We start from the raw sequence: 46,387 nt of genomic DNA on the forward strand, positions 1-46,387 counted from the left end.
AACAGCTAAGATAGCATAAATATCATTAAGCTAAAATTTTAGCTTATAAGATAAGACCCATAATAGCCGCTTTGAAAAACGTTCATTCGTTTTACTGAGAGAGCTGTGCATTATAGTTAGGTTGTTAGTTTTATGTAAGTTTAACATATTTTTAAAAGACCATTTAAGTATTTTCACACTTAAATGGTCTTTTTTATTTTGTATATTCCTAAATTTCAATAAATTTGTATTAATATTATTTAAGTTTATGTATTGAAAGCAACCAAGCTTTTTGGTATTAAGTCTTAAAGAGTGAGTTGAAAAAATGTTTATTTATTGAAATTATTGTTATGAAATTAAGAATTTTTATTTTCGTTTTAGCTGTCATAAGCTTTAAATTATATGCTCAACCCATCACAGTTGATGCCACAACATATACGCCCCAACAATTAGTTCAAAATGTTTTAACATCAGGCTGTCTCTCAGCACAAAATGTTGTATTCACAGGATCTGCTGCAGCTATAGGCTATTTCGATGCAACAGGAACTCCTTTCGATACAATTTTCACCTCAGGAATAATTTTTGCCTCAGGAAATGCAACAAATGCTATTGGGCCTAATTCTTCGGGTGGTATTTCTACAGGTTTGGGAGTTCCGGGCGATACCGATTTAGATGCGCTTATTCCTCAAAGCACACAAGATGCTTCAGTAATCGAATTTGATTTTGTACCTTCCGCAGATACATTAGAATTTCGCTATGTTTTTGGATCCGATGAATATCCGGAATATGTAAACAGTAGCTTTAACGATGTCTTTGCATTTTTCTTATCAGGACCAAATCCAGCAGGAGGCTCATACACGAACGAAAACATTGCAATTATTCCCGGAACAACAACAGCAGTCTCCATTAATAATGTAAATAATGGCTCGAACTCACCTCCAACAGGACCTTGCACAAACTGTGAATACTATTTCGACAACTTAAATGTAACTAATGCAGCTATCGAATATGATGGATATACAGTAGCTTTAACAGCAACAGCAATTGTTACTCCCTGTCAAACTTATCATATTAAGTTAGCTGTGGCTGATGCTGGTGATTCTGCATTAGATTCAGGAGTTTTCCTCGAAGCTGGAAGTTTTTCGTCAGGTTCTTCTGTTTCCATTCAAAATGTCAGTAACGTTGGTACGTTAAATGATATGTATGAAGGATGTACGAATTTTTACATTTTCTCTAGAAATGATTCTCTAAGTATCGCCGATCCTGTAATGATACTTTTGCAATATGCTGGAACAGCTACAATGGGCTCAGACATTACAATGTTTCCTGACACTTTTTGGATTCCGTCAGGACAAATGAGCGACACAATTTTCTATGATGCGTTCAACGATGGCATTCAGGAACCTGTCGAGACTTTCATCATTGAAATTCTTGCCGGTTGCCCTTGCAATCCTAGCACATCGGCAGATACTATAACAATTTATGATTTCACTGAATTTAAAGCAGGAATTGCAAACACTGACTCTATGTTTTGCGGTATAACCGCTCCTTCATCATATACCATTCAGGCAGAGTGTGTTAGTCATCCATCGTGGTTTGTTACATTTCTATGGAATACTGGCGAAACTACCACAGATATTACTGTAACTCCACCTCCAACAGGCACATCGGATGTTTATTGGGTTGAGGTTTCGGATTTATGTGGTAATAGTATAATTGACAGTATAACAATTGGAGTTTCCACTCTATCTGGAATTGATATAAGTTCTCAAGATGCTTTGTGTTACAATGCCTGCAACGGACAAGTTGAAGTAACAGCACTGGGAGCTACCCAACAAGTTACTTATTTATGGTCAGAACCTACAATTAATTCTCCTTATTCAGGATTGGTTTATACATTATGTGCCGATTCGTATAGCGTAACCATCACAGATGCTTCTCAGTGTTCATTTGTAGGATATTTTGCAATTGACCATCCGCTAATTGCTTTAGACCCAAATTCAGGGATTACAAATACAAATACTGTTTTTTGTGAAAATCCCGGAACTATTACTTTAGAAACATCTACAAATTTATCAGACGTAAATTATCTGTGGAGTTCAGGAAATACTACACCAACAATATCATTTCCAGCTTCATTAGGAAATTCGGTTTTTTGGGTTGACATTTCCGATTTTTGTGGACTTACATATAGAGACAGCATTGTTGTAGGAGTATCAGATTTTCAAGGTTTGGTGCTTTCCACTGATACAGTTTCATGTTACGGTTCTTGCGATGGCTCGGTAAACGTCCTCGGATTGGCTGGGATTAGCCCTTTTCAATATAATTGGCCTACGGGAATTGGGAACCCAAACTCAGGCAACATTTTAGATTTATGCACAGGTTTTTACGGAGTAACTGTTACTGATGATGTTGGTTGTAGCTACGATACAACTTTTAATATTACTGGTCCTGAAGATTTTTCCCTTTGCGGAATATCAACAAATTACGAATTTTGTGGAACTTCAGCCCCACCCTCCTTAATTTTAGAGACATATGTAAATACAGGTTTAGTTACTTATTTGTGGAACACCGGCGATAATGGTTCTTCAATCGCAATTGTTCCTCAATCAGGTGATGTATATTGGGTTCAGATAACCGATATTTGTGGAAATATAATAACTGATACAGCAAGAATTGCAATATCAGACTTTTCTGGAATGAATTTAAGCTATGCAGATGTACTATGCTATGCAACATGTACTGGGCAAGTTGATGCCACTCCTCAAAATGGAACTCCACCGTTTAGATTTACCTGGTATCCTTCAAATATTGGTACACAGACTTCAGGCGTAATTACAGATTTATGTCCCGGGAATTATATGGTTACAATTATAGATGATTTAGGATGTAATTTCGATAGCACTTTTATTATTGGAGAACCTGATGAATTACTTATTTCCTTAAATGCAATAAATGCAAGTTCTACAGCCTGCACAGGAGCAGCAACTGCAATCGTTGATGGCGGAGTTCCTCCTTATTCATATTTGTGGAACGATGCTCAAAATCAAACAACATACAATGCTCAAGACCTTTGCGCCGGAACCTATACTGTTTCTGTGAAAGATGCTAACGAATGTATAATTATCGACAGTGTTGAAATAAGCGGCTTTGTAGCAATCTCTGAAATATCGAATCAAAACCAAGTTCTGATTTATCCTAATCCAAATCACAATGGTAATTTTTATATTGAATTTGATAACCCATTTTCAAACTATTCATTGAAAATTTTTGATATTACCGGTAAGGAAATTAGGTTTAAATATTCGTTAAATAAAAATATTGTCAAAATAGAAAACATTCCGGTTGGAATAAATCTTTTACAGATAACTATCAACAATAATGAAATAGTAAGGAAAAAATTAGTTGTTCTGAAATAGAAAACCGAAACACTAATTGGGAGTCTCAAAAAAAACGCCAACAAAAATTATGCTTTTGTTGGCGTTTTCTTTTTGAGATTAATTTGTCTTGTCCTCCCTAATAATATCATAGTAGTTCAATAACAAAATGATATCCATATTTTTTCTAAGATTTAACTTATTGATTTTGATAAATTCTTCCAACAATTCATTTTTATCTGATAACAAATTAAGGATTTCGTTTTTATTTCTTTTAGCGATAATAGCTGGATTTTCTCCAATTTTGATATAATATTTTTTAATAACATTTTGAGAAGCCTCATAGCCAAAAGCTCCTTTCCTTCCTGGCGTTCTTTTTACTGTATATCTTAAAAGTAACTTAACATTTCCCTCTGACAATAGCTCAAAATATCCACTTCTTATTTCATCGTCCTCTTCAAAAGAAGAATAAAAATACACTTTTTTGTCGCAATAAATCCTCCCTACTTTTTCAGGATTTAGATCTGCCCGCATTTCAAATTTATCGCTACTTACATTATATTTAAAATAAACATTTGACACAATTTGATTTTCGGCAGTTTGCAAACTTCCAACCTTCCATTCGTCGTCTAAATATTTAATTCCCGATTCGTCGCTTTTAATATTTGGATTCGATTGAACAAGAATGGTAGATCGGCCAGTATTAACATAATGACTTTGTTGCTGAGCTAAAACAAAAAATCCATTAATTATCAGTAAAATAGAAACTAAATATCGCATAATTTTTTAATATTAATTTTACAAAAATAATTATTTCCTTTGAAGTTTTTTGTTGAAAAGTATAAATATATCAATAAATGAAATTATTAAAATATTACAATATTATAATATTATAGTCGTTAAACAGAAATTATTTTGAAAAGTGTAAATTATATGAATTTGTCCAAAAGCCTACAATTATTATATTTGTTTTTTGTTGTTTTTTTCACAGTTTCATGTGAATTAATAAATCCTGCCGAAGAAATACCTTCATATATTTATGTCGATGAATTTACTCTTTCGACGAATCTGCTTGAAGAAGGAGAAAACACTCACAATATTAACGATGTATGGATTTATATAGAAGGAGAGTTTATCGGTATTTTCGAGCTTCCTGCCGAAATTCCTGTGCTTGCAAGCGGCGAGAATGAAATTTTATTGTATCCCGGAATTAAAGTTAATGGAATTGCAGCCAGTAGAGATAAATATCCATTTTATTCTAATTACACAACAAGCGAAACTTTAAGCCCATACGAATCCGACGAAGATATCCTTAAGCTTAGCCCGAATGTACAATATTTAAGTGAAACTGTTTTTGAATGGATAGAAAATTTTGAAGATGCAGGATTAACTTTAGACACCACATACAATAGCACTACAAAAATTCAAATTAAAAATGAATCTGGAAATAATTTTGGGTTTATTAGTCTTGATGATAGTCATATAGATTTTGAATGTATTTCTAATGATGCTTTCGTTCTTCCGCAAAACAATACGCCAGTATATCTTGAATTGGATTATAAAAATAACTTGAATTTTCAGATCGGTTTAATTATTTCAAATCCCTCAAGTACAGATATACAACCGGTAATCAGCCTAAATCCTATCGAAAATTGGAATAAAATATATATAGACCTTACATATTTTGTTGTGCAGAACATAAATGCATCAAGTTTCATAATATTTATTGCGGCCTCGAAAACAGACGAAATTGATACAGCTGAAATCTACATTGACAATCTAAAACTAATTCATTTTTAATGAACAAACCTTTACACATTTCAAAATACCTCATTTCAGATATACTTTCAGCCTCAGCGGTTTGGACGTTGTTTTATATTTTCAGAAAACAATGGGTAGAACCATTAAAATTTGGATATGATATTCCTGTTGAATTTGGTACAAGATATCAACTCGGATTAGTTACAATACCAATATTTTGGGTGTTAATCTATTATCTTGTAGGTTATTATAAAGACATATATAGAAAATCTCGACTAAAAGAACTTGGGCAAACTCTTTTTGTTTCAATTGTTGGAGTAACCATAATATTTTTTGTTTCTATTCTCGACGATACTGTTGAATCTTACAAAAATTATTATTTTTCATTTTCTGTATTGCTATCACTTCATTTCGTTCTGACTTACCTACCAAGATTATGGATAACTACCAGAACAGTTCATAGAATCCAAAACGGAAAAATTTCATTTTCGACAATATTGATTGGCAGCAATACAAAAGCCCTCCAACTTTACGAAGATTTTTTGTCTAAACCAAAATCTGGCGGTAACAAATTTGTTGGATTCATAAATGTACTCGACAAAAAAAACTATCTCTTATCTAAATTCCTACCAAGAGTCGGAGAATTGAAAGATTTACTGAATATTATTAAAGAAAAGCAAATAAATGAAGTAATCATTGCAATAGAATCGTCAGAACATGATGAAATTGGAAGAATAATAAACAAACTTCAGGAAACAGATGTTACAATAAAAGTAATTCCGGACATGTATGATATTTTGACCGGCAAAGTCAGAATGTCTTCGCTGTATGGAGTTCCATTAATCCAAATTACTCACAGTTTAATGCCTGTTTGGGAAGAAAATCTAAAAAGAGTTTCAGATGTAATAATTGCAATTTTTGCTTTAATTATACTGGCTCCTGTATTTATTTTTCTAATTTTCGGAGTAAAATTTTCATCAAAAGGCCCAATTATATATTCACACGAACGAATTGGAAGATACGGTAAACCATTCATTATATACAAATTTCGCTCTATGTTTATAGACGCAGAAAAAAACGGGCCAAGCCTTTCAAGTAAGAATGATTCACGAATTACGAAGTTTGGAAAATTTATGAGGAAATTTCGATTAGACGAATTTCCACAATTTTTTAATGTTTTGATTGGCGATATGTCTTTGGTAGGTCCTCGGCCCGAACGCCTTTTCTTCATTGAACAAATAATAAATAAAGCACCTCATTATGCACATCTACAAAAAGTTAGACCCGGAATTACTTCTTGGGGACAAGTAAAATTTGGCTATGCCGAAAATGTGGAAGAAATGATAATTCGCCTAAAATACGATATTATTTACATCGAAAATATGTCGATTTATGTCGATATAAAAATTCTGATATACACAATAAGGACAATTCTGGAAGCCAGAGGAAAATAAATTGCCTTTTTATAGATTATATTTCGATTCAAAAACAGAAATTCGCACGAAGAAAAAGCCTACTTTTGCAGAAATACTATTTATTGAAAAAATGAAACATTTGATTGCTCCCTCTTTTCTTTCAGCAAATTTCGGAAACTTAGATAATGATATCGAAATGATAAATAACAGTCAGGCAGACTGGTTTCATCTTGATATAATGGATGGCGAATTTGTGCCAAATATTTCCTTCGGTTTTCCGGTGATTGAATATGTTAAACAAAAAGCCACAAAACCTCTCGATGTTCATCTGATGATTGTGAAACCGGAAAAATTCATAAAAAGATTTTCTGAATCGGGAGCAGATATCCTCACAGTTCATTTAGAAGCCTGCACACATTTGCATCGCACAATTCAGGAAATAAAAAAACATAATATGAAAGCTGGGGTTTCAATCAATCCACATTCGCCGGTACATTTGCTCGAAGATATTATTTGTGAACTTGATTTGGTTTTAATAATGTCAGTTAATCCTGGCTTTGGTGGGCAAAAATTCATAGAAAATACCTACAAAAAAGTAAGTCAACTGAAACAATTAATTAAAAAAACCAATTCATCAGCTTTAATTGAAATTGATGGCGGAGTGGACAATTCCAATGCAAAAAAATTGATAGAATTTGGAGCAAATGTTTTAGTAGCAGGTTCGTATATTTTCAATTCTAAAAATCCTGATTTAACAATTTCAGAAATGAAAAAATAAAGCCCTTTCGTTTTTTTTTATACTTTTGCCTCACTAACTAAAACATTGAGAAATGAGAACAAAAGTATTAATAGCATTACTAATTTTAACTTCCATATATAAGCTAAGCTATTCTAAAGAAGTAAATATTAGTATTGCAAAAAAAGTAGCAGAGAATATATTCTATGAACGATTTCCTTCTTCGATCAACAAGTTAAGCCATAAAATAATAGCTGCCGAATACACCGAATTTGAAAGCACAATTCCTCTTTACTATATTTTTGATATTTCCAACGAAAATGGATTCATTATTATTTCTGCGGACGATTATGTTCAGCCAATTTTAGGATATTCTTTCGAAGGAAATTTTGACTTTTCAAAAAATAGTATGCCACCGGCGCTAATTGATTTTCTTGAAAACTACAAGAGCCAAATCCTTTATGTTAAATCAAATAAAATATTGCCTGATGGTAAAATAAAAGCAGAATGGGCTTTTTATAAAACTACTTTCGATAACAATTTCAAAAATACTAAAAGTGTATCGCCTCTTGTGTCAACAAACTGGGACCAAGATTGTTATTATAATGCCGATTGCCCTATAGACGCAAATGCACCTTGGTATCTTTGCGGACGTGTCTATGTTGGCTGTGTAGCTACGGCTATGGGCCAAATTATGAAATACCACGACTATCCACAAAACGGAGCAGGTTCGCATACATATAATGCTGGAACTTATGGCAGTCTGACATCGAATTTTGGCAACGCTACATACAATTGGGGAAATATGCCAAATATTGTCAATAGCTCAAATTCCGATGTTGCTCAATTGCTGTATCATTGTGCCGTGTCGGTAGATATGGATTTTGGAATTGATGGCTCCGGTGCATATACAAGTGATGCAAGGAACTCACTTGTAAATTATTTTAATTATTCAAGTTCGGCTGACATGAAAAACAAAAATCAATATACTACTAATCAATGGATTAATTTGCTAAAAGACCAATTAGACAATTCAAAACCCATGCTTTATAGAGGGGATGGACCTTCAGGGGGACATGCTTTTGTTTGCGATGGATATAATGGAAGCAATTATTTTCATTTTAACTGGGGATGGAGTGGTTCATACGACGGTTATTTTAGTGTATCAAATTTGAATCCAGGCACCTCAACTTTCAACCAAAACCATGGTGCTGTTATAGATATTACACCAGCTGCAACAATTCCAGTAGCAGATTTTGAGGCAGATGTAACTACAATATTGGTTGGAGAATCGGTAAACTTTTACGATTTATCGTACGGAGTTCCATCATCATTTACATGGATATTTAGTGGAGGAATTCCGAATAGCTCAAGCTTACCAAATCCCGGAAATATTGTATATAATACTATTGGAAATTACAATGTTAGCTTGACAGCAACTAACTATTTAGGAACAGACACAGAAACTAAAGTTGAATATATTCATGTTGTTGCAGGTTTTCCAGACCTTGTAGTTCAGAGTTTTTCAATTTCGCCTCAGGTAATTCCACCAGATTCGTCAATAGTTTCAACAGGTGCAATTTTTAATATGTCAAGTTATATTGCACCTCAAAGTGTGCTAAACTATTATATTTCGCTTGATACAAACTTCAATCCTATAGTAGATTTTCACTTTCATAGCGAAAATGTCCCACAACTGTCAGCCTTTTCTTATTTCCCATTTACACACACAGTACCAATGCCTTACTTGTCAACCATGGGTACATATTATATGTTTTGTGTAATCGATGGTGATAATTATGTTGTTGAAACAAACGACGACAATAACGAATTTTTTCAAGCTGTAACTGTAGCTTTGCCAGATTTGGTTATTCAAAATTCCGAACTTGATCCTGTTGAAGTAATTCCGGGCGAAGAAATAATTGCAAGTTGTACTTTCAAAAATGTAGGCAATAGTACTGCCGAGGCAAATAACATTAAGTTTTTCCTTTCGGAGAATAGTATCTACGAAAGTTTCGATATATTGATTGGGACTGAAAATGTCGATTCTATTCAAGCTCAGGAAGAGATTATAATAAATAAATCACTGATAATTCCACAAAATACAGCTATTGGAAATTGGAAAATAATTTTTTATGCTGATCATGATGAAGCGGTTTACGAAAGTAATGAATCAAATAATTATTCCTTCGTACAATTTACTGTAGAGCCTCCATTACCCGATTTGCAAATTATTAATCCAAACTCAAGCTCAGATACAATTTTTGCTGGAGAAACAATTGAACTTAGCTTTGACTTGATAAACTCCGGTACAATTTTATCGGAATCAAGTTTAATAAAATATTATTTATCGGAAGATAGCATAATTGATTCTGGAACAGATGTTTTTCTTGCATCCCAAACTGTAGATTCAATTTCAATCGGAAATACAATTCTGGTTGATACCTCAGTTATGATACCCGGTAATATGGACATAGGAAGTTGGGTAATAATTTTACTTGCTGATGCTACCGAACAAATTCAGGAAGAAAACGAAGATAATAATACCCAGTTTCTCGAAATAGAAATTGTGTCATCATTTCCTGATTTATCAGTTCAGAACATTTTTGTAAGTAGCTCTAACATTCCGGCAGGTTCTGATGTTTCCGTCAATTGCGAAATTCTAAACTCTGGCTTTAATTTTGCCGAAGCCTCTATTCTAAAATACTATCTTTCAAAAACCGAAACATTAGATTCCGACTCTATCTTACTTAGCTCAGACGAAGTTTTTAGTTTGGTTAGCACAGCCACAAGCTACGAATCTGCAGAAATTCACATTCCATATTCGACCCAGCCAGACGACTATTTCCTATTATTTTATGCCGATGCAAATTATCAAATCTTAGAATCTAACGAAAATAATAATATCGAATCATATCAAATAACTGTGGAGGAGGCAAGTACGATTCTATTCCATGAAAATGAAAATATCAGTTGTTTCCCAAATCCTTCGAACGGAATTTTTGAAATTGAACTAAAATCAGGAAGTAATTTTGAAATTGAAGTTTCAGACATAATTGGGAACTCTATATTTAGAAAAAGCATTATAGATGATTCAAATTCGAATACAAAAATTGATATTTCTAATAAATCGAAAGGGATTTATCTACTGTCTGTAAAATCTGAGAACTTTCATATTGTTCAGAAAATTATCATTCATTAAATTGATTATCAACATAATATAATTATAAAAAGCCCAGCAATTATGGGCTTTTTGTGTTATTATTAATGGCCATTTATAGCTTCAATTCAACAAATATTGAAAGCTAAATGTTTGGGGAAATATAAAAGTTGTGGTTGTCTGAATAAAAAGCAAAAAGCTGGAATAGCTACTTCTTAATAATATGCTCAATATCTTCAATATTTTGCTTAAATTCTTTATCAATATCCATTAGATTTTTTACTGTCCTTGAAGCATGTAGAACAGTGGCATGATCTTTCTGACCAATTTCACGACCAATTTTCGATAAAGAATTATTTGTGCAATTTTTTGCAAAATACATGGCAATTTGTCGTGCCTGAACAATTTCTCTTTTTCGTGTTTTAGAAAGCAATTCTTTTACAGGAATATCGAAAAAATTACTGACAACTTTGATTATAAAAGGATTATCAATTTCTTTTTGATTGCTTTTCACCAATTCGCTTACAATTTTTCTTGCCAGATCAATAGTAATTTTCTTTTTGGTAAGAGTAGATTGAGCCAAAAGGGTAATCAAAACACCTTCAAGGTCTCTGATATTGTTTGTGATATTCGATGCTAAAAAATCTAAAATCTTACTGTCAAGTTCAATTCCATTTGTATAAATCTTTCTTTTTAAGATTTCAAGTCGTGTTTCGTAATGCGGAAAATCAAGTTTTGCAGTAAGTCCCCACCTAAAACGCGAAATTAATCTGTTTTCGATTCCTGAAAGGCTCGATAGTGGCTTGTCTGAAGTGAAAATTATTTGCTTTTTATTTTGATGGAGATGATTAAAAATCTGAAAAAATATTTCCTGCGATTTTTCTTTTCCACTAAACTCATGAATATCGTCAATTATTAAAACATCTAAAGCCTGATAAAAATTTATGAAATCGTTGATATTTTTATTTCTAATTGATTCAACAAACTGAGTCATGAATTTGTTTGAACTCACATATAAAACAACGTAATCGGGAAATTTGCTGACAATCTCATTTCCTATTGCATTCACTAAATGAGTTTTTCCTAAGCCAGAGCCACCATAAATTAAAAGCGGATTGAATATAGTTTTTAATGGATTTTGCGAAATATCAATTCCTGCTGTGCGAGCCAATTTATTGCATTCTCCTTCAATAAAATTACTGAAAGTGAAATCTTCATTTAGTTGAGAATCAATATGTAATCGTTTGATTCCGGGAACCACAAACGGATTAGGAATAAGTCTGTTTTCTTGCGAGGAAATAAACTTGTCTTGATTACTTTTTAAAGTATAATTATTTTTCGATGGAAAAGTATTCGTCAATGGTTTTCTGTCTGAATGCTGATTGTTTTCAATAATTACATTGTATTCCAATTTGGCATCTTTTCCAATTTCCTTTTTTAATATTTTTCCTAGAATATCAATAAATTGTTCTTCTAAATATTCGTAAAAAAACGGACTTGGAACTTGAATTGTAAGAATACTACCTTCAAGTCTAAGCGGAACAATAGGTTCAAACCATGTTTTGAAACTAACAGTAGGCAAGTTGTCTCTCAAAATTTGAAGACAATTATTCCATATTTTTATATGATTATTGCTCATTTATTTATAATCAGCGTTTTAGCTTACTGTTAATATCCATTTTTTCTATTGGCAAATATTATATTAAAAAAATTAAAAAAAAAACATGTTTGCTCTTGACTTTTAAATAAAATGTATATTAATTTTAGTATCAACGAAATAAAAAATTACTTTTTTTTAATTTTTTTTTATGTATCACATTATCAAGATAGTAAACTATATGGCTGCTATTCAGCTATTTAAATAACACATATGATTTTCATGTCTATTTATCTATATATTCTTTTCTATTTTTTATATAGTTTCATTTCAAATATTTAGATTCTAATTTTCTCAAGACAATAATTATTTCTCATCTCCAAACCAAGCTTTTTTTCAAATAAGATAAAAATACACTTATCAGAATTTAGCAAACGAAAATATAAATTTCCAGAAACAAACGAATCAAAACAAAAAATGAAATATATCTAATACGTAGTAATTGCAAAAATACTGTACACATACTATCAAATATTGAAAAATGTAAAAATCCATACATTATTACATTAAATTAAAAAAAAATTGTAATTTTAGGTTTTGTTTAATTTAACATAGATTTACTATGAAAAATATTTACTTCATTTCTATATTTTTTTTCATTAATATTAATCTTTTTTCTCAGCAATTGTATATCAATGAAATAATGTCTTCGAACGATACTACAATTGGTGACTTTGATGGCGACTATACCGACTGGATTGAAATTTATAACAATACTCCTGACTCTATAAATCTGGCTGGATATTTCCTGTCTGACGACACAACAAACTATTTTCAATGGAGTTTTCCAAATGTTTCGATTCAAGCATACGATTTTTTAATAATTTGGGCAACACTAAAAGATACTGTTTATCCAAATTTAGAATTGCATACAAATTTTAAAATTAGTGCATTGGGCGAAACTATTAGCTTATACTCACCTGATAGTAGCGTTCTCGTAGATCAAATAATTCTTGGACCATTAGATACAGATTATTCCTATGGGCGTCAACCAGATGGAGGTACAAATTTAGTAATTTATATTGAACCCTCTCCAGGCTATCCGAATGCAACTACCGGCTTCATTGGCTACATCGATCCTCCGACTTTCTCACAAATAGCAGGCTTTTATACCGATTCTTTCTATCTATTTCTAAGTTCACAAAATTCTTTGGATTCCATTTATTATACTCTTGATGGCTCAGAACCTACAATCAATTCAAATATTTTTTCCGATTCTATTCTTGTTTCAAGCAGAATAGGAGAACCAAATGGCATTTCAGAGATTCAGACAGCCACTGATTTAGGAATAATTTTCGACTATTGGAGTCCACCGGATGGAGAAGTTTTCAAAATAAATGTAGTAAGAGCAAGAGTAATAAAAAGCGGATATTTGCCCAGCGATGTTATAACCAAATCATATCTGGTAGATACAAATATGTTCAACCGATATACATTTCCAATCATTTCATTAAATACTGACTCTGTCAATCTTTTTGACGATACAGTTGGAATATACGTGCCAGGAGCAAGTTTTGACGGAGTAGATCATCATACATGCAATTTTTCTCAAAGTGGGAGAGATTGGGAAAAAAGAACTCATATTGAATTTTTTGAACAAAATGGTGAACTTTCACTCGATCAGGATATTGGAATCAGAATTGCAGGAAACGCATCAAGAACATTAAATGTAAAATCTTTGCGACTGTATGCCAGAGATGATTATGGAGATCCAGATTTTAATTATCAATTTTTCACTACAAAAGATCAGGACAACTGGAATCGTATAACCCTTAGAACAGCTGGAAATGATTGTCATAATGCATATATGAGAGATGGATTTCATCATTATATGCTCAAAGATCTTGATGTTGATTTAATGCAATACCGTCCTATAATTTTATTTATAAATGGCGAATATTGGGGTATCCATAATATTCGAGACAGATATAGCACAGAGTATATTTTTGATAATTGGGGAGTAGAAGAAGATAGCCTTGACTTTTTAGAAATTAACTCCGAAATAATTAGTGGAGATGTCATTCATTATAACAATATGAATGATTTTTTGGATAACAATGATATGAGCGATTCAGCAAACTATGCATACATAAAAACTCAAATTAATGTAGAAAACTTTATAGACTACATATCAGGAAACCTTATTATTTGTAATACCGACTGGCCTTATAATAATATCAGATATTGGAGAAAACGAACCAATTCTTACAAACCAGATGCTCAACCAGGTCACGATGGACGATGGAGATGGATGGTTTATGATACAGATTATGGATTTGCACGAATTCAACCATCTTCTTATAATCAAATAGCAAATGTACTAACAAGTAGTGGATATTCTACAGGTATTATGAGACGCTTGATTGGGAACAGCGAGTATCCTGGCAACCAAGAATTTAGAGAAGACCTGCTTAACAAAATATGCGACGAACTAAACACAAGTTTTGATACTACCTATACTTTGAGTGTTATTGATTCTTTTAAAAATCGTCTTGTTCCCGAAATGGAAGAGCACATTGACCGATGGAACAAACCGGGAAATTATAATTGGTGGGCAAATACTCAAATAGAAACCAATATGAAAAACTTTGCAAGAGAACGTCCCGACTACCTTAGAGGTCATTTAAGAAGTCAGTTTGGCATTAGCCAAGATGCAAAACTTACTTTAAATGTATCTAATATAAATGCAGGTGTTATTAAAATAAACAGTAAAATTATTGAGCATTCAACAGCAGGTGTTCCAGAGCAAACATATCCTTGGCAAGGAATATATTTTCCCGGAATACCCTTTACTCTCACAGCAATGAAGAATCCAGGATACAATTTTGTATGCTGGAGCACGGGCGACTCTTGTGTTACTATAAATGTTGTTCTATCATCGGATAGCACAATTACTGCAATATTCGAAATAGATTCTACAACAATTTCAGGATTATATATCAATGAATTTCTCGCTGTAAACCTAAGCGATACTGTTGATGAGTTTGGAGGAACCGAAGACTGGATTGAACTTTACAACAATGGTATCGACACAATAGATATTCAACGACTATTTTTTACCGACAGCCTCAACAAGCCTGCAATGTGGCAAATCCCTGAAAGAAACACCGATTCAACAATTATTCCACCGGGCGAATACTTATTGCTTTGGGCTGACAATTCTCCTGAAAAAGGTGTTTTACATCTTGGATTCAGATTAGATGGATTTGGGGAACAAATTGGAATTGCAAAAATTATAGGAACTGATACTATAATTATTGACACCCTCACATATAATTTACAAACAAACAATATTTCATTCGGCAGATTTCCTGATGCTTCAAACACTCTGAAGTATTTTGAAAATACAACACCTTTTGAAGCAAACCAATATGCAATATCGCCACCTGAAAACACAGAAGGATTAATGATTAATGAAATATTGCCAGACAACGACAACGGAATATACGATAATTACGGCGAACGCGAAGATTGGATAGAACTCTATAACAACGGTAGCCAACCAATTGATATTGGAGGCCTATTTTTAACAGACGACTTCTCCGATCCATTTAAGTTTCAGATGTCGAAAAATTATCCAGAACTAACAATAATCCATCCGGGCGATTTCTTACTACTTTGGGCAGATAATGATACTGAACAAGGCATTTTTCATTTGAATTTTAAACTAAGTAAAAATGGAGAAGAATTTGCAATCATACAGTTCGATGAAGGCAATTTGAATTTCTTAGATTCAAAAGTTTACAACCAATTAGCTCCAGATATCTCTTACGGAAGATATACCGATGGATCGAATAGCTGGGAAGAATTTACAACAACAACTCCCGGCTACCCAAATATGTCAGACACAATGACCACAACATCTCCATCATTATTTCGCCGGCTTGACATAAACGAAATAATGACAATAAATCTATCAGACTCTACCGACAATTACAATGAATATGATGATTGGATTGAGATTTTTAACGATGGAATACTACCATTAGATCTTGGCGGACTTTATATATCGAACAATCGTGAAAATCTGACAATGTATAAAATTCAAGACACATATCCCGACTCTACAACAATTCCGGCAGGTGGTTTTAAGGTATTGTGGGCTGACAACCAAACCCAACAGGGAGTTTTGCATTTAAATATCAATGTTAGTGAAAATGGAGGCGATCTCTACTTAGTTCAAATTTATCAAACCGATACCTTAGTTATAGACTCGTTCAGCTATGGAATTCAAATGCCCGATATGTCCTACGGCAGGTATCCTGATGGAAGCTACAATCTTGAGATTTTTTCTATTACAACTTTCATGGCACCAAACATTACAAGCTTAGTGCAAGGGACTCAGACAATTGAGCTTCCACAAAATTGGAGTATTATGTCATCATTCATCGATCCTGATTATCCAAATTTCCATCAGGTTTTTATCAATATTTTCGAAAATGTAATAATTGTTAAAAATGATATAGGCTCAATATACTATCCATCATGGGCAATAAATAATATCACCGACATGGAAATTGGTGAAGGATATTATGTAAAAATGATGAGTGCAGAAACTCTCGAAATAGAAGGGAAGGTAATTATTCCGGAATTAACTCCATTAGATTTGCCTCAAGGCTGGAGCCTGATTGGATACATTCGTCAATCTTTTGCCCCGATTGGTCAAATGCTAAACAGCATTTCCGGAAGTTTAATTTTAGTGAAAAATGAAGCCGGATTTGTTTATTGGCCAGCCTACTCAATAGACGAATTAGGAAATTTGTATCCCGGCAAAGGATACTTAATTAAATTGACAAATGGCGACATACTAACATACCCTAGCAATAATACAAATTAGCAATGATAACTTGTTGGAATAACAAGAACTCTTTTTATTTTGAGTGCTTGTAGGTGCAAAAATATTAGTAAATTTGCATTTATGAATAACAGTTTCATTTTATACTTTAATAATTAATTCTTGAAAATAAAATAACATTAGAGTAGTAAAAAATAAAATAGAAATCTAAAAAAAAATTATGAAAAAATTTATTGTGCTAATTTCAATTTGTTTTGTTTACACAACCAATTATTCTCAACAATTGTACATAAATGAGATTATGCCGTCAAATGATACAACAGTTGCAGATTTTAATGGGAATTTTTCCGATTGGATTGAATTATTTAATTCATCAGCCTCAGCAATAAATTTGCAAGGCTATTTTCTTACTGACAACGAAAATGATTCTACAAAATGGGTTTTCCCAAATATTATGATTGATGCAAATAGCTTCCTGATAATTTGGGCCTCATTAAACGATACTGTTTATCCTAATGGAGAAATACATACGAACTTCAAATTGAGTTCCTCAGGCGAAGTTTTATCTTTATACTCTCCCTTAGACACAAGCTTGATAGATCAATTCGATTCAATCAGTATTGCAAACAATTATTCCTACGGAAGATTTCCTGATGGAGCTAATGATTTATACCATTTTTCTGTATCATCATTCAATTTGCCAAACGACACAAGTTCTGGTTATCTACCAGTATTTAATAGCAATTTGCTAATAAACGAATTTATAACAGCCAACGACTCAATTTTGACTGATAATTTTGGTGAATACGACGATTGGATTGAAATCTATAATCCTAGTAATGACACCATTAACATGAGTGGATATTTCCTAACAGACGACCTTAACAATCCCTCAAAATGGCAAATTCCAAATACCGATTCTGTATCAACTACAATTCTTCCTGGAGGATTTTTACTATTTTGGGCAGATAATGAAACTTCGCAAGGAATTATGCACACTAATTTCAAATTAAGCTCAGGTGGCGAACAAATTGGAATTTCACAATTCATCAACGGTGAATATATTTTTTCAGATACCATAACCTTTGGAATACAATTAACAGATATTTCATTTGGAAGAATTCCTGATGGTAGTCAAACTTTCCAAAATTTTCAAAATCCTACGCCAGGCACAAGCAATAATAGTGCCCCTATAATTGAAATTTTAAATCCCCCTGTATTTTCTCATGATGCTGGTCTTTATTTAGACTCTTTCTATTTAAAGCTTAGCTCCATAAATCCTGACGACACAATATATATTACCAGAGATGGATCTGTTCCTGATGAGAACTCCGAGATGGTTACCGACTCAATTCTTATAAAATCCCGCATTGGTGAACTATTTTCAATTGCAGGAATAAGAACTACATTCACAGAATCTTATCAGGGATTCAATTCATGGCATTTGCCCGATGAAGCTGATGTTTTCAAAATCAGTACAATTAGAGCAATTTGCAAAAAAAATGGTGCTATTTCAAGCAAAATAATAACAAAATCCTTTCTTGTAGATCAAGATATTCATAACAAATATTCAATTCCCATTTTTTCTTTAGTTACTGATTCTTTGAATCTTTATGACTCCACTATAGGCATATATATACCAGGTGCCAACTATGACCCTACTTATTCTAGTACATATGCATGGACTACAGCAAATTATTCCCAATCAGGTATTGAGTGGGAACGTCCAATTCATGTTGAATTTTTTAATGAAAGTGGAGTAAAGGATTTTTCATTTGATGGAGGTGTTAGAATTCAAGGACACTTAACCAGAACCATGAATATTAAATCGCTTCGAATTTACTTGCGTTCAGAATATGGATTAAGCCAACTCAATTATCAATTATTTCCAGATTATGAAGTAGGTGTTTTCAAACGATTTCTTTTAAGAAACTCAGGAAATGATTGTCAATATTTATATTTTAGAGATGCATTTATGCAAAGCATTGTCCCGGAAGAACATTCTATAACTCAATCATACAGACCTTCAATAGTGTTTCTTAATGGCGAATTTTGGGGTATTCACAACATTAGAGAACGATTTGACAAATACTTTTTCGAAACCAAATACAATATTCCTGAAGATAGTTTAGACTTACTTGAATTAGATGCTGTACCAATAGAAGGAGATGAAAATGACTGGGATCTACTTGATGAATTTGTCGATGATATGGATATGACAGATTCAAGCAACTATGCTTATGTAAAAACGAAAATTGATGTAGAAAACTACATTGATTATCTTGCAACTGAATTTTTTGTAAATAATACTGACTGGCCTCAAAACAACATCAAGTTTTTTAGGTATAGAGGTTCTTATAATCCAAACGCACCATATCCAAAAGATGGGAGATGGCGTTGGTTAACTTTTGATTTAGATTTAGGTTTTGATCGAACTTCATCATACTCAAATAACTTAATCCAAACAAAATTCAATAATACCGGATGGTCAGCAAAGTTTATGCGACATTTAGTAGGAGTACCAAGCGATTCTTCAATCCCTGGAAATCCAGAATTTAGAGAAAAATTTATAACTCGATTTGCAGATCTCCTTAACTCTAGCTTTAAAAAAGAACATACAACAGAACAATTATATATATTTGAAGATCGTATCGAAGATGAGTTCATAATTCACAGAGACAGATGGAATTATCCATCCTCAAGTACACATTCATCCCATATTGGGAAAGTGCACACTTTTGCAGAGGAAAGACCCAATTATATCTTTCAACAACTCGAAGGTTGGTTTACAAACACAATAAATGAAATTGACACAATAAGCCTTGATGTATCTGATATCGTAGCAGGAAATATAAAAATTAATACAATTACAATTAATGAAGAATTATCTGGAGTTTCTTCATCAGTTTATCCTTGGGAAGGAAGATATTTCGATGGTGTCCCTGTAACAATTACTGCAATCCCAAATACTGGTTACCTCTTTGACTCATGGTCGGATGGCGACACTACGCAAATTAGAGTAGTTTCGACAATTTCCGATTCTACCTACACTGCAATATTCGTTGTTGACTCTACATATACCCCCCCTCCAACATACAATCTATTCATCAACGAGTTTCTCGTTTCAAACAATTCTGATATCACTGACAACTATGCCGAATATGAAGACTGGATTGAAATATACAATGCGGATACTATGGCAATTGACTTAGGTGGATTTTATTTTACTGACGATTTTTCAAATCCATTAAAATGGCAAATTCCTACAACTTATCCGGATTCTACAACAATCCAAGCCGGAGAATTTCTTGTATTTTGGGCAGACAATCAACCCGAGCAAGGAATCCTGCATCTTGATTTTAAACTTAGCGGAAGCGGAGAACAAATCGGCTTATTAACATCCATTCAAGGCATTACAAATTTCATCGACTCTGTTTCTTATGTACAACAGTATTCAGACACATCTTTTGGCAGATATACTGATGGAACAAACAATTGGGAACATTTCAGAATAACTACACCAGGCTATGAAAATATTTCTGATACTGCTGGACTACCTACTTCTGAAATTACTAATTTATTTATAAACGAATTTCTTGCTGTAAATTTAACCGACACAACAGATAACTATGGAGAATACGATGATTGGATAGAATTATATAATGCAGATTCAATTGCTGTAAATATAGGAGGCATGTACATTACCGACGATCTGACAAATTTAACAATGTGGCAAATTCCGCACAATTCGCCTGATTCAACTACAATTCAACCCGGAGAATTTCTTGTACTATGGGCAGATAAAAATGTAGGTCAAGGAATCTTGCACACCGATATTAAACTTGGCGGAACAGGCGAAAGTATTGCAATTGTTCAAGTGTTAGGAAACGACACCATTATTATAGATTCATTATCATTTGGAATTCAATCTGAAGATATTTCTTACGGAAGATACCCTGATGGCACAAGTACATTAGAATATTTCAGCACTACTTCTTTCGAAGCTCCAAATGTTTATGGAAGTCCGAATTTCCAAACAATTACTGATTTATATATAAACGAACTTCTCGCATCCAATAATAATGATATTGTTGACAATTATAACGAAAATGAAGATTGGATAGAAATTTACAATGCCGGACAAAGTCCTGTTGACATTGGTGGTTTGTATTTGACTGATACTTTTCCAAACCAAAGTTTATATCAAATTCCAACTACTTACCCCGACTCAACTACAATTGCTCCCCAAGAATACTTAGTACTTTGGGCCGATAATAATATAGAACAGGGAATTTTACATTTAGGTTTGAAACTGTCTGGCTCCGGCGAACAAATCGGAATTAGCCAATTCAACGGTCAAAATTTAGTTTATCTTGACTCTATCACCTTCGGACAACAATTTCCAGATACTTCATTCGGAAGATATCCTGACGGAACTATTGATTGGGAATATTTTCTAACAACAACACCCGGCAGTTCGAACATTTCAAATACGACAGTTAATCCCCCTACAGAAATTTCAAATTTATTCATAAACGAGTTTCTCGCAATAAATGTTGGAGATACAACAGATAACTCTGGCGAATATGATGATTGGATTGAACTGTACAATGCTGATACTATTGCTGTGAATATTGGTGGATTGTTCATTACAGACAATTTGACGAATCCAACTATGTGGCAAATCCCAGACAGTTATCCCGACTCAACTACAATTCAACCGGGAGAATTTCTGGTACTTTGGGCTGATAAAGATACGACTCAAGGAATCTTGCATACTAATATTAAACTTACAGGAAGCGGCGAAAATATTGCTATTGTTCAAGTTTTAGGAAACGATACAATTATTATAGATTCCCTAAGCTTTGGAATTCAATCTGATGACATTTCTTTTGGAAGATATCCCGATGGTTCGAGCACATTGGAATATTTTAGTACTACTTCTTTCAGAGCTCCAAATATTTATGGAAGTCCAAATATTCAATCAATCAACGATTTGTATATAAACGAACTTCTTGCATCAAATACTGGCGATATTGTTGATAACTACGGCGAAAACGAAGATTGGATAGAATTGTACAATGCAGGAACAAGTCCTATAGATATTGGCGGATTGTATTTTACAGATTCCTTAGCCAACCAAAGCCTGTATCAAATTCCAAATACTTATCCCGACTCCACAACAATTGCTCCCGGAGGATTTTTAGTACTTTGGGCCGATAATGATACTGAACAAGGAATATTGCATTTAGGTTTGAAACTATCTGGTTCCGGCGAACAAATCGGTATTAGTCAATTCGATGGACAAAACTTAGTATGGCTTGATTCTATAACTTTCGGACAGCAAATTGCTGATACTTCCTTTGGAAGGTATCCTGACGGAACTACAAACTGGGAATCATTTAATAATACAAGTCCGGGTAGTACTAATGTCGAAAACTCAATTTTATCATCACCAAATTGGAACATACCACAAATTACCACTGATAATCATGTAATTTTAATACCAAATACTGCAAATATTACAATAAATGGAATTCCTATAGAAAATGGCGACTGGATCGGAACTTTCTACGATTCGGTCGGAACCTTAGTTTGCGCAGGCTCTCTTTTGTGGGAAGGAATAACAAATTCTATAACAGCCTGGGGAGCAGATATCGGAGACGATGGATTTGTCGTTGGAGAAGTACTTAAATGGAAAATATGGGATGCATCGGAGGAAACAGAATTTCAAGCAATTGCAAGCTATGATCAAACCACATTTCCAAACACAAATACATATTCAAATCAAGGAATTAGCGGTATTGAAAGCTTAAATGCTTTTTCCAACCAAACCCTTGATTTACCATCCGGATGGAGCATTTTCTCTACATATATTTTACCAAATGAATTAAATATAGATTCCGTCTTTGTAACTATTTCTCAAGATATAATTATGATAAAAAGTGGAAATGGCTTGGTTTATTGGCCCGAATATTTTATCAATAATATTGTAGATATGATTGCAGGTCAAGGATATTTAGTAAAAATGCTCAATGCTCAAACAATAGATGTAGAAGGTATTATACTAATTCCTGAAGTTACAGAAATACCAATAGTTTCAGGTTGGAGCATCATAGGATATTTACGCCAAAGTTCGGCTCCAATAGACCAAATGCTCAGCGATATTGTTCAAAATATAATTATGGTGAAAAGCGGATCCGGTTTGGTTTATTGGCCAACCTACTTTATTAATAATATTGGCGACATGCACCCTGGGCAAGGATACAGAATTAAATTGACAGTTGCCGATACTCTAATTTACTCAGCAAACACATATTCAAATGTATCAAAATCAGAAACATATGATTCAAATCCCGATTCACAAATAAAGAGTACAGGCAGCAATATGGTTCTTGGAATTCCTAACTATGCTTGGACAGTGAAACCAAAAGTTGGCTCAGAAATTAATGTATTCTCCGAAAGTGGAATACTTGTTGGAAAAGCTACATACCAAGGGAAAAACATGGCAATTACAATTTGGGGCAACGACAAATTGTCGAAAATTGCAGATGGAATTGAAACTGACGAAAAGTTTATTATCAAACTTTGTACTGAAAATAAATTTGATAAAAACAGTAAAACTACATGCGAAATTATCCTCGAAGTAGAAAATTGGATAGAAGGAGACGAATATTTCTCCGAAAATAAAATTTCGGTTATCGAAAAATTCTCCCAATCCGTTCAGAACAATCAGAATATAGTTTTATATCAAAACATTCCGAACCCATTCAAAAGCAAAACCCAAATTAAGTTTTATTTGCCAAAATCGATGAAAGTTGAAATAACAACCTACAATTTATTAGGAGAAAAAATTGAATGCCTTATAAATGAGACTTTTGCTGCTGGAAATCAAACTATTGAGTTTAGTTCAAATAATTATCCTTCCGGAACATATTTTTACAAAATGAAAGCAGAAAATTTTGAAGCAACCAAATATTTGAATATCATAAAAAGATAGATAGAAAATATACTATAAATAAGCCATATTTTGAATAATACATTTTAAGATATGGCTTCTTTTATGAAAACTTTTTTTTTACAGAAAATAAATAAATAAATAAACTTTTCGTTTCCATTTTTAAAAATGATATATCTTTGCGCCATGATTAGAAATAGAAATAAGTTAATTGGTTTATTCTTAGTAGCTTTGCTTACCTTATCAGCTTGTAGTAAATATTCAAAATTGCTAAAAAGCACCGATTATGAATTAAAATATAAAGAGGCTTTAAAATATTATGAAGAAAAAGAATACTTAAAAGCCATTGGTTTATTCGAAGAACTTATTCCTATTTACAGAGGTACCTCAAAAGCCGAAAAAGTATATTATTATTATGCATATTGTCACTATGGACAGGAAGATTATATAATGGCTGGTTACTATTTCTCAAGCTTTTCAAAAACCTTTCCGAACAGCAAACACACGGAAGAAGCTGAATTTTTGGCAGCCTATTGCTATTATATGGATTCTCCAAAATCAAGTCTCGATCAATCGAATACATACAAAGCCATCGAAGAACTTCAGCTTTTTATCAATAGGCATCCCGAAAGCGAAAAAATTGAAGAGTCGAATGAATTAATTGATAAGCTTAGACATAAACTTGAAAAAAAATCGTACGATAATGCACTTTTGTACTTTAATATTGGAGATTATAAAGCAGCAATTTTTGCAATAAAAACAAGCTTAAAAGATTTTCCAGATTCAAAATACCGAGAAAAACTCTTACTTTTTCAATTAAAATCATACTATTTATTAGCAATAAATAGTATCGAATCTAAGAAAAATGAAAGATTTCAATCAGCTATTGATTCCTACTACGAACTAATTGATGAATTTCCGAACTGCTCGGATAAAAAAAATGCAGAAAAAATATACGAAAACACAAGAAATAAATTAAGTAATAAGTAAAAATAATAGAATAGTATGGATTATAAAAAATCAACAGCTCCTTTAAGTACAATTACTCGCGACTTAAATGTTTTAGAAGGCGATACCGGGAATATTTATGAAACTCTTTCAATAATTGCAAAACGTTCAAATCAGATTTCTTCTGAAATAAAAAAAGAATTAAGCTCTAAGCTTGATGAATTTGCTTCTTTTACCGACAATCTTGAAGAAGTTTTTGAAAACAGGGAACAAATTGAAATATCAAAGTTTTACGAAAAACTTCCTAAACCAACTTTAATTGCTTCTGAAGAATATATGGAGAAAAAAATATATTACAGAAATCCAGCAAAAGATAAAAAACCTGATACTCCTCTGAGCGAATAGTTTAAAACTTAGAAAACATAACTAATGAATTCATTAGCAGGAAAAAAAGTTATATTAGGAATTACCGGTAGCATTGCAGCTTACAAATCGGCACATTTAATAAGGTTGCTGATTAAAGAAGGTGCTCAGGTAAAAGTAATTATGACACCCTATGCAAAAGAATTTATTACACCAGTAACAATTGCAACTCTGTCGAAAAATACTGTCCTGCACGACTTTTTTTCTCACGATGATGGACAATGGAATAGCCACGTTGAATTAGGAATTTGGGCTGATTTAATGCTAATTGCCCCAATAACAGCAAATACAATTGCAAAAATGGCAAATGGAATTTGCGACAATTTACTTCTAACTACATATCTATCAGCACGCTGCCCTGTTATGATAGCTCCAGCAATGGACTTAGATATGTTTCAGCATCCTGCTACAACAAAAAATATTGAAACTCTAAAAACTTTTGGGAATATTGTTGTAGAGCCCACTGCCGGTGAACTTGCAAGTGGCCTTGAAGGAAAAGGCAGAATGGAAGATCCTGAAAAAATAATCGAAAATATTAAGTTTTTTTTTACCCAAAAAGCAACAAATTAAAAAATAAAGTATTCCTGATAACAGCTGGTCCTACTCACGAAGCAATTGATCCAGTGAGGTTTATAGGAAATCATTCCTCCGGCAAAATGGGATTTGCTTTAGCCGAACATATTGCAAACTTAGGTGGATTTGTACATTTGGTTTGCGGTCCCAGCTCATTAGAAATTTCTCATCAAAATATTAATGTAGTAAATGTTGTTTCGGCAGAAGAAATGTACATTGAAGCTTCCAACATTTTTCCAAAAGCCGACATAACAATCCTTTCTGCAGCAGTTGCCGATTATACTCCAGTTCAAAAGTCGAGAGAAAAAATTAAAAAAAAGGATGGAAATTTTTCAATTGAATTGCAAGCTACCAAAGATATTGCTTTCGAATTAGGGAAACTGAAAAGAAAAAATCAAGTTCTCGTAGGATTTGCACTTGAAACGCAAAATGAAGTTGAAAATGCCAAGAAAAAAATGATTAAAAAAAATCTTGATATAATTGTTTTAAACTCGTTAAAAGACAATGGAGCAGGATTTAAACACGATACGAATAAAATCTCAATTATCTCTAAAAACAATAAAATTTTAAATTACAAGTTGAAGCACAAAAAAGAAGTAGCAAAAGATATTGTAGATAGAATAGTTGATTATGTTGAATTTCAATAAATTATAAAATGAAAAAAATTGCATTTATTTTTCTTTTAAATTTTCTAATAGTAAGCATTTTTGCTCAGGAATTTGATTGTAAAGTTCAAGTTATGTCCCAGCAGATTCAAGGAACTAACAAACAAATATTCAGGACATTACAAAGCGAAATATACGAGTTCATGAATAACAAAAAGTGGACAGAACACGTTTTTGGGATTAGCGAAAAAATTGATTGCAATATTATGATCACGCTTACCGAAGAAATTTCGGTTGATGAATTTAAAGGAAAAATTCAAATTCAAGCTCGCCGACCAGTTTACAATTCTTCGTACAATTCAGTCCTACTTAACTATGTTGACAATAATTTTCACATCAGATATGTTGAATTTGAACCTCTCGAATTTAATGAAACAGGAACATCATCGAATTTAGTCAATATTCTGGCATATTATTCATATGTAATTTTAGGATTCGATTACGACACCTTCGGAATGTTAGGTGGTTCAACGTTTTTTCAAAAAGCCGAACAAATAGTTTCGAAATCGCAAAATGCTCAAGAGAGAGGTTGGAAAGCCTTCGAAAGCTTGCGAAACAGATACTGGTTGATTGACAATCTATTGGACGACAACTATAAAGAAGTGAGAGAATGCTCTTATCGTTACCATCGTTTAGGATTAGATATTATGAGCGAAAAAGTAAATGATGGCAGATCGGAAATTGCTGAAAGTTTGAAACTCCTGCAAACTGCCCATAGAAAAAAACCCGGATCGTTCTTAATGCAAGTTTTTTTCGACGCTAAAGCCGACGAAATAGTGAATATTTTTTCGCAGTCTTTCCCCGATGAAAAAAATAGGGTAATTCAAATTCTTACTGAAGTAGATCCGGCAAACTCCACAAAATATAACAAAATTAAATCAGGCGAACAAGGCAGTACAACTCAGGGTACGTCAGGTGTGGGCGGAAAGTATTAGTTCATTTAATTGTATCTCTAATAGTTATTCTTCTATGAAAAATATTTTAATTTGTAATTTATAATCTGAATTCAATCAATGTTAAAAAGTCTGATAATAAAAAATTATACATTAATTGAACATTTAGAAATAGATTTTAACAATGGATTTTCTATTATTACCGGCGAAACAGGAGCAGGAAAATCAATTATTATTGGAGCATTATCTCTGCTTTTTGGTCAAAGAGCTGAATCTTCAATAATTAAATCTGACACAAAAAAGTGCATAATCGAAGGAGAATTTTCGGTTTCAGAATTCAAGTTAGATAGCTTCTTTTCAGAAAATGATATTGACAATGAACAAGTTTTGCTAATCAGACGCGAAATAAATTCAAACGGAAAGTCAAGAGCATTTATTAACGATACTCCCGTAAACATCAATATTTTAAAGACACTCAGGCTTCAAATTATTGATATTCATTCGCAGCACCAAAATTTATTGTTGAACAATACGAATTTTCAATTGCAATTGATTGATTCTTTTTCAAAACAATTAAAAGCAATAAGCAATTTTCAATCACAATATTTCAGACTTCAAGAATTAAAAAAGAAACATAAAACATTAAAGGAAACTGAAGAAAAATCAGCTAAAGAACTCGATTATTTGTTATATCAATTAAATGAGTTAGAGAAAGCAAATTTACAAACAGAGGAGCAAGAAAACTTCGAGAAAGAGCTCGAGACCTTAAATCATGCAGAGGAGATTAATTTAAATTTTGCGGAAGCAGAGGAGATTTTATTGGGTTCAAACGCAGTTCTTTCACAACTTAAAAAAATAAACAATAATATTGACAAAACTATAAAGTATGTTGCAGATTCAGCAGAGCTTTATAAGCGAATTGAAAGTTGCTTTTTTGAATTGAAAGATGTTGGCGATGAAATTGAAAAACTTAATAGCAACATTGAAATAGATCCTGAAAAGATTGATTTTATTAAACAAAGGTTAGACTTAATTTATAATTTACAACTTAAGCATAGAGTAAATTCAGTTTCAGAATTATTAGATATTCAGGATAAACTGAAAGCTCATATTTTAAAAATTTCTTCTTTCGATGAAGAAATACAAATACTTGAAAAAGAAATTTTTGAGCTTGAAAAAAAGACTGTAAATAGTGCTATGGAAATTTCGGAAAATCGCAAAAAAGCCATTCCTTCAATTGAAAACAAAATAACTGAAATGCTCAAATTGCTTGGAATGCCAGACGTTGAATTTAAGATAGAACTTTCTGATAAACCTGAACTTTCTGAAACAGGCTTCAACAATATTAGTTTGCTTTTTTCTGCAAACAAAATGATAGCTTTGCAAGACATTACAAAAGTTGCTTCTGGCGGTGAAATATCTCGTGTTATGCTAAGTATCAAAGCTTTATTGGCAAAATCTTTAGTTCTTCCTACAATAGTTTTCGATGAAATAGATTCAGGAATTTCAAGCGAAATTGCTTCAAAAATGGGAGATATTTTAAAAAATATGTCTGAACAAATTCAAGTAATAAATATAACACATTTGCCACAAATTGCAGCAAAGGGAGACATTCACTATTATGTTTTCAAAAATGCGGAAAACAAAAGAACAACTACAAAGATTAAGATATTGAATCACAAAGAAAGAATTGAAGAAATTGCAAAAATGCTGAGCGGAGAAAGTGTTTCTGATGCTGCCTTCGACAATGCACGCGAACTTCTTAAAAACTAAAGTACAAAATGAATATATTATGAATAAAAAGAGAAGTATTTTTGGAATAGGCATATATTGGGCAATAGTTTCGATAATATATTCTATTATTGTAGTTTTTGTAAATATTGTTTTCTTCGAAAGACTGATAATCAGAGATGTACCTATGCTTCTTTTAGACACTTTTGGAATTGGTTTACTTGCATTTGGACTTATTATGATGATCGTTTCAATAATTACATTTAGAATTGCATTCAAAAATAATAAACTAATTACCAAAGGAATATATAGCATTGTCAGGCACCCATTATACTCTTCAATAATTTTGCTTATTGTTCCCGGTATTGTAATTCTCACCAAATTAATTTTGGGACTAACAGTTCCTGTTTTTATGCTCATAGCTTATAAATTCATGATTTACAAAGAAGAACATGAACTATTTTTGGAATTTGGCAACGATTATATAGTATATAGAAATCAAACAAATGCTTTAATACCAAAATTGAATTGATTTCTTTAATATTTTGAAATCGATTTTGAGGAAGAAAAATAGGTAGGTGAGAAACAATCATTTATTGGTTAACACGCAATTATTAAACACATTACAATTTATTTTGATATATAAAAGTATTTAAATACCTTAATATCTAATATCTTTATTTACTTTTGCGACAGAAAAAAATTAGATATGGCTTATAATTTATTAAAAGGGAAAAAAGGAATAATTTTTGGAGCACTAAATAACAGTTCTATTGCCTGGCATATTGCCGAACGAGCTTACGAAGAAGGGGCAGAATTTGTTCTTACAAATACTCCTGTTTCAATGAGATTTGGCGAAATTTCTGAACTTGCGAAAAAATGTAACACCCAGGTTATTCCGGCAGATGCAACAAATGTAAAAGACTTAGAAAATCTTATATCAAAAACAATGGAGATTTTTGGTGGAAAAATCGACTTTATTCTTCATTCAATCGGAATGTCCTTAAATGTTAGAAAAGGCAGACTCTACGATGATTTAAATTACGACTTTTTTCATAAAACATTGGATATATCAGCAATATCATTTCATAAAATGTTGCAAGTTGCGCGAAAACTCGATGCTATCAATAATTGGGGCTCAGTAGTGGCCTTATCATATGTTGCTTCGCAGCGAACTTTATACGGATATAATGACATGGGAGATGCAAAATCTTTGCTTGAATCTATAACCAGAAGTTTTGGATACATTTATGGCAGAGATAAAAATATTCGTGTGAATACAATTTCTCAGTCTCCAACAAAAACTACAGCCGGAAGTGGCGTAAAAGGCATTGATGGATTGATGGATTTTACGGAAAAAATGTCGCCTCTCGGAAATGCCACCGCTGAAGAATGCGCTGACTTTTGCATAACTTTATTCTCAGACTTAACGAAAAAAATCACCATGCAAAACCTCTTTCACGATGGAGGATTTTCGAATATGGGAATGAGCCTAAAAGCAATGCAAACCTATAATTTAAGCTTGAAAGAAGAGGAAAACGAATAAGTTACTCTACACTTTTCAAACTTTCATATGAATTGAGAGGATTTTTCATTTATAGCATATCAAATTCAAATTATCATTTCTATAAATATTTTTCATAGAAATAGTATATTTGCAACAATTGGATTTATTGTAAAATAATAGAAATGAAAAAAAGTTTTTTAGCATTAGCCCTTATTATTTCAATTAGCTTCATTGCTAATAACATATATTCTCAAGAAACTAATTATGCAAGAGTCAATCTTTTAGGTCTTGCTACAACTCAATTTGTAGGTTTGGGATTCGAACACAATTTAAATGGCTACTCTACTCTTTGCATAAGTGCCGATTTCGGTCGTTACGCAAAAGACAGCAAGAAAGAATTTGGTCAGACATTATGGAAAAAACAAATTATAGGCTTTGGAATAACACCGGCATACAGATATTATTTCAGATCGAGAACACACAGTAGAAACCCATCTGGTTGGTTTACTGGACTCTATGCAAGATACATGGATGTAAAATATACTAAAGAATCCCTTACTCCTTTAGACGATTTTTCTGAAAAGGCAAATAATCTCGGAGGTGGAGCAATTCTTGGCTATAAATACAAAAAGCCCGATTCACCATTCTTCTTCGAAACACTTGTAGGCTTAGGTTGGGGAATATCAACCCTCACAGGATACGAAAGCGATATATTACCAAAGGAAACAAATACCTGGAGATATGAATTTTCAATTGGGTATGCATTCTAATGAATAATATCCAAACAATATAAACAGATGGTGATTTAATTGAATTTTGATTCAAATTAAATCAAAACCTTCATTCAACTAAAGAAATTAGAATGGAAATTGGAAAAACAAATAAACTTACTGTTGCCAGAAATAGTGATTTTGGCTTTTATCTTATTGACGATGATAAAAACGAAGTCCTATTGCCAAATTCGTATGTAAGCGAAGATTTAAAAATTGCTGACGACATAGAAGTTTTCATTTATAAAGACTCAGAAAATCGGATAATTGCTACAAATCTCAAACCTTTTATTCAGTTGGGAGAATTTGCTGTTTTGCAAGCCAAAGATGTAAACGAATACGGAGCATTCATGGACTGGGGATTGGCAAAAGATTTATTTGTTCCTTTTGGAGAACAAACAAAAAAAATGGAGGCTGGAAATTGGTATTTGATATATCTCCTTTTAGATGAAGAAACCAACCGATTGATTGGCTCCAATAAAGTGAAAAAGTTTTTACATTTCGATGAAATTGATGTAAAACAAAATGACCAAGTTGACCTACTTCTTTTCGACAGAACAGAACTTGGAATAAATGCAATTGTAAATAATAAATACAAAGGTTTAATATTTAATTCAGACATTCACAAAAACATTCAAGCTGGCGATAAAATGTCAGGATTTATAAAGCAGGTTCGAGAAGATGGGAAAATCGACCTAAGTTTAGAACCCATTGGTTACAAAAACAGTATTGATATAAATTCCGAAATTATAATATCGGCATTAAAAAACAATAATGGATTACTAGAATTGACAGATAAAAGTTCTCCTGAAAATATTAAATACATTTTAGGATTGAGTAAAAAAGCATTCAAAAAAGCCTTAGGAAATTTATATAAAAACAAAATAGTTGAATTACATAAAAATGAAATTAAATTGATAAAATAATTTGCATTTTAACCTAAGTAGTGTCTCTATGTATAAATAATCGGAAATTTCATAGCAAAAATAATGAGTCTCATCATAAGAAAAGCCACCAACAAAGATTTTCCAGCAATTCTTTCTTTAATAAAAGAACTTGCCGATTTTGAAAAAGCACCCGAGAAAGTTACAAATTCGATAGAGCAAATGAAAAATGAAAAAGACTATTTTCAGGCATTTGTTGCCGAAAACGAAGAGAATGAGATTGTTGGAATGGCTGTTTACTTTTTTGCATATTTTACATGGGTTGGAAAATCTTTATATTTAGACGATATTTATGTAAAGAAATCGCAACGTGGGAAAAAAATAGGAACCAAATTACTGAAAAAAATCTTTGAAATTGCAAAAGCTGAAGAATGCAAACGAGTTCGTTGGCAGGTACTTAATTGGAATATTCCGGCAATTGAAATGTATAAAAAATGCAATGCCAATTTAGACGATGAGTGGATAAATTGCGATTTCGATTTGCAGGGAATCAGAGAGTTTAAAATTTAACATCTATTCTATATAAGGAAAATCTCTTATGAAAAATTTTGAACAATGAATTACTTCGAGACAGAGCGTAGAGCTATCAGATGAAATTTTCTATTTCCGACTTATAAGATCGGGTAATTGAATCACCTTTGATTAAATTATAAATAATTTTTTACATTTTTTTTAATTCATTGAATCATTTTCATAAAAAATTAATAGATTTACAAATTAATTTTTGTAAAACATTTTGAATTATGAAAACCAAGCAATTTATATTAAAAGCCATTTTAGTTTTATCTTTTTTTACATTTCTTAATTTCCATACAATCTTTGGTCAGACTTCGGGCGATTTTCGCTCTAAAACAACTGGAAACTGGTCGGGATTTTCTTCATGGGAAAAATATAATGGATCTTCTTGGGTCGATGCCATAAGTGGAGAAATCCCTGGTGTTAGCGTAGGTGAAAATATTTCAATTCTTGATGGTCATACAATTACCATTGATGAAACTCCGGCAAATTCAATATTAAGTCTAACTGTAGGCGAAGGCTCAAGTGGCTCTCTAATATATGGAACTCTTGCCGATTATACTTTGTCGGTTTCGGGCAATGTTTTGGTTACAGATAATGGATCGTTCACAGTAAATTCATCAACAAACAGAACACATTCTCTAATAGTTACAGGGAATCTATCAGTAGGAAACAGTGCCACTTTTAATATGTACGGTGCAAGCTCAAGACGAGTAGATGTTTCGTTTAATAGTTCATTAGTTGAAGATGTTACTATTAGCTCAAACGGAACTCCTACGAAACTGAAATTTGGAGGAATAACATTAGATAGGGGAGCAATTGACAGAAAAGTAGTTTGCAGTATTGACGCAGAAACAGGGAGTATTGCAAATGCAATTTCATATACAAATGGAACCTGGGAACAAAGTGCCGGAACATTTTCGTTTGGTGGTACGGCAAGCAATCAAACTATTAGTGTCAATGGTAAAATGATAATTTCGGGAACGGGAAGTATGTCTTGTGGTCAAGATTTCATTGTAAATGCAGGAACTTTTTCAGTAAATACAAGTGGGACAATTACAATAGGAAGCGACAACGATAGATTCTATAATTATAATGGCGGAACTACAACGCTATCATCTGGAACTGTAAATGTAGGAGGAAGATTTTATTTCACAAACGGTTCAGTAACAATAGACGGTGCAACAATAAACGTCCCATACTCAAGTCTTACTAGCTCAACAAGTACACATTATCCATTCTATGTGGCTTTGGGTGTAAGCTCTTTCACTATGTCTGGAGGGACATTAAATATTTTAACTGCAAATCAAGATGCCGCTTTTTCAAATTCTGATTTATATATTAGAAAAGGAACTTTGAGTGGAGGAACAATAATAGTTGGCGATGGTGCTTCATCAGGAACTGAAGACATTCTAATTAATATAAATCAGCAAGTAAATAATGTTACATTTAATAGCGGAACCACAAATATAGAAATAACCGGCAATGACCTTGACATAGATGGAACTCTGACACTAAGTTCGAGTGGAACAATAACTACCACAAATAATATAGCTTTCACTTCAAACGGAATTTTAAAGTATGATGGCACAACTGAACAAACCACTACAGATGCAGAATTTCCAACATTAAATGTCCCTAACAGCCTTACTGTAAGCAATTCAAATGGAGTTATACTTCATGCAAGTAGGACTATTAATGGGGCAATTACTATTGATGGATATTTAAATTGTCAGGATAAAACTCTATCAGGAACCGGAACTTTTAACTTAAATTCAGGCGGAACAATTGGGATAGCTGATGCAGATGGCATAAACAACTCAACAGGAAATATAATTGTTTCTGGAACTAAAACATATGACAATACTGCCAACTATATTTTTAATGGAAGTGTAGCCCAAGTAACTGGAACTGATATGAATACAACTATTAATAATATCGAAATTATAAATTCTCATGCAACTGAAACTGTTTCTCTATCGAATAGCACAACTGTAAATGGAACTTTTACAATCTCAGATGGTAAATTTGAAATTCCAATTGCTGCAAATTTCACTGTGAATGGAAATAGTACAATAACAGGTGCCGAAGCTCTAATCATAAAATCTACAGGAGTAGGTTCAAACGAAACAGGTTCTTTTATAGATAACGGTTCAGTATCCTATCCAAGTTCAGGTTCGGCTAAAGTAGAACGCTTTTTCTCAGCCGAGAGATGGTGGTACTTTTCGCCACCAACAAGCGATGCAAGCAGTGCTGATATTGATGTTGATTTTTCTACTGCCAATAATAACAGGCTTTATTTTTGGAATGAAACTGCCACAGGAACACATGGCTGGAATCAAATTCAAAATACAACTACAGATTTGAATGTTTTGCAAGGATATTCATACCAAAAATTTGATTTAGGCTCCACTACTAAATCTTTTTCTGGCTCTTTAAATACTGGTAGTGTAGGCTCTGCCGACAATCTAACCAGAACAAGTGGTCAATCTAACGAGGGCTACAATTTAGTTGGCAATCCATATCCTTCGGCAATTGATTGGGGGCAGTCAGGTGATGATGTTGCTGGCTGGACTAAAACAAATATAGAAACATCTATCTGGTATAGAACTACTTATGATGGAAATACACGTGGATATGCAACTTTTAACTACACTGGAGGAGTTGCAACTAACGGAGGTTCAAGAAATATTCCAGCCATGCAGGCATTTTGGGTTCGAGTTTCGAGCGGACAAACCACCGGAACTTTAACGATGACAAACTCTGTCAGACAGCACAACTCCCAAGCTTTTTACAAAAATGGAAATAATTCGCAAAACAAATTATTAAAATTAAAAATTGACAATAACGTATATAGTGATGAAACTATCATATATTTCAATTCAAATGCTGTGGATGGATATGACGATTTCGACTCTTTCAAAAAATTTAGCTTAGACAGTGAAGTGCCACAGATTTATACAAGTCTCCAAAACTATGAACAACTCGCTATAAATGGATTCTCTGAACTATCAACAAATCAATCTATCCCTCTGGGTTTCAGAACACAAATGCAAGATACTTTTAATTTGACAGTTGAAAATTTAGAAAACTTTGTACCAGGAACACAGATTTTTCTTGTGGACCAAATAGAAAATGCAATTGTTGAATTAAATCAAAATACTGTTTATACCTTTAGTTCGGATGTTGTAGATAACTTAAATAGATTTATAATTCATTTTTCTCCTGTAATTACTGAATTAACTAATTCAATTACAGATATTTCAATATTTTCTTATGAAAAAAACATTTATATAAAAAATATAAGGGAAGATGGATTTGTTGAAATATTCGATATTCTTGGAAAAAAATTGTTTGATAAAGAAATTTCAGCAATTGAAATTGAAAGGATAAAACTAAATTTGGAAAATCAGATTGTGATTGTTAAGATAATTTCTAATAACAATAATTATAGCAAAAAATTGCTTATCAAATAACTACAAACATTAACTATAAACATGGACATTAAAAAAATTTGTGAACAAACAAAATCTTTGGCCATTGAAGTTGGTGGATTTATCCGCCAGGAATCAGGAAAAATAACAAAAGAATTAATTGAAGTAAAAGGCTTGCACGATTTTGTAACATATGTTGACAAAAACGCTGAAGAAAAAATTGTTGCAGGTTTGCAAAAGATTTTACCCCAAGCCGGATATATTGTCGAAGAAGGGAGCATTGTTAGAGAAGGAGAAAAATACAATTGGATAGTAGATCCGCTTGATGGGACTACAAACTTTATTCATAATATTCCCCCATACGCCGTCAGCATTGCTTTGATGGAAGATGAAAAAATTATTATGGGAGTTGTTTACGAAATTTCACAAAACGAATGTTTTTATTCATGGAAAGGGGCACCTGCTTTCTTAAATGGAAAAGAAATAGAAGTTTCAAATAAGAAGAAATTGATGGATTCGTTTTTAGCAACAGGTTTTCCATATTACGATTATTCAAAATTGAATGCGTATATGAAAAGTATGGAAGAACTTCTTAAAACAACCATAGGAATCAGAAGGCTTGGCTCGGCTGCTACAGACCTGATTTATGTTGCCTGTGGCAGGTTCGATGCCTTTTACGAATATAGTTTAAGTCCTTGGGACGTTGCTGCCGGTGCATTTATAGTAGAACAAGCCGGCGGAAAAGTCAGCGATTTTTGTGGAGGAAACAATTATATATTTGGGAAAGAAATTATAGCTACCAACGAATTTATTTTTGAAGAATTTCTGCATATATTGAAAAAATATTTTAATTTAAGAAATTGTTGATATTTAAATATGTGGATTTTTAGAATAGAAAATCTTGAGATTTTCAGGAGTTTTGCAAATTATATTTGAAAATTGTTTGAAAAAGTTAACGCAACCCAATGAAATGAACATTCTTGTATTTTGAAAAAATTCCTTTTTATATTATTAATATTATACTTTTCCGTAGCCAAAGCTCAAAAGAGAAACAGATTTATTCAGTTCGATAACATAGAATATAAATTTAACTATGGAACTATTGCACCCCATCGTTCATCAATCAGATATTTGCAAAGAGGACATATCCCATCTTTCGAAATAATACTTAGTCAGCAAAAAAATGGGGAAAAACTATGGGAACAATTATTCCGTTATCCAACAGTTGGTTTAGGTTATTATTTCTCATATTTGAACTATCCTGAAGTGTTGGGAAATGCTCATGCTCTATTTACATTTATTAATGTTCCATTGCTAAAATTCACCAGATATTCAATAAACTACAATCTTGCCTTTGGAGTATCATATATCACTAAACCATTTGACATTGACAAGAATTACTATAATGTGGCAATTGGTTCGAATGCTAACGTTTACCTAAATTTTGCGATCGATCAGAAAATTCGTTTGTCAAAAAAGCTTGAATTGCTCTTAGGAATCGGATTAACGCACTATTCAAATGGTTCGATAAAAAAACCAAATCTCGGACTAAATATATTATCTGCTCAGACAGGAATTAAATATTTTTTTTCAAAGGAAGAAAAACCGAAAATCATTACCCAAAAACCAAAAATTCAAAATCCATACAATTTTCAAATAGTCTATTCTGCCGGTTATAAAAGAATATATCCGCCCGGAGAAAATATATTTTTAACTTCATCGCTAACATTTGATGCTGAAAGAGCAATTTTCATAAAATATGGACTTGGTTTAGGTTTTGACATTTTTTACAATAGCTCGCTTTACGAAAAACTCAAAAAAGAAAATGTCGAAAATCTATCCAAACTGTACAACTTTCGTGGAGGAATTCATCTCAGATACAAAATTAACTTCGGAAAACTGAGCTATTATATGCAAATTGGCTATTATTTATATACAAAATGGCAAGCAGATAGAAACATATACAACAAGTTCGGATTAAATTATTACTTTTCTAAACACTATATTGCAAATCTGGGCGTAAAAACACATCTTGGCAAAGCCGATTTCATCGAATGGGGTTTTGGATATCGTTTTTGATAATTTTCAATTTACAAAAACAAATAAAGTTTTCCATTAAGGCTTTGCTACGAAATATGCTGACCAAAGCAAGCGAAGTTATTTTGTGCGATAACAAGGCAAAAAACACAGGCATAGCTATAGTTACGGCGAGTATTTTTAACGAAGTTTGCGTGCAAAAGTGCAAGCTTGAATGGGCAAGTTATTTCTTTGCAATGCCTAAATATTCATCATATAAACAATTTTTTTGTTAGGAATATCGTAAATTTCCATTGCTTCTCCTAGTTCAACTCCATTTTCTGTAGCATATTCTTTAAAAGCAGGGTAAGCTTTCATGATTCCTGCAAGAATTGACAATTGATTTTTAAAAGGGAATTCAATTACAATACACTGAGATTTTTCTTTTATTCTAATATTATATTTTGCTGAAAATGGTTCAATTTTTTTCGAGTTTTCAGAATTCAAAATACAACCCAAATCGCTTCTAAGTTTGGTTATTTCCACAGTATTTGGATCGTCGTAATAAATCCCAAAACCTTGAGTAGTTTCAATACCATCAGCCAACAATGATTCGTAAATTTCGTTCTGAACAATATGAGTTTTACTATAATCGCCTATGTGTTTTTTATAAATCAATTCGTAGGGTCCCATTTCCTTTTCAACAATTTCGACAGAGGTGAAAAAACCCGAATACCAAGCAAAACTAAGTATTGTAAGTCCAATAATAACGATAATAATAAAAATCCATTTTAACACTTTCATAACCTTAATTTTAGTTAAAAAATCAAAAATATAAAAATTATGTTTTTTTTATTACTTTAAACAAAAAAAAACTATTTTCGCCTCAAAATATTAATTAAATTATTGAAAAATGAAGAAATTATTAACTTTTATTATTGTTTTATTTGTGGCAAATTCTATGGTTGCTCAAATTTCTGTAGGACCACGATTGGGAGTAAACATTGCTTCGCATACTTACATTTCTGATGATAAAGATATTCAGAAAGATTTTAACGACCTTTCTGGATCCATTGTTGGAGCAAGTTTTGGCGGTGTTCTCAATATTAAAAAAGATAAATCAAAAGAATTCCAACTTGAGCTACTTATGGTTCAGAAAGGAGAAAGCTTTGAAATTTTTGATGAAAAATATAAATTCAGAACAAGTTACCTGAATTTGAAACCAATGTGGAATTGGGGAGGTGGAGATAGAAGAGGAAATTGGTTTGCTTATGGACAGTTTGGACCTTATGTTGGATTTTGGATGGGCGCAAAAGATGTTGAGAGCGGCACAAAATATGAATTTGAAGATATAGATACGGAATATAAAGAACTAAGACATATAAGGTTCGATGTTGGGATTTCTATTGGAGCTGGTTTTAAATACAAAGTGGGACCGGGTTATATAGATTTTAATCCTCGCTTTTCGCATGGTTTTGCTCCACAAATAATTGATGATATGAAATCTTACTGGACAGCAAACTTAAACAGAAACTTTAGTCTGAATTTTGGATATTTGATAGAATTATAAAAATATTGAAAGTAGAACAAAAAACCCACGACCAAAAATCGTGGGTTTTTTATTTCTACACTTTTAGTCCCATAATTAAAATATCATCGACTTGTTCGAAATCTCCTTTCCAGTTTTCCAAAGTATTTTCAATAATTATCCTTTGCGCTTTCATTGGCAGATTACTATTTGTTACTATTAGCTCTTTAAATTGTTTGGTTTTGAATTTTTTGCCATTTCTCCAACCAAACTGGTCTATATAACCATCGGAAAACATATAAAACCTATCCCCTTTTTCAATTAGAATTTTTTTACTAGTAAACAGTTTTTTATCGTGCGGATGTACGCCTATCGGCATTCTGTCTGCCTTATAAACTTTAAGGTTGCCATCACGAATTAGATACAGCGGATTATAAGCACCTGCAAAATCTAAAATCATATTTTTTAGGTCGAAAATACAAAGAGCCATATCCATTCCGTCTTTCGATTCAACTTCGTTTGAAGTAGTATTTAATGATGATATTACATTTTCTCTAAGCTTAAAAAGCAGATTTTCTGCACTAATAAAGGTAGAATTATTTACCAAATCTTCCAAAGAAGCAATTCCCAGAATACTCATAAAAGCACCCGGCACGCCATGTCCGGTGCAGTCTGCTACTACAGTAATAATTTTATCTTCTTTGTACGAAATCCAATAAAAATCGCCACTTACAATATCACGGGGTTTATTTATTATAAAATATTCCTTAAAATATCTTGCCACTGAATTTTCGGATGGAAGCAAGGCAGATTGAATTTTTTGAGCATATTTTATACTATCTGTAATTCCAATGTTTTGCGACATTATCTTATCTTTTTGAATAAGAGCAATATCTCGCTGGTTTTCCATCTCGAGATGCTGATTCTTAATTTCCTCTTCTGCCATTTTAAATAAAGTTACATCAGAATCAAGAGCAACAATTTTTCTAAGATTATCATTCTTATCAAAAATTGGAGTTATTTCGCGTTTCAACCAATAGTTTTTTCCACTTACTGAAGCAAAATAAGATGTAAAATGCCCAGATTCTTTATTCTTTATGCAACTTTCAACAATTTTTTCGTTAAGTATTGCATCCACTAAATTTGTCCCTTTTGTTTTTTTAAATTCTGCCAAAGTTTGCCCATACAATTGCTCGAAAGCATTATTTACCCATTCTATTTCTCCATTATTATTAGCAATGATTACAGAATTATGAATTTCGCTTGCAACTATTGATAGTTTTTCTAACTCAATATTTTTAGAAATTAGCATTTCCGATTGTAATTCGAGTTTGTTTTTTTGTTCAGAAATCTTCTCATTTTTTAATTCGAGTTCACGATTTTTATTCTTTTTTAGGCGGTTTTTTTGGTATAGAAGAATGACAAAAAATGCAGTAATTATCAAACTAACAATCCCAACTGTGATTAAGGCTTTTTGCTTTTTCAACTGAATTGCATCGCGATATATCTGTTTGGATTTTATTTGTTGCTCTTTTTGAAGCTTCTCAATTTGCTTTTCATTTTTTGCGGATTTATATCTTGCCTCTAACTCAGCTATTTGCTTCAAACTAAACTCTTTGGTGATATATTCACGTTTCTGACTATAAAGCTGGTGATAGTATAGAGCTTGCTTATAATCGCCAATTAAAGAATAAACTTCTGCAAATGATTCGTAAATATTCATAATCAGAACGCCATCATTCAACATATTTGCTATAATTAGCGACTTTTCATATTCAGAAATTGCCCAAAGATTTTCGTTAAGGCCTAAATACATCTCAGCAATAGAATTGTATATATTAGCAATTTGTTTAGTATTTTTCAGGGCAATATAATTATGTAAAGACATATCAAAAAACTCTATTGCTTTATGATATTTTTTTTGGGAAGCAAAGATTTTTCCGTTGGAATATAAACTCATTGCCAATCCATTCTCATCTCCATTTGTTCTACATATTTCCAAAGCCTCATCTAAAAGCTCTTTCGCTTTTTTGTGGTCATTATCATAAATATAAATTTTTGCTAAATAATTCAAATTTTCCACAAGGTGTGTGCTATCCGACAATGTTCTGTATATTTCTAATGATTTTTTAAAATATTTTAATGCACTTACATAGCGTTCCTTTTTAATCATTTCTGCACCAATAATATCTTGTGTCTCAGCAATTTTATATGACTTGCCTAATTTTTCAAATATTTTCAAAGCTTTTTTTGAATATTCTATCGAAACATTATAATTTGCCCACTTCGAAAAAATTTGTCCAATATCATTATAGCATTTTGCAATTTCTGATTGATAACCCAATTTTTCGTATATTTCAATAAGATTTTCGATATATGAAAGAACAATGATGTAATTATTGAAATAATTGTAAACATTGATTATTAAATTATAAGTGTTTATAATATTCTCCAAAGAAATTATTTCGCCTTCGCTAAACTTTATACTTTTAGATAATTCTAATGCCTTTTTCGCATTTTTTAATGATTCTTCGGGAGAAGAACTCAGATAAAATTCGGCTATCTCATTTAGAATCAAAACCTTTTCTCTATCGTTCGATTTTGACAATATATTTTGAAGACTATCAACTTTTTGAGCCTGAAGTTCTATTGAATAGAAAGGACCGAGCAATAGCAACATAGAAAGCAAGAAAACTTTCGCAAAAATAAGCCTAATAAATAATTCTGATTTCATATTATCAGACAATTTAAAATATTAATAACCATGGCATTATAAAAATATTTAATCTCAACACATTTTTAATATTCCCTTCGATGAAAGACTAAACTAAAAATGGAAATATAGCGGTTTAAAAAGAAATTTCCTAAATCAATTCAAAAAATGTAGTAATACTTCAAAATATTCTTCAGTAATCACGAAGCTAAAGAAAAAATAATTTTCTTTTAATCTCATCGTGTGTTCTGTAATATCTTTATTTAAAGATGATGCTACTGCCCACAAGCCGTCGCCCACCCGTCATTTTTTCTGGCCAACGCCTATAATTTTTATCTAAATTATTTTGGTGGGAACATTGTTGATAATTGTCGATAGCAATGAAATTCACGTCTTCTGCAACTAATAGTCTCATTATTAGGCTCGTTCTAACTTTATTGCTGCGGTGGTATCGGAGAATTTTGGAAACAATGCAATTTAGCATTTTAGCTTACAGATAGCTATCACCAAAACATTTCTCTTCAATACCTCAAAAAAAGATTTAGCAATTTTTATAAAATAATTTATTTTTGATAAGATTTCTATTTTCTCCAATGCAGTAAATGCTTTTGTATTAGACAAATGAAAAAAAACAAAATATCTCAAAAAGGGATATTTCTAATTTTGAACTGTTTTCTTAGAAACTCTATTTAGTTTCATGTAACTTCTTAGTTTAAATGTAGTATTTGAAGATAATAAATTAAGATTTTCAGTTTTTTTGAAATTATTGTGTACTGTAAAATAATAATATATCTTTGAGAATTAATAGACTAGTTATATTCAGAAATGAAACTTTGGTTTAATAAAAATTTAGAAAAAGAATTTATAGAGAATTACTTCGCAAGATCTCTTAAAAATATCCGTTTTGCATTTATTCTTGTCATAGTTTTATATATTTTATTGAGTATTTTAGATATATGGTTTATTCCAGAATCAAAGGATATTTCATTCTATTTTCGTCTGATTTTTGTTTTTCCAATTGTGTTGTTTTGCTTAATTATTACGTTTAAAAAAACAATATTTCAAAAATATTTTCAACAAATCCTTGCAATTATTGCTCTGGTAACTGCCTCCGGCACTTTAATAGTCTTGCCCTTTATTAAAGAAACAGAAATTGGATATCATACATACTTTTTGTATCTGTCATTAATAATAGTTTGGAATTTTACGGTTCTGCGCATAAGATTCTACCATGCTTTCATTACAAATTTTATAGTGTTTTGCATTTTTATTGCAATTGAGTACTATCATTTTATTAATATTGAAGACGTATCTAAACTAAACGATTTTTTTATAATTATTAATAAAGTCATAATTCTTTCATGGTCTTTTTTGGTAGGAATTATTGCAGGGTATTTTATAGAAAGGTCATATAGAATTGATTTTATCCAAAACAAAAGAATAGCAGAAGCACAAGCAGAAATAAAAGAAACAGGCGACAGATTTAAAAAACTCTTTGATAGTTCGCCTGATGCAATTTTTGTGGAAGACAAAGAAGGATTTGTGATAGATGCAAATGTAGAAGCATGTAAAATACATGGCATAAAGAAATCTGAACTAATTGGAAAAAATGTAATAGACCTTGTTCCTGAAAAAAACCAAAGAGAAGTAAAACTATTTTACCCGAAATGGTTTTCAGGCGAAGTGAATCAAGCAGAAGGATATACTCACACAACCAATAAAAAAGCCATTCCTGTCGAAATAAGAGGAAATATTATCCAGTATGCTAACGAAAAGGCTTTACTTCTGCATGTTAGGGATATAACCGATAGGAGAAAAATTGAAGAAACCCTCAGACAAAATGAAGCAAAGTATAGAAGAGTTTTTGAGCAAGCAAGTGTTTCAATAATTATTACATCATCGGAATCAGTAAGATTTGCCAATCCAAAACTCTTAGGTTTGTTGGGAGTAAATAAGGACAAAATATCTTCAATTTCAATAATTGATTATATTCACCCAGACGACAAAGAAAAAGTAATATCCAATCAGAAAAACCGACTTGAAGGCAAGAAGGTAGAAGACAAATACGATATTAGGATTATTCATACAAATAGTCAGATTCTTTGGGTAGAAATTCAAAATACTCTGATTGAATGGGAAAAAGAACCTGCCGTGCTTACTTTCGTGATAGACAATACCGAAAGAAAAAAAATGCAAAACTCAATTGAAGAAAATGAGCTCAAGCTAAAAGCAATTTTCAAAAGCATTCCAATTCCTTCATATCTATTTAGAAAATTAGATAATTTCTTTGTTCTTGAAAAATTCAACGAAGCAGCATTTAAAGTTACTCACGGGCAAATTAAAAATTTTATTGGTACCAACCATATCGATCTTTACAAAAACAATCCAAAATTTCAAAAAGACATTGTGCGATGCTTTGTCGAAAAATGTACAATTTCTTATAACTATTCGCATCTTTTCAAAAAATCAGGAAAACTAAAACACTATGCCGTGAAGTTTGCTTTTGTTTTTCCCGATATGGTTCTTCTTCACACAGAAGATATTACAAAACAAATTGAAATAAGAGAAGAACTGATAGTTGCAAAAAAGGAAGCTGAGGAAGCAAATGTTGTAAAAAGCGATTTTTTAGCTTCTATGAGTCACGAAATGAGAACACCCATGAACGCAATTATGGGCTTCAATAATTTGATGGAAACTACAAAACTTACAAATCTTCAGCAAGAATATCAAAACAATCTTCAAAATGCTTCGGAAAGATTAATGTCAATTATTAAAGACATTCTCGATCTTTCGAAAATTAAGGCAAAAGGCATGATGATAGAAAATAACCCATTTGATATTTTTTCCTTCATCGAGAAAATAGTTGAACCACTCAAAAAAGAAATAGCAGAAAAAGGTATAGGATTTAGTCTCAATATCGATCAAAAAATTCCGAAATTTCTAATTGGCGATGAACATAACCTTCAAAAAATTATTGGACATTTGCTTGGCAATGCATTTAAATATACAAATAGTGGGAATATTGACTTTTCGATAAAACAAATTCATCGATACAAAAAGCAAACTGAAAAAGTTGTGGTTCAGTTTTCGATCAAAGATTCTGGAATTGGAATTGAAGAAAAAAATCACAAAAAAATATTCGAACGGTTCACTCAAGTTGACACTTCCGTTCAGCGAGAATTTGGAGGAATTGGATTGGGACTAACAATATGCAAGCAATTAGTTGAACTTATGAACGGTAAAATTTGGGTAGAAAGCCAACTTGGCAAGGGTTCGGTTTTTTGTTTTACAATCTTGTTTAATATCGATGAACAAAATGAAAAATCACAAAAACAGAAAAATATTTCCATTGTAAAATCAAAATCAAACAAAGTTCCTAAACTGACAATTTTATACGTTGAAGATAATCCGATGAATGCACATATTGTCAAATCATATTTTGTAAAAAAAGGACATAATATTTCTATTGCATTAAATGGAAGAATTGCAATAGATTATCTGTCAAAAAAAAGTTTCGATATTATACTTATGGATATAGAAATGCCGGTTATGGACGGAATTAAAGCAAGTGAAATAATTAGAGACGAGAATTCAGAAGTTATAAATCACAAAGTTCCGATAATTGCAGTTACCGCCCACGATACAAAAAAATATCGAAGCCTCAGCAAGGAAATAGGCATCAATCATTTTTTTACAAAACCCGTAAAACTTGAAGAATTGCACACTTTAGTACAATCATGTTTATAATATTTAGCCTGAATAATTCATAAATTTTCGTCTCGAAAGTTCAAAATGTGTGTCAGATTTGAACTACCACAGATTTTTATTTTTGAGTAATAGCGAGCTATTTTGATGGAATAAAAATTGAGGACGGTCAAAGATGATGTG

The 46,387-nt window shown here is 32.1% G+C and carries 25 protein-coding genes and 1 pseudogene; 22 read left to right on the top strand and 4 right to left on the bottom strand.

Features of this window, described 5'->3' with window-relative positions; genetic code table 11:
* Window positions 1-329 precede the first annotated feature (329 nt).
* A complete protein-coding gene (locus HN894_15870) occupies window positions 330-3,398 on the top strand; it encodes a T9SS type A sorting domain-containing protein (protein ID MBT7144801.1) in 3,069 nt (1,022 codons plus the stop codon).
* 78 nt (window positions 3,399-3,476) lie between these two features.
* Here the strand turns inward: HN894_15870 and HN894_15875 are convergent, their stop codons facing one another.
* Window positions 3,477-4,136 carry a hypothetical protein gene (locus HN894_15875; GenBank protein ID MBT7144802.1) on the bottom strand — a complete coding sequence of 220 codons (660 nt, stop codon included), beginning with the start codon at window positions 4,134-4,136 and terminating at the stop codon, window positions 3,477-3,479.
* A gap of 153 nt (window positions 4,137-4,289) precedes the next feature.
* On the opposite strand from HN894_15875, the gene HN894_15880 reads away from it, so the two are divergent.
* From HN894_15880 to HN894_15895, 4 genes are all read left to right on the top strand, one after another.
* On the top strand, window positions 4,290-5,156 hold the full coding sequence (locus tag HN894_15880; protein MBT7144803.1) for a hypothetical protein: 867 nt from the start codon (window positions 4,290-4,292) through the stop codon (window positions 5,154-5,156).
* Window positions 5,156-6,571, top strand: a complete 1,416-nt coding sequence (locus HN894_15885) for a sugar transferase (GenBank protein ID MBT7144804.1) — start codon at window positions 5,156-5,158, stop codon at window positions 6,569-6,571. Before HN894_15880 ends, HN894_15885 begins: the two co-directional genes overlap by 1 nt.
* Before the next feature lie 91 nt (window positions 6,572-6,662).
* On the top strand, window positions 6,663-7,310 hold the full coding sequence (locus tag HN894_15890) for a ribulose-phosphate 3-epimerase (GenBank protein ID MBT7144805.1): 648 nt from the start codon (window positions 6,663-6,665) through the stop codon (window positions 7,308-7,310).
* A 52-nt stretch (window positions 7,311-7,362) separates the two neighbouring features.
* The gene (locus tag HN894_15895) at window positions 7,363-10,470 is read left to right on the top strand and encodes a T9SS type A sorting domain-containing protein (protein ID MBT7144806.1); all 3,108 of its coding nucleotides are present in this window, start codon (window positions 7,363-7,365) and stop codon (window positions 10,468-10,470) included.
* 166 nt (window positions 10,471-10,636) lie between these two features.
* Here the strand turns inward: HN894_15895 and dnaA are convergent, their stop codons facing one another.
* Window positions 10,637-12,067 carry a chromosomal replication initiator protein DnaA gene (gene dnaA / locus HN894_15900; GenBank protein ID MBT7144807.1) on the bottom strand — a complete coding sequence of 477 codons (1,431 nt, stop codon included), beginning with the start codon at window positions 12,065-12,067 and terminating at the stop codon, window positions 10,637-10,639.
* Between the two features lie 580 nt (window positions 12,068-12,647).
* On the opposite strand from dnaA, the gene HN894_15905 reads away from it, so the two are divergent.
* The 15 genes and pseudogenes from HN894_15905 to HN894_15975 all read left to right on the top strand — a co-directional run bounded on the left by HN894_15905 (window position 12,648) and on the right by HN894_15975 (window position 38,321).
* Window positions 12,648-16,922: a hypothetical protein gene (locus HN894_15905; GenBank protein MBT7144808.1), complete on the top strand. Its 4,275-nt coding sequence runs from the start codon at window positions 12,648-12,650 to the stop codon at window positions 16,920-16,922.
* Between the two features lie 178 nt (window positions 16,923-17,100).
* Window positions 17,101-23,880: a T9SS type A sorting domain-containing protein gene (locus tag HN894_15910; protein ID MBT7144809.1), complete on the top strand. Its 6,780-nt coding sequence runs from the start codon at window positions 17,101-17,103 to the stop codon at window positions 23,878-23,880.
* Between the two features lie 126 nt (window positions 23,881-24,006).
* A complete protein-coding gene (bamD, locus tag HN894_15915) occupies window positions 24,007-24,828 on the top strand; it encodes an outer membrane protein assembly factor BamD (protein MBT7144810.1) in 822 nt (273 codons plus the stop codon).
* 15 nt (window positions 24,829-24,843) lie between these two features.
* Entirely contained in the window at window positions 24,844-25,191 is a 348-nt protein-coding gene (locus HN894_15920) for a DNA-directed RNA polymerase subunit omega (protein MBT7144811.1), read from the top strand.
* A 24-nt stretch (window positions 25,192-25,215) separates the two neighbouring features.
* Window positions 25,216-26,429: pseudogene (gene coaBC, locus HN894_15925) on the top strand (bifunctional phosphopantothenoylcysteine decarboxylase/phosphopantothenate--cysteine ligase CoaBC).
* Window positions 26,430-26,437: 8 nt separating this feature from the next.
* Window positions 26,438-27,382: a DUF4835 family protein gene (locus tag HN894_15930; protein MBT7144812.1), complete on the top strand. Its 945-nt coding sequence runs from the start codon at window positions 26,438-26,440 to the stop codon at window positions 27,380-27,382.
* Between the two features lie 78 nt (window positions 27,383-27,460).
* A complete protein-coding gene (recN, locus tag HN894_15935; protein MBT7144813.1) occupies window positions 27,461-29,113 on the top strand; it encodes a DNA repair protein RecN in 1,653 nt (550 codons plus the stop codon).
* A gap of 19 nt (window positions 29,114-29,132) precedes the next feature.
* A complete protein-coding gene (locus HN894_15940) occupies window positions 29,133-29,603 on the top strand; it encodes an isoprenylcysteine carboxylmethyltransferase family protein (protein ID MBT7144814.1) in 471 nt (156 codons plus the stop codon).
* A 177-nt stretch (window positions 29,604-29,780) separates the two neighbouring features.
* On the top strand, window positions 29,781-30,617 hold the full coding sequence (locus tag HN894_15945) for an enoyl-ACP reductase (protein MBT7144815.1): 837 nt from the start codon (window positions 29,781-29,783) through the stop codon (window positions 30,615-30,617).
* 143 nt (window positions 30,618-30,760) lie between these two features.
* Window positions 30,761-31,348 (top strand): DUF3575 domain-containing protein, encoded by a 588-nt coding sequence (locus tag HN894_15950; protein MBT7144816.1) that lies wholly within the window; start codon window positions 30,761-30,763, stop codon window positions 31,346-31,348.
* An 86-nt stretch (window positions 31,349-31,434) separates the two neighbouring features.
* A complete protein-coding gene (locus tag HN894_15955; GenBank protein MBT7144817.1) occupies window positions 31,435-32,274 on the top strand; it encodes a GntR family transcriptional regulator in 840 nt (279 codons plus the stop codon).
* Between the two features lie 63 nt (window positions 32,275-32,337).
* Window positions 32,338-32,802, top strand: coding sequence for a GNAT family N-acetyltransferase (locus HN894_15960; protein MBT7144818.1), 465 nt, complete (start codon window positions 32,338-32,340; stop codon window positions 32,800-32,802).
* Window positions 32,803-33,035: 233 nt separating this feature from the next.
* Window positions 33,036-36,284 carry a hypothetical protein gene (locus HN894_15965; protein MBT7144819.1) on the top strand — a complete coding sequence of 1,083 codons (3,249 nt, stop codon included), beginning with the start codon at window positions 33,036-33,038 and terminating at the stop codon, window positions 36,282-36,284.
* Between the two features lie 21 nt (window positions 36,285-36,305).
* Window positions 36,306-37,109: an inositol monophosphatase gene (locus HN894_15970; protein ID MBT7144820.1), complete on the top strand. Its 804-nt coding sequence runs from the start codon at window positions 36,306-36,308 to the stop codon at window positions 37,107-37,109.
* 120 nt (window positions 37,110-37,229) lie between these two features.
* Complete coding sequence (locus HN894_15975; GenBank protein ID MBT7144821.1) at window positions 37,230-38,321, top strand: hypothetical protein; 1,092 nt, start codon at window positions 37,230-37,232, stop codon at window positions 38,319-38,321.
* Window positions 38,322-38,519: 198 nt separating this feature from the next.
* On the opposite strand, the gene HN894_15980 is transcribed toward HN894_15975, so the two are convergent.
* On the bottom strand, window positions 38,520-39,062 hold the full coding sequence (locus HN894_15980) for a hypothetical protein (GenBank protein ID MBT7144822.1): 543 nt from the start codon (window positions 39,060-39,062) through the stop codon (window positions 38,520-38,522).
* 109 nt (window positions 39,063-39,171) lie between these two features.
* Between HN894_15980 and HN894_15985 the strand changes: the two genes are divergently transcribed.
* Complete coding sequence (locus tag HN894_15985) at window positions 39,172-39,828, top strand: PorT family protein (GenBank protein ID MBT7144823.1); 657 nt, start codon at window positions 39,172-39,174, stop codon at window positions 39,826-39,828.
* A 55-nt stretch (window positions 39,829-39,883) separates the two neighbouring features.
* Here the strand turns inward: HN894_15985 and HN894_15990 are convergent, their stop codons facing one another.
* Window positions 39,884-42,520, bottom strand: coding sequence for a tetratricopeptide repeat protein (locus tag HN894_15990; GenBank protein MBT7144824.1), 2,637 nt, complete (start codon window positions 42,518-42,520; stop codon window positions 39,884-39,886).
* Window positions 42,521-43,324: 804 nt separating this feature from the next.
* On the opposite strand from HN894_15990, the gene HN894_15995 reads away from it, so the two are divergent.
* Window positions 43,325-46,246 carry a PAS domain S-box protein gene (locus tag HN894_15995; protein ID MBT7144825.1) on the top strand — a complete coding sequence of 974 codons (2,922 nt, stop codon included), beginning with the start codon at window positions 43,325-43,327 and terminating at the stop codon, window positions 46,244-46,246.
* The last annotated feature ends 141 nt before the right edge of the window (window positions 46,247-46,387 follow it).

The sequence above is a fragment of the Bacteroidota bacterium genome, assembly GCA_018692315.1.
In the GTDB taxonomy this organism is placed as follows: domain Bacteria; phylum Bacteroidota; class Bacteroidia; order Bacteroidales; family JABHKC01; genus JABHKC01.

What these genes read in the sequence shown, in the direction of transcription:
- HN894_15905 (MBT7144808.1), top strand. Translation starts at nt 12,648, where the DNA reads ATGAAAAATATTTACTTCATTTCTATATTTTTTTTCATTAATATTAAT.
- HN894_15920 (MBT7144811.1), top strand. Translation starts at nt 24,844, where the DNA reads ATGGATTATAAAAAATCAACAGCTCCTTTAAGTACAATTACTCGCGAC.
- HN894_15965 (MBT7144819.1), top strand. Translation starts at nt 33,036, where the DNA reads ATGAAAACCAAGCAATTTATATTAAAAGCCATTTTAGTTTTATCTTTT.
- HN894_15910 (MBT7144809.1), top strand. Translation starts at nt 17,101, where the DNA reads ATGAAAAAATTTATTGTGCTAATTTCAATTTGTTTTGTTTACACAACC.
- HN894_15985 (MBT7144823.1), top strand. Translation starts at nt 39,172, where the DNA reads ATGAAGAAATTATTAACTTTTATTATTGTTTTATTTGTGGCAAATTCT.
- HN894_15885 (MBT7144804.1), top strand. Translation starts at nt 5,156, where the DNA reads ATGAACAAACCTTTACACATTTCAAAATACCTCATTTCAGATATACTT.
- dnaA (MBT7144807.1), bottom strand. Translation starts at nt 12,067, where the DNA reads ATGAGCAATAATCATATAAAAATATGGAATAATTGTCTTCAAATTTTG.
- HN894_15995 (MBT7144825.1), top strand. Translation starts at nt 43,325, where the DNA reads ATGAAACTTTGGTTTAATAAAAATTTAGAAAAAGAATTTATAGAGAAT.
- HN894_15945 (MBT7144815.1), top strand. Translation starts at nt 29,781, where the DNA reads ATGGCTTATAATTTATTAAAAGGGAAAAAAGGAATAATTTTTGGAGCA.
- HN894_15875 (MBT7144802.1), bottom strand. Translation starts at nt 4,136, where the DNA reads ATGCGATATTTAGTTTCTATTTTACTGATAATTAATGGATTTTTTGTT.
- HN894_15895 (MBT7144806.1), top strand. Translation starts at nt 7,363, where the DNA reads ATGAGAACAAAAGTATTAATAGCATTACTAATTTTAACTTCCATATAT.
- HN894_15940 (MBT7144814.1), top strand. Translation starts at nt 29,133, where the DNA reads ATGAATAAAAAGAGAAGTATTTTTGGAATAGGCATATATTGGGCAATA.
- recN (MBT7144813.1), top strand. Translation starts at nt 27,461, where the DNA reads ATGTTAAAAAGTCTGATAATAAAAAATTATACATTAATTGAACATTTA.
- HN894_15990 (MBT7144824.1), bottom strand. Translation starts at nt 42,520, where the DNA reads ATGAAATCAGAATTATTTATTAGGCTTATTTTTGCGAAAGTTTTCTTG.
- HN894_15890 (MBT7144805.1), top strand. Translation starts at nt 6,663, where the DNA reads ATGAAACATTTGATTGCTCCCTCTTTTCTTTCAGCAAATTTCGGAAAC.
- bamD (MBT7144810.1), top strand. Translation starts at nt 24,007, where the DNA reads ATGATATATCTTTGCGCCATGATTAGAAATAGAAATAAGTTAATTGGT.
- HN894_15970 (MBT7144820.1), top strand. Translation starts at nt 36,306, where the DNA reads ATGGACATTAAAAAAATTTGTGAACAAACAAAATCTTTGGCCATTGAA.
- HN894_15950 (MBT7144816.1), top strand. Translation starts at nt 30,761, where the DNA reads ATGAAAAAAAGTTTTTTAGCATTAGCCCTTATTATTTCAATTAGCTTC.
- HN894_15960 (MBT7144818.1), top strand. Translation starts at nt 32,338, where the DNA reads ATGAGTCTCATCATAAGAAAAGCCACCAACAAAGATTTTCCAGCAATT.
- HN894_15870 (MBT7144801.1), top strand. Translation starts at nt 330, where the DNA reads ATGAAATTAAGAATTTTTATTTTCGTTTTAGCTGTCATAAGCTTTAAA.
- HN894_15980 (MBT7144822.1), bottom strand. Translation starts at nt 39,062, where the DNA reads ATGAAAGTGTTAAAATGGATTTTTATTATTATCGTTATTATTGGACTT.
- HN894_15930 (MBT7144812.1), top strand. Translation starts at nt 26,438, where the DNA reads ATGAAAAAAATTGCATTTATTTTTCTTTTAAATTTTCTAATAGTAAGC.
- HN894_15880 (MBT7144803.1), top strand. Translation starts at nt 4,290, where the DNA reads ATGAATTTGTCCAAAAGCCTACAATTATTATATTTGTTTTTTGTTGTT.